The sequence below is a fragment of the Nocardioides panacisoli genome (genome assembly GCF_039537325.1).
Taxonomy (GTDB): Bacteria; Actinomycetota; Actinomycetes; order Propionibacteriales; family Nocardioidaceae; genus Nocardioides; species Nocardioides panacisoli.
In genome coordinates, this window is sequence record NZ_BAABAH010000017.1 from 1 (window position 1) to 56,331 (window position 56,331).

The 56,331-nt window shown below is 71.1% G+C and carries 57 protein-coding genes (1 of these 57 only partly in view); 32 read left to right on the forward strand and 25 right to left on the reverse strand.

Going from position 1 to position 56,331, the window contains the following annotated elements; translation table 11 throughout:
* Window positions 1-302 (forward strand): HNH endonuclease signature motif containing protein (locus tag ABD709_RS18290; protein WP_344778113.1); only part of this gene is annotated, 302 nt, incomplete at its 5' end.
* Window positions 303-313: 11 nt separating this feature from the next.
* Here the strand turns inward: ABD709_RS18290 and ABD709_RS18295 are convergent.
* From ABD709_RS18295 to ABD709_RS18325, 7 genes are all read right to left on the reverse strand, one after another.
* Window positions 314-679 (reverse strand): hypothetical protein, encoded by a 366-nt coding sequence (locus ABD709_RS18295; protein ID WP_344778115.1) that lies wholly within the window; start codon window positions 677-679, stop codon window positions 314-316.
* Window positions 680-902: 223 nt separating this feature from the next.
* Window positions 903-1,670 (reverse strand): type I methionyl aminopeptidase, encoded by a 768-nt coding sequence (map, locus tag ABD709_RS18300; protein WP_344778117.1) that lies wholly within the window; start codon window positions 1,668-1,670, stop codon window positions 903-905.
* A gap of 9 nt (window positions 1,671-1,679) precedes the next feature.
* A complete protein-coding gene (locus tag ABD709_RS18305) occupies window positions 1,680-2,387 on the reverse strand; it encodes a DUF4190 domain-containing protein (protein WP_344778119.1) in 708 nt (235 codons plus the stop codon).
* Between the two features lie 11 nt (window positions 2,388-2,398).
* Window positions 2,399-3,211 (reverse strand): enoyl-CoA hydratase, encoded by an 813-nt coding sequence (locus ABD709_RS18310; protein WP_344778121.1) that lies wholly within the window; start codon window positions 3,209-3,211, stop codon window positions 2,399-2,401.
* Window positions 3,212-3,224: 13 nt separating this feature from the next.
* The gene (locus tag ABD709_RS18315) at window positions 3,225-4,385 is read right to left on the reverse strand and encodes a thiolase domain-containing protein (protein WP_344778123.1); all 1,161 of its coding nucleotides are present in this window, start codon (window positions 4,383-4,385) and stop codon (window positions 3,225-3,227) included.
* Window positions 4,382-5,437, reverse strand: coding sequence for a thiolase domain-containing protein (locus ABD709_RS18320; RefSeq protein WP_344778125.1), 1,056 nt, complete (start codon window positions 5,435-5,437; stop codon window positions 4,382-4,384). The genes ABD709_RS18315 and ABD709_RS18320 overlap by 4 nt, the downstream gene beginning before the upstream one ends.
* 19 nt (window positions 5,438-5,456) lie before the next feature.
* Complete coding sequence (locus tag ABD709_RS18325; RefSeq protein WP_344778127.1) at window positions 5,457-6,422, reverse strand: Zn-ribbon domain-containing OB-fold protein; 966 nt, start codon at window positions 6,420-6,422, stop codon at window positions 5,457-5,459.
* A 47-nt stretch (window positions 6,423-6,469) separates the two neighbouring features.
* On the opposite strand from ABD709_RS18325, the gene ABD709_RS18330 reads away from it, so the two are divergent.
* From ABD709_RS18330 to fadD8, 3 genes are read left to right on the forward strand one after another with little or no spacing between them, the layout of a single operon-like run.
* Complete coding sequence (locus tag ABD709_RS18330) at window positions 6,470-7,522, forward strand: LLM class F420-dependent oxidoreductase (protein WP_344778292.1); 1,053 nt, start codon at window positions 6,470-6,472, stop codon at window positions 7,520-7,522.
* A gap of 20 nt (window positions 7,523-7,542) precedes the next feature.
* The gene (locus tag ABD709_RS18335) at window positions 7,543-7,923 is read left to right on the forward strand and encodes a hypothetical protein (RefSeq protein WP_344778129.1); all 381 of its coding nucleotides are present in this window, start codon (window positions 7,543-7,545) and stop codon (window positions 7,921-7,923) included.
* 50 nt (window positions 7,924-7,973) lie between these two features.
* Window positions 7,974-9,575: a fatty-acid--CoA ligase FadD8 gene (gene fadD8 / locus ABD709_RS18340; protein WP_344778131.1), complete on the forward strand. Its 1,602-nt coding sequence runs from the start codon at window positions 7,974-7,976 to the stop codon at window positions 9,573-9,575.
* A 27-nt stretch (window positions 9,576-9,602) separates the two neighbouring features.
* On the opposite strand, the gene ABD709_RS18345 is transcribed toward fadD8, so the two are convergent.
* The 3 genes from ABD709_RS18345 to ABD709_RS18355 form a co-directional block, all read right to left on the reverse strand.
* Window positions 9,603-9,854: a DUF4242 domain-containing protein gene (locus tag ABD709_RS18345; RefSeq protein WP_344778133.1), complete on the reverse strand. Its 252-nt coding sequence runs from the start codon at window positions 9,852-9,854 to the stop codon at window positions 9,603-9,605.
* A 110-nt stretch (window positions 9,855-9,964) separates the two neighbouring features.
* Entirely contained in the window at window positions 9,965-12,550 is a 2,586-nt protein-coding gene (locus ABD709_RS18350) for an AAA family ATPase (protein WP_344778135.1), read from the reverse strand.
* Between the two features lie 63 nt (window positions 12,551-12,613).
* Window positions 12,614-13,396, reverse strand: a complete 783-nt coding sequence (locus ABD709_RS18355) for a crotonase/enoyl-CoA hydratase family protein (RefSeq protein ID WP_344778137.1) — start codon at window positions 13,394-13,396, stop codon at window positions 12,614-12,616.
* A gap of 48 nt (window positions 13,397-13,444) precedes the next feature.
* On the opposite strand from ABD709_RS18355, the gene ABD709_RS18360 reads away from it, so the two are divergent.
* Genes ABD709_RS18360 through ABD709_RS18370 form a run of 3 tightly spaced genes read left to right on the forward strand, consistent with a single transcriptional unit; the run spans window position 13,445 to window position 17,635 of the window.
* Window positions 13,445-15,070 carry an acyl-CoA synthetase gene (locus ABD709_RS18360; protein ID WP_344778139.1) on the forward strand — a complete coding sequence of 542 codons (1,626 nt, stop codon included), beginning with the start codon at window positions 13,445-13,447 and terminating at the stop codon, window positions 15,068-15,070.
* Window positions 15,070-16,176, forward strand: a complete 1,107-nt coding sequence (locus tag ABD709_RS18365; protein WP_344778141.1) for an NAD(P)H-dependent flavin oxidoreductase — start codon at window positions 15,070-15,072, stop codon at window positions 16,174-16,176. Before ABD709_RS18360 ends, ABD709_RS18365 begins: the two co-directional genes overlap by 1 nt.
* Window position 16,177: 1 nt before the next feature.
* A complete protein-coding gene (locus ABD709_RS18370; RefSeq protein ID WP_344778143.1) occupies window positions 16,178-17,635 on the forward strand; it encodes an LVIVD repeat-containing protein in 1,458 nt (485 codons plus the stop codon).
* A 9-nt stretch (window positions 17,636-17,644) separates the two neighbouring features.
* Here the strand turns inward: ABD709_RS18370 and ABD709_RS18375 are convergent, their stop codons facing one another.
* The 3 genes from ABD709_RS18375 to ABD709_RS18385 are packed head-to-tail and all read right to left on the reverse strand — an operon-like array spanning window position 17,645 to window position 20,463.
* Entirely contained in the window at window positions 17,645-18,253 is a 609-nt protein-coding gene (locus ABD709_RS18375; protein WP_344778145.1) for a sulfotransferase family 2 domain-containing protein, read from the reverse strand.
* 9 nt (window positions 18,254-18,262) lie between these two features.
* A complete protein-coding gene (locus ABD709_RS18380; protein WP_344778147.1) occupies window positions 18,263-19,270 on the reverse strand; it encodes an acyl-CoA dehydrogenase family protein in 1,008 nt (335 codons plus the stop codon).
* Window positions 19,271-19,275: 5 nt separating this feature from the next.
* Entirely contained in the window at window positions 19,276-20,463 is a 1,188-nt protein-coding gene (locus tag ABD709_RS18385; RefSeq protein WP_344778149.1) for an acyl-CoA dehydrogenase family protein, read from the reverse strand.
* A 72-nt stretch (window positions 20,464-20,535) separates the two neighbouring features.
* On the opposite strand from ABD709_RS18385, the gene ABD709_RS18390 reads away from it, so the two are divergent.
* The 3 genes from ABD709_RS18390 to ABD709_RS18400 are packed head-to-tail and all read left to right on the forward strand — an operon-like array spanning window position 20,536 to window position 23,122.
* Complete coding sequence (locus tag ABD709_RS18390; protein ID WP_344778151.1) at window positions 20,536-21,696, forward strand: 3-ketosteroid-9-alpha-monooxygenase, oxygenase component; 1,161 nt, start codon at window positions 20,536-20,538, stop codon at window positions 21,694-21,696.
* Window positions 21,696-21,995 carry a hypothetical protein gene (locus tag ABD709_RS18395; protein WP_344778153.1) on the forward strand — a complete coding sequence of 100 codons (300 nt, stop codon included), beginning with the start codon at window positions 21,696-21,698 and terminating at the stop codon, window positions 21,993-21,995. The genes ABD709_RS18390 and ABD709_RS18395 overlap by 1 nt, the downstream gene beginning before the upstream one ends.
* Window positions 21,996-22,024: 29 nt before the next feature.
* Window positions 22,025-23,122, forward strand: coding sequence for a 2Fe-2S iron-sulfur cluster-binding protein (locus ABD709_RS18400; RefSeq protein ID WP_344778155.1), 1,098 nt, complete (start codon window positions 22,025-22,027; stop codon window positions 23,120-23,122).
* 100 nt (window positions 23,123-23,222) lie between these two features.
* Here ABD709_RS18400 and ABD709_RS18405 read toward each other — a convergent pair whose 3' ends face one another.
* The gene (locus ABD709_RS18405) at window positions 23,223-23,489 is read right to left on the reverse strand and encodes a hypothetical protein (RefSeq protein ID WP_344778157.1); all 267 of its coding nucleotides are present in this window, start codon (window positions 23,487-23,489) and stop codon (window positions 23,223-23,225) included.
* A gap of 839 nt (window positions 23,490-24,328) precedes the next feature.
* Between ABD709_RS18405 and ABD709_RS18410 the strand changes: the two genes are divergently transcribed.
* Both ABD709_RS18410 and ABD709_RS18415 read left to right on the forward strand, forming a co-directional pair.
* Window positions 24,329-24,862, forward strand: a complete 534-nt coding sequence (locus ABD709_RS18410; protein WP_344778159.1) for an RNA polymerase sigma factor — start codon at window positions 24,329-24,331, stop codon at window positions 24,860-24,862.
* 25 nt (window positions 24,863-24,887) lie between these two features.
* On the forward strand, window positions 24,888-26,630 hold the full coding sequence (locus ABD709_RS18415; protein ID WP_344778161.1) for an MFS transporter: 1,743 nt from the start codon (window positions 24,888-24,890) through the stop codon (window positions 26,628-26,630).
* A gap of 2 nt (window positions 26,631-26,632) precedes the next feature.
* Here ABD709_RS18415 and ABD709_RS18420 read toward each other — a convergent pair whose 3' ends face one another.
* On the reverse strand, window positions 26,633-27,328 hold the full coding sequence (locus ABD709_RS18420; protein ID WP_344778163.1) for an MBL fold metallo-hydrolase: 696 nt from the start codon (window positions 27,326-27,328) through the stop codon (window positions 26,633-26,635).
* A complete protein-coding gene (locus tag ABD709_RS18425; protein ID WP_344778165.1) occupies window positions 27,325-28,014 on the reverse strand; it encodes a maleylpyruvate isomerase family mycothiol-dependent enzyme in 690 nt (229 codons plus the stop codon). Before ABD709_RS18425 ends, ABD709_RS18420 begins: the two co-directional genes overlap by 4 nt.
* A gap of 47 nt (window positions 28,015-28,061) precedes the next feature.
* Between ABD709_RS18425 and uvrA the strand changes: the two genes are divergently transcribed.
* The 12 genes from uvrA to ABD709_RS18485 all read left to right on the forward strand — a co-directional run bounded on the left by uvrA (window position 28,062) and on the right by ABD709_RS18485 (window position 40,929).
* Complete coding sequence (gene uvrA / locus ABD709_RS18430) at window positions 28,062-31,052, forward strand: excinuclease ABC subunit UvrA (protein ID WP_344778167.1); 2,991 nt, start codon at window positions 28,062-28,064, stop codon at window positions 31,050-31,052.
* A 29-nt stretch (window positions 31,053-31,081) separates the two neighbouring features.
* The gene (locus ABD709_RS18435) at window positions 31,082-31,531 is read left to right on the forward strand and encodes a Rieske (2Fe-2S) protein (protein ID WP_344778169.1); all 450 of its coding nucleotides are present in this window, start codon (window positions 31,082-31,084) and stop codon (window positions 31,529-31,531) included.
* Window positions 31,528-32,253, forward strand: a complete 726-nt coding sequence (locus ABD709_RS18440; RefSeq protein ID WP_344778171.1) for a M23 family metallopeptidase — start codon at window positions 31,528-31,530, stop codon at window positions 32,251-32,253. The genes ABD709_RS18435 and ABD709_RS18440 overlap by 4 nt, the downstream gene beginning before the upstream one ends.
* 27 nt (window positions 32,254-32,280) lie before the next feature.
* Window positions 32,281-34,248: an excinuclease ABC subunit UvrC gene (uvrC, locus tag ABD709_RS18445; RefSeq protein ID WP_344778294.1), complete on the forward strand. Its 1,968-nt coding sequence runs from the start codon at window positions 32,281-32,283 to the stop codon at window positions 34,246-34,248.
* Window positions 34,245-35,111, forward strand: coding sequence for an RNase adapter RapZ (gene rapZ / locus ABD709_RS18450; RefSeq protein ID WP_344778173.1), 867 nt, complete (start codon window positions 34,245-34,247; stop codon window positions 35,109-35,111). The genes uvrC and rapZ overlap by 4 nt, the downstream gene beginning before the upstream one ends.
* Window positions 35,112-35,113: 2 nt before the next feature.
* Window positions 35,114-36,106, forward strand: a complete 993-nt coding sequence (locus ABD709_RS18455) for a gluconeogenesis factor YvcK family protein (RefSeq protein ID WP_344778175.1) — start codon at window positions 35,114-35,116, stop codon at window positions 36,104-36,106.
* A gap of 53 nt (window positions 36,107-36,159) precedes the next feature.
* The gene (whiA, locus tag ABD709_RS18460; RefSeq protein WP_344778177.1) at window positions 36,160-37,146 is read left to right on the forward strand and encodes a DNA-binding protein WhiA; all 987 of its coding nucleotides are present in this window, start codon (window positions 36,160-36,162) and stop codon (window positions 37,144-37,146) included.
* Between the two features lie 109 nt (window positions 37,147-37,255).
* A complete protein-coding gene (gene gap, locus ABD709_RS18465) occupies window positions 37,256-38,251 on the forward strand; it encodes a type I glyceraldehyde-3-phosphate dehydrogenase (RefSeq protein ID WP_344778179.1) in 996 nt (331 codons plus the stop codon).
* 7 nt (window positions 38,252-38,258) lie between these two features.
* Complete coding sequence (locus tag ABD709_RS18470; RefSeq protein WP_344778181.1) at window positions 38,259-39,449, forward strand: phosphoglycerate kinase; 1,191 nt, start codon at window positions 38,259-38,261, stop codon at window positions 39,447-39,449.
* A gap of 5 nt (window positions 39,450-39,454) precedes the next feature.
* Window positions 39,455-40,252 (forward strand): triose-phosphate isomerase, encoded by a 798-nt coding sequence (tpiA, locus tag ABD709_RS18475; protein WP_344778183.1) that lies wholly within the window; start codon window positions 39,455-39,457, stop codon window positions 40,250-40,252.
* 28 nt (window positions 40,253-40,280) lie between these two features.
* On the forward strand, window positions 40,281-40,511 hold the full coding sequence (secG, locus tag ABD709_RS18480; RefSeq protein WP_344778296.1) for a preprotein translocase subunit SecG: 231 nt from the start codon (window positions 40,281-40,283) through the stop codon (window positions 40,509-40,511).
* A 58-nt stretch (window positions 40,512-40,569) separates the two neighbouring features.
* A complete protein-coding gene (locus ABD709_RS18485; RefSeq protein WP_344778185.1) occupies window positions 40,570-40,929 on the forward strand; it encodes an RNA polymerase-binding protein RbpA in 360 nt (119 codons plus the stop codon).
* Window positions 40,930-41,000: 71 nt separating this feature from the next.
* Here ABD709_RS18485 and ABD709_RS18490 read toward each other — a convergent pair whose 3' ends face one another.
* The 5 genes from ABD709_RS18490 to tkt all read right to left on the reverse strand — a co-directional run bounded on the left by ABD709_RS18490 (window position 41,001) and on the right by tkt (window position 47,684).
* Window positions 41,001-41,969, reverse strand: coding sequence for a hypothetical protein (locus ABD709_RS18490; protein ID WP_344778188.1), 969 nt, complete (start codon window positions 41,967-41,969; stop codon window positions 41,001-41,003).
* A 172-nt stretch (window positions 41,970-42,141) separates the two neighbouring features.
* A complete protein-coding gene (pgl, locus tag ABD709_RS18495) occupies window positions 42,142-42,867 on the reverse strand; it encodes a 6-phosphogluconolactonase (protein WP_344778190.1) in 726 nt (241 codons plus the stop codon).
* Entirely contained in the window at window positions 42,864-44,513 is a 1,650-nt protein-coding gene (pgi, locus tag ABD709_RS18500; RefSeq protein WP_344778192.1) for a glucose-6-phosphate isomerase, read from the reverse strand. The genes pgl and pgi overlap by 4 nt, the downstream gene beginning before the upstream one ends.
* The gene (gene tal, locus ABD709_RS18505) at window positions 44,510-45,613 is read right to left on the reverse strand and encodes a transaldolase (protein WP_344778194.1); all 1,104 of its coding nucleotides are present in this window, start codon (window positions 45,611-45,613) and stop codon (window positions 44,510-44,512) included. Before tal ends, pgi begins: the two co-directional genes overlap by 4 nt.
* 28 nt (window positions 45,614-45,641) lie before the next feature.
* Entirely contained in the window at window positions 45,642-47,684 is a 2,043-nt protein-coding gene (tkt, locus tag ABD709_RS18510) for a transketolase (RefSeq protein WP_425575188.1), read from the reverse strand.
* A gap of 282 nt (window positions 47,685-47,966) precedes the next feature.
* Between tkt and ABD709_RS18515 the strand changes: the two genes are divergently transcribed.
* Window positions 47,967-48,887, forward strand: coding sequence for a heme o synthase (locus tag ABD709_RS18515; protein WP_344778298.1), 921 nt, complete (start codon window positions 47,967-47,969; stop codon window positions 48,885-48,887).
* On the opposite strand, the gene ABD709_RS18520 is transcribed toward ABD709_RS18515, so the two are convergent.
* The 4 genes from ABD709_RS18520 to ABD709_RS18535 are packed head-to-tail and all read right to left on the reverse strand — an operon-like array spanning window position 48,836 to window position 51,615.
* Window positions 48,836-49,138 carry a hypothetical protein gene (locus ABD709_RS18520; protein WP_344778198.1) on the reverse strand — a complete coding sequence of 101 codons (303 nt, stop codon included), beginning with the start codon at window positions 49,136-49,138 and terminating at the stop codon, window positions 48,836-48,838. The two genes, ABD709_RS18515 and ABD709_RS18520, sit on opposite strands and share 52 nt — an antisense overlap.
* A gap of 11 nt (window positions 49,139-49,149) precedes the next feature.
* Window positions 49,150-50,010: a COX15/CtaA family protein gene (locus tag ABD709_RS18525; RefSeq protein ID WP_344778200.1), complete on the reverse strand. Its 861-nt coding sequence runs from the start codon at window positions 50,008-50,010 to the stop codon at window positions 49,150-49,152.
* Window positions 50,001-50,771, reverse strand: a complete 771-nt coding sequence (locus ABD709_RS18530) for an ABC transporter permease (RefSeq protein WP_344778202.1) — start codon at window positions 50,769-50,771, stop codon at window positions 50,001-50,003. The genes ABD709_RS18525 and ABD709_RS18530 overlap by 10 nt, the downstream gene beginning before the upstream one ends.
* On the reverse strand, window positions 50,764-51,615 hold the full coding sequence (locus tag ABD709_RS18535) for an ABC transporter ATP-binding protein (protein WP_425575184.1): 852 nt from the start codon (window positions 51,613-51,615) through the stop codon (window positions 50,764-50,766). Before ABD709_RS18535 ends, ABD709_RS18530 begins: the two co-directional genes overlap by 8 nt.
* Before the next feature lie 29 nt (window positions 51,616-51,644).
* On the opposite strand from ABD709_RS18535, the gene ABD709_RS18540 reads away from it, so the two are divergent.
* The 7 genes in view from ABD709_RS18540 to sufC are tightly spaced (at most 32 nt apart) and all read left to right on the forward strand, a layout consistent with a single transcriptional unit that may run on beyond the window.
* Window positions 51,645-52,010 carry a hypothetical protein gene (locus ABD709_RS18540; RefSeq protein WP_344778204.1) on the forward strand — a complete coding sequence of 122 codons (366 nt, stop codon included), beginning with the start codon at window positions 51,645-51,647 and terminating at the stop codon, window positions 52,008-52,010.
* Window positions 52,003-52,413 carry a hypothetical protein gene (locus ABD709_RS18545; protein WP_344778206.1) on the forward strand — a complete coding sequence of 137 codons (411 nt, stop codon included), beginning with the start codon at window positions 52,003-52,005 and terminating at the stop codon, window positions 52,411-52,413. The genes ABD709_RS18540 and ABD709_RS18545 overlap by 8 nt, the downstream gene beginning before the upstream one ends.
* Before the next feature lie 32 nt (window positions 52,414-52,445).
* A complete protein-coding gene (locus tag ABD709_RS18550; RefSeq protein ID WP_344778208.1) occupies window positions 52,446-53,144 on the forward strand; it encodes a helix-turn-helix transcriptional regulator in 699 nt (232 codons plus the stop codon).
* Entirely contained in the window at window positions 53,141-54,559 is a 1,419-nt protein-coding gene (gene sufB, locus ABD709_RS18555) for a Fe-S cluster assembly protein SufB (protein ID WP_344778210.1), read from the forward strand. The genes ABD709_RS18550 and sufB overlap by 4 nt, the downstream gene beginning before the upstream one ends.
* Window positions 54,559-55,725: a Fe-S cluster assembly protein SufD gene (gene sufD / locus ABD709_RS18560; protein WP_344778212.1), complete on the forward strand. Its 1,167-nt coding sequence runs from the start codon at window positions 54,559-54,561 to the stop codon at window positions 55,723-55,725. Before sufB ends, sufD begins: the two co-directional genes overlap by 1 nt.
* Window positions 55,722-56,069 (forward strand): non-heme iron oxygenase ferredoxin subunit, encoded by a 348-nt coding sequence (locus ABD709_RS18565; RefSeq protein WP_344778214.1) that lies wholly within the window; start codon window positions 55,722-55,724, stop codon window positions 56,067-56,069. The genes sufD and ABD709_RS18565 overlap by 4 nt, the downstream gene beginning before the upstream one ends.
* Window positions 56,066-56,331 carry the 5' end (the start) of a Fe-S cluster assembly ATPase SufC gene (sufC, locus tag ABD709_RS18570; protein WP_344778216.1) on the forward strand. The gene runs 493 nt beyond the window's last position, so 266 of the gene's 759 nt are visible here — the first part of the coding sequence; the start codon lies at window positions 56,066-56,068; the stop codon falls past the right edge of the window. The genes ABD709_RS18565 and sufC overlap by 4 nt, the downstream gene beginning before the upstream one ends.

Sequence of the window (56,331 nt, forward strand, 5' to 3'; positions counted from 1 at the left end):
CCGCCGTCCTCGGCAACCACTCCGAAGTGCTCGACCTCGGCCGCGCCGACCGGCTCTACCGACCACCCCAACGCAAAGCCATCCGACTCCGCGACCGCCGCTGCCGCGCCCAAGGCTGCGACCACCCGGCCCCCTGGTGCGAGACCCACCACCTGAAGTCCTGGGCATCAGGCGGCAAGACCGACCTCGCCAACGCCATCACCCTCTGCTCCTGGCACCACCACCGCATCCACGACCCCCGCTACGAACACGAGGTCCTCCCCGACGGCGACCTCCTCATCCGCCGCAGGCGCGCTGCCTGACCGCGGGCGCCTCAGCTCTCGCTGACGTCGATCGTGACCACGACCTTGTGGGTCCTGATCGCGTTGCCACCGGGACCGCCGAACACCGAGTTCACGCCGATGAAGAACTTGTAGGTCTCGTTCGGGGCCAAGCCGGGCACCAGCGCCCGGACCGTGGCGGTGTCGGTCGTGGGCGCTGGAGCGAGCGTGAGACGGCTGGGCTGCACAGCGACCTTCGCGCCGGCGTGCTTCACCCCCAACGTCGTGATGAACGGCCCGTCACCGTGCGTTCGGTACTCGAACGACATCGTGACGACCGCGCTGCGGTCGCCGCCGTCGGGAAGACTCACGACGATCGGAGATACCTCGCCGATCCCGCCCGCGTCCCCTGAGTACACGGCGCTCGGACCCTCCAGGTAGTACCGCTGAACGCGCTGCACGGGGCTCGGAACCTCTGCCGATCTGCCGACGCCGATCGCGGCGCCTGAGGCGAAGACGGCGGCCGCTGTGACGGCGGTAGCGGCGGACAGGACCAGTGTGCGACGTCGCGTCATACCGCACGTTAACCCGCTCGCTACGACGAGCCGGGCACTTCGGCCGGCCGCAGGGTGGACCCGCGGATCACCCCCGGGCGGTGAGCACGATCGGGTCGCCGTCGGTGATCGCGATCGTGTGCTCGACGTGGGCGCCGCGGGAGCCGTCGGCGGAGCGGATCGTCCAGCCGTCGGGGTCGAAGACGATCTGGTCGGTGGTGTGCAGGAACCAGGGCTCGATCGCGATGACCAGGCCGGGGCGCAGCTTCAGGCCGCGACCGGGGACACCGTCGTTCGGGACGTGGGGCTCCCCGTGCATGGTGCGGCCCACGCCGTGGCCGCCGAACTGGAGGTTGGCGCGGAGCCCGGCGTCGCGGGCGACGGAGCCGATGGCCGCGGAGATGTCGCCGAGCCGGTTGCCGGACCGGGCCGCTGCGATGCCGGCGTCGAGCGCCCGCTGGGCGACGTCGATCAGGGCGAGGTCCTCCGGGCGCGGCGTACCGACGACGACGGACAGCGCGGAGTCGGACACCCAGCCGTCGACGGACGCGGCGAAGTCCACGGAGACCAGGTCGCCGTCCTGCAGCGTGTAGTCGTGCGGGAGACCGTGCAGGACCGCGTCGTTGACCGAGGTGCAGAGCACCTTGCCGAACGGCATCGCTCCGAACGACGGGTGGTAGTCGATGTAGCACGACTCCGCGCCGGCGTCCTTGATCATCCGGTGCGCCAGCTCGTCCAGCTCGAGGAGGTTGACCCCGACGTCCGCCTTCTCGGCCAGCGCGGTGATCACCGAGGCGACGAAGCGCCCGGCGGGTCGCATCTGCTCGATCTGGGTCGGGGTGCGGAGCTCGATCACGCGTCGAGCCTACTTCCCCTCCGACTGCGCCCACGCGGCGCTGGCATCGACGACGACGGCACTGTGGCTCGAGGCGTCGTCGGCGTCGAAGGCGAGGCCCTCGAGCTTGCCGTCGTAGATGTCGAGCGAACCGGTGATCGTGCTGGTGTCGCCGGGATCGAGAGCCGTGTTGCCCTCCAGGTAGGCGTCCTGCCAGTGCCCGCTGACCACGCCCTTCACCCGGACACCGTCGAGGAAGATGTACCGGTCGCTCGCGTTGCGGGCGTCGAAGGTGAACGTGCACGTCGTGGCCGCGAGCTCGTCGGTGTCGGCACAGCTCGCGGAGGTGACCCTGACGACGAGGTCGCCGTCGTCGGTGTGGAACTCCTCGCCGATCGCGACGCTCGGGTCCGGCGGCTCGACGAAGTCGAGCAGGTCGCCGAGGTAGCGGATCGCGATGAAGGTGATGGTCACCGACACCACGACGGCGACCGCGGAGAGCCCGGTGCCCCAGCCGGCCATCGCCGTCCCGCGGCCGACCGTGCGGCCGCGCCGGATGCCGGCGATGCCGAGACCGACGCCGACGAGTGCCGCCACCGCGCCGAGGAGGTTGACGATCGGGATCGCCGCGAGCACCAGCGACACGATGCCGAGCACCAGCGCGGCGACGGCCAGCCCGTTGCCGGGCTGCTGCGGCTGCGCGTGGGGAAACGGCGGCGGCGGCGGGGGTTGGCTCATGGCCCGAGAACCTAGTCGCGGAACCGGGGCGGCCGCTTCTCCTTGCGAGCGGCCACAGCCTCCTCGAAGTTCTGGGTGAGGAGCCGTACGAGGAGCTGGCCGGCGCCCTCGGCGTGCATGTGCTGCTCGAACGACGTCGCGTCGAGGGAGTCCACCAGCGTCCGCTTGGTCAGCTCCACGCCCGGCCTGCTCCACCGGGTGATGTCCGCGGCCGTCTCCAGGCAGGAGTCGAGCAGCTGGTCGTCGGGGACGACGCGGGAGACCAGCCCGATGGAGGCGGCCTCGGCGGCGGGGACGTCGCGCCCGGTCAGCATGATCTCCGCGGCCCGGGACGACCCGATCGCGCGGGGGAGCAGGTAGGACAGCCCGAGCTCCGACGCGGTGAGGCCGTTGTTGATGCCGGCCGCGCGGAAGTACGCCGACTCGGCGGCGACGCGGACGTCGCAGGCCAGCGCGAGGCACAGCCCGCCGCCGATGGCCGGACCGTTCACTGCCGCGATGACCGGCTGGTGCATCTTGCGCAGGGTCACCTGGATCTCGTCGAGCAGCTCCATCGCCCGCAGCGCGATCGTCACCGCCGTGAGCCCCTGGATGTTCGGCATCCGGCCGCGCTCGCCGCTCTGGTCCGCGCCGGAGCAGAAGCCTCGTCCTGCACCGGTCAGGACCACCACCCGCACCGTGTTGTCATCCGAGATGCCCCTGAGCACGTCGCGGAGCGGCACCATGACGTCGAAGGCCATGGAGTTCATCCGCTCGGGCCGGTTCAGCGTGACGACGGCGACGTCGTCCTTCGGCCGGTCGACCAGGACGAAGTCGTCGGTCATCGGTGCCGCCCCGTCAGTTCTGCGGCTTGTCGGCGCCGACGACCCACATCGCGAAGAACTGCGACCCGCCGCCGTAGGCGTGCCCGAGCGCGCGGCGTACGCCGTCCACCTGGTGCTCGCCCGCGGCGCCGCGCACCTGGAGCGCGGCCTCGCCGAACCGGAGCATCCCGGAGGCGCCGATCGGGTTGGAGGAGAGGACGCCACCGGAGCAGTTGACCGGGATCTTGCCGTCCATCGCGGTCTCACCGGCCTCGGTGAGCTTCCAGCCGGAGCCCTCCTCGGCGAAGCCGAGGTTCTCGAGCCACATCGGCTCAAACCACGAGAACGGGACGTAGATCTCGGCGGCGTCGATCTCCTCGATCGGCTTGGTGATGCCGGCCTGCTTCCACAGGGCAGCGGCTGCGTCGCGGCCGGCCTGCGGGTTCACCTGGTCGCGCTCCGCGGCCGTGGTCGCCTCCGATCGCATCACCGTGCCGTGGATCCATGCCGGGTTGGGGGAGGAGGCAGCGGTGTCCTCGTCCACGATCACGAGCGCGCACGCGCCGTCGCTCGAGGGGCAGGTCTCGTCGTACCGGATGGGGTCCCAGAGCATCTGGGAGGACAGGACCTGCTCGACCGTCTTCTGCTCGTGCAGGTGCGCGTAGGGGTTCTTCAGCGCGTTGGTCCGGTCCTTCGCGGCCACGATCGCGCCGATGTGCGTCGGGGCGTTGGAACGGCGGATGTAGGACCGGACGTGCGGAGCGAAGTAGCCACCGGCGCCGGCGTGGACCGGCATGTTGAACGGCAGCGGCACCGACAGCGCCCACATCGCGTTGGACTCCGACTGCTTCTCGTAGGCCACCGTGAGCACCCGCTTGTGGACGCCGGCCTGGACCAGCGAGGAGGCGACGATCGCGGTGGACCCTCCGACCGAACCGGCCGTGTGCACGCGCAGCAGCGGCTTTCCGGCGGCGCCGAGCGACTCGGCCAGGAACAGCTCGGGCATCATCACGCCCTCGAACAGGTCCGGTGCCTTGCCGACGACGATGGCGTCGATGTCGTCGAGCGACAGGTTCGCGTCGGCGAGCGCCCGGTCGATCGCCTCCCGGCACAGGCCCGCCATCGAGACGTCCTCGCGCTTCGCGCGGTGGTGCGTCTGTCCGACGCCGATGATCGCGGCAGGTTGCTTGGTCACTGCTTGCCACCTTCCAGGGTGCAGACGAGGTTCTGCTGGAGTGCCGGTCCCGACGTCGCGTGGGCGACTGCCTTGCTCGCCTCGCCCGACCAGATTCGCTGGGCCGCCTCGCCCACCCGGATGCCGCCACCGGAGAACATCGGGTTGCTGGTCAGCGCGCCGCCGGACGGGTTGATGACGACATCGTCGGCGAGCCCCAGCTCGCGTCGCAGGATCAGCTCCTGGTGGCTGAACGGCGCGTGCAGCTCGGCCACCTCGACGCCGTCCAGGTCGAGGGCAGCGGCGGCGCGCTCGGCGGAGGGCGAGCGGGTCAGGTCGCGGACGCCCATCCCCATCGGGTCGATGTAGTGGGAGATCCCGGTCAGCCAGGCGGGTCGCTCGCGCACGTCACGAGCGCGGTCGCCGGCAGCGAGCACGATGGCGGCTGCGCCGTCGGTGACCGGCGAGCAGTCGTGCTTGCGGAGCGGGTCGGCGTACATCGGCCGGGCCAGCAGCTCCTCGACCGAGGAGCCGCCCTTGCGGATGGCGTACTCGTTCTTCTCGGCGTCGGTCAGCGAGCGGTTGGCCACCTCGGCCATCGCGCGCTCGTCCCAGAGCCCGGCGTCGATGCCGGCGCGGGCCTGCAGGCCGGCGAGGGAGACGGTGTCGGGCCACAGCGGCGTCATCGTGTAGGGCTCGAGCTGCAGCGCGAGGGTACGGCGCAGCACGCCGGCGGAGCTCTTGCCGAAGGCGTAGACCAGCGCGGTGTCGACCTCGCCGGTCTGGATCTTCAGCCACGCCTCGTACATCGCCCAGGCGAGGTCCATCTCGACGTGCGACTCGTTGACCGGCGGGATCACGCCGATCGCGTCGACCGCCTGGACGAAGGAGAAGGAGCGGCCGGCCAGGTAGTCCGAGGAGCCGGAGCACCAGAACCCGACGTCCTTCCGGGTCCAGCCGGTCTGCTCGTAGCAGTCCTTGAAGACAGGGACGAGGAGCTCCACGCAGGTCGGTGACCCGTCGAACTCGGGCATCTGTCGCTGGGCGAACCCGACGACGGCGACGTCACGCATCTGACTCAGCTCTCCCGTCTCAGAGGTGGTGCTTGTAGGTGTCGTAGTCGGCGTCCGGCTCGCCGGTGGGCTCGAAGTGGTCGATGTTCTCCAGCGAGAACGTCCACTCGTCCTTCGGCTTCCACACGGCCTTGACCCGCATGCCCATCCGGACCTCCTCCGCCGGGACACCGAGGATCAGGTGCAGCACGGCGATGTCGGCGCCGTCGAGGAGGACGTACGCCGACACGTAGGGCGGCTTGATCTTCTGGCCGAGGAACGGGACGTTCACGATGCAGAACGTCGTCACCGTGCCGGTCTGCGCAAGCTCGACCTCCTCCTCGGTCGGCGTGCCGTCGGAGGGGCAGGCGCTGCGCGGCGGGATGTAGACCTTCTGGCAGGTCGGGCAGCGCTGGCCCATGATCCGGCCCTCGTTGAGCCCGCGGTAGAACAGCGACTCCTCGGGGGAGGCCGCGTAGTTGTAGTCGAGCGACACTGGTACGACGACGCCGGTCACCGGGTCGGTCTCGCTGCCAGCGGTGACCTCGTTCGCGGTCTCGGCCTCGCCCGGAGCCAGCGGCTCGAAACAGGCGATATCCGTGATGGCGCCGGTGCGCTCCTCGGCCCACCGCACCCGGACCCGCATGCCGGTGCGGACGTCCTCCGGCGAGGCGACGTCGAGCGCGTGCAGCAGGGGGACGGTCGCGCCGTCCAGCGTGACCAGGGCGAAGGCGAACGGCCGGTCGAACGGCTGTGCCTTCACGGGCTCCGGGACCCAGGTCCAGGAGGTGACCGTCCCGACCGGGGAGACCTCGACGAAGTCGGTGGTCGCCTCGTGGGTGACCGGGTCGAACTCGAGGGGCGGCACGACCACCTCGCCGGAGGAGGTGCGGCCGCCGACCACCACGCCGTCGCGGAGACCGGAGAAGAAGCGACCGATCACGGGGCCGGTGGAGCGGGTGTAGTCGAAGGCGACGGTGACCGGCGCCTGCAGGGTGCGGCTCATGGCCGAAAGTGAAACACGTTCTAGTTGTCGGCATCAAGTACGGCATGATGTGTCGCATGAAGCTGGGACTGCAGTTGGGCTACTGGGGCGCGCAGCCGCCGACCGGCACCGCCGAGCTCGTCGCCGCCGCCGAGGAGGCCGGCTGGGACGCGATGTTCACCGCCGAGGCGTGGGGGAGCGATGCGTTCACGCCGCTGGCGTGGTGGGGCCGGGAGACGTCGCGGCTGCGGCTCGGCACGAGCATCGTCCAGATGTCCGGGCGCACCCCGACGTCGATCGCGATGCACGCCCTGACGCTCGACCACCTCACCGGAGGCCGGGTGATCCTGGGCATGGGTGTGAGCGGTCCCCAGGTGGTCGAGGGCTGGTACGGGCAGCCGTTCTCCAAGCCGCTCGCCCGCACCCGGGAGGTCGTCTCGATCATCCGGAAGGTGCTGGCGCGCGAGGGGCCGGTCACCAACGACGGCCCGCACCACCCGCTGCCCTACACCGGCCCCGGCGCGGTCGGCCTCGGCAAGCCGCTCAAGTCGATCGTGCACCCGCTGCGTGCCGACATCCCGATCTGGCTCGGTGCCGAGGGTCCCAAGAACGTCGCCCAGACCGCGGAGATCGCGGACGGCTGGATCCCGATCTTCTACACGCCGAAGTCCGCCGGCATGTACCAGCCGTGGCTCGACGAGGGCTTCGCCCGCGAGGGCGCACGCCGTACCCGCGACGACTTCGAGATCGCGGCGACCTGCCACCTGCAGATCACCTCGAGCGAGGAGGAGCGGCGCGCCGTCATCGACGGCATCAAGCCGGTCGTCGCGCTCTACATGGGTGGCATGGGCGCGAAGGACCAGAACTTCCACAAGAACGTCTTCGAGCGGATGGGCTACGCGTCGATCACCGACCAGGTGCAGGAGCTGTTCCTCGCGCAGAAGCGCGACGAGGCGACGGCGCTGATCCCCGACGACCTCGTCGAGGAGATGCACATCGTCGGAGACGCCTCCTACGTCAAGGAGCGGGTCGCCGCGTGGGAGGAGACCGGCGTGACCACGCTCCTGCTCAGTGCCCGGTCCGCCGACGAGGTCCGGCAGATCGCCGAGACGATCGGCTGATGCGCCCGTAGCATTCAGGCATGCGGCTCCCGCACGAGAACGTCGCCACGGTCCTGGTGGACCCGCGCGTGCTCGCAGACGTGGAGATCGCGTTGATGGAGCTCGACCTGCGCCTGTGGCCGGTGCAGACCGCGCCGATCTGCCTCGACGGACCCCGGGCGGCGTTCCAGATCCGCAGGCGGATGCTCGAGCAGAAGCGCGGCGCCTGGGACCTGGCCGCGGACTGGGTGCCGGTGTGGATCAGCTTCGGCGAGAGCTGGCGCAGCGGCGACGACCCGCTGCCGTGGGCGGCCCACAAGACGTTGTGGCGCATCCTCGAGGAGTACGCCGACCACGTCCGCTACCAGAAGCGGCTGGGCGGCGTACGCCCGCTCGACGTGCCGGAGGAGCGCGTCTCGTAGGAGGGCGCGCGTCCTTGCCCGCGACTAGAACAGGTTCTAGTCTGCACCGCATGGACGACAAGCTCCGCCTGCCCGCCCACAACGGTCACGTGATGGTCGCCGCCCTGAAGCGGCACGCCAAGCGCCCGATCGTGCACCTCGGCGACGTGACCCTGACCGGCCGGGAGACGGCCGACCGGATCTCCCAGTACATCCAGGCCTTCGAGTCGCTGGGAGCGGGCCGGCAGGCGCCGGGCGCGTTGCTCGCGCTGAACCGGCCGGAGGTGCTCTTCATCCTCGGTGCGGGGCAGACCCAGGGCTACCGGCGCACGTCGCTGCACCCGCTCGGCTCGGCGGACGACCACGCCTACGTCATCAACGATGCCGGCATCACCACGCTGGTCGTCGACCCCTACTTCGCGGGCCGGGCCGTGGAGCTGCTCGACAAGTGCCCGGCCCTCAAGCAGGTCCTGACGATCGGCTCGGTCCCCGAGGAGCTCGCCGACGTCGCGACCGACCTGACCGAGGTGGCCGCGACCTTCGAGCCCCAGCCGCTCACCGCCGCCCTGCTCGAGCCCGGCCACATCACCTCGATCACCTACACCGGCGGCACGACCGGCAAGCCGAAGGGCGTCATCGGGACGGTGCGTGCGTTCTCGACGATGGCGCAGGTGCAGATGGCGGAGTGGGAGTGGCCCGAGGAGCCGCGGTTCCTCATGTGCACGCCGTTGTCCCACGCGGGCGCGGCGTTCTTCGTGCCGGTGGTGCTCCAGGGCGGGACGCTGTTCGTGTCCGCGCGGTTCGACCCGGCCGAGGTGCTCGCGACCATCGAGGAGAAGCGGATCAACTCGCTGATGCTCGTGCCGACGATGCTCTACGCGCTGCTCGACCACCCCGACTCGCGCACCCGCGACCTGAGCTCGCTCGAGACGGTCTACTACGGCGCGTCCGCGATCAACCCGGTGCGGCTGAAGGAGGCGATCGAGCGGTTCGGGCCGATCTTCGCGCAATACTACGGCCAGTCCGAGGCGCCGATGGTGATCAGCTACTTCCGCAAGGGCGACCACGTCGACGAGGACGGCAAGCCGGCCGAGGCGCGGCTGACCTCGTGCGGCCGGCCGTCGGCGTACGTCCGCGCGGCGCTGCTCGACGAGGCCGGCAACCCGGTGCCGCAGGGTGAGCCCGGGGAGATCTGCGTCGCCGGGCCGCTGCTCGCCGAGGGCTACTGGCAGAAGCCGGAGGAGACGGCGGAGACCTTCCGCGACGGCTGGATGCACACCGGCGACGTGGCGCGTGAGGACGAGGACGGGTTCTGGTACATCGTCGACCGCACCAAGGACATGATCGTGACCGGCGGGTTCAACGTGTTCCCGCGCGAGGTCGAGGACGTCGTCGCCGAGCACCCGGCGATCGCGCAGGTCGGCGTGATCGGCACCCCGCACGAGAAGTTCGGCGAGGCGGTGACCGCGATCGTCGTCCTCCGGGAGGGCCACGAGCTCACCGACGAGGTGGTCGCCGAGATCCAGCAGATGGTCAAGGACCGGAAGGGGTCGGTCCAGGCGCCCAAGCAGGTGATCGCCGTGGACGCGCTGCCGGTGACGGGCCTGGGGAAGCCCGACAAGAAGGCGCTGCGGGCGCAGTACTGGGACAGCACGGGCCGCAGCGTCGGCTGACGCTGCGGCCCCGGGACGTCGCTGCTGCTAGACGCCTTCCTGCACCGGGTAGATCTCGTCCGCCACGAGGCCGTGGGCCTCGCGGTGCACGGTGTTGGCGGCCTCGGCGTCGGGGGCGTCGACCAGGCAGAAGATCTTGCCGCCGGCCTCGTCGACCCAGTACCGCAGGTACTGGACGTCGTAGCCGCTCTGGGTGGCGAGGTCGGCCTGGTGCGCCTTGACGACGTCGTCGATGCTGACTCCGCCGTCCATGTGGTGAACGTCCATGAAGAGTGCCATCGGAATGCTCCTTCGGTGGTGGTGGCTGCTGCCACAGAAGCTAGGCGCCGGCCGCACCTCGCCGGATCCGTGACGACTGCCTAGATTTCGCGCCTACCTACCTAGGTTGCCTAGGTCGACGGGGCGAGCTCCGCGGCACGACGTACGGCGTCCGCGCGGTTGGTGACGCCGAGCTTGGCCAGCACCGCGCTGACGTGGTGGTCCACGGTGCGGGTGGAGAGGACCAGCCGGTCGGCGATCTCGGCGTTGGTGAGGCCGTCGACGAGGTGGTCGAGCACCTCCGCCTCCCGGGCGGTGAGACCGGCGGGATGCGCCTTCGTCGTGCGTCGCGGGCCGCGTGCCGTCCGCGCTCCGCTCGCCCGCAGCAGCCGGCGGGCCTTCTCTGCGGCCGGCTCGGTGCCCAGCCTCTGGAAGACGGCCACCGCCTCCTCGATCGCGGCCGGCTCGCCGGACGACGCGAGCGCCATCGCCGCCTCGTAGGGACACCCACGGTCCCGCCACGCCCGGGCCGCGGCTCGGTGGTCCCCGCGCAGCTCCTCGGCGTACGGCGACGGCGGCTCCTCCGGCCGGCGGACGTCCTCGCCGAGCCGCCGGAGGGCGACCGCGAGCTCCGCCCGCTGCCACGGGTGCGATCCCGCGGTGGCGGCGAAGGCCCGCCGGAGCTCGTCGTCCACGTCGATGTCGTCCTCCGTGAGCCAGGCGAGCTCGCACACGGCCGTGAGGATCGGCAGCAGCCACTCCGGGTCACCCGACGCCCGGGCCTGCTCGCGCGCCGACGCGAGCTCGGCCCGGATGCCCGGCGACCCGCGCCGTACGCGGCCGGTCACGTACGGGAGCCGGAGGTGGTGACGGTTCATCTCCGACGCCGGCTGTGCGAGCAGCCGGCCCGCGAGGAGGACGGCCTCGCCGACCTGGCCGCGGCGCAGCAGCACCTGGGCCCGGGAGGCGTCCAGGCACAGGCCCCAGGTGCGCAGCTCGTGCTCCTCGCACCACCGGACGCCCTCGGCCCAGGCCCACTCGTACTCGTCGAGGCGCAGCCGGATCACGGCGAGCTCGTAGAGGTTGGCGAACGCCCGGCCGGCCTGCGCGTCGGCCCGCGACCCGCGGGCGATGCGGAGCGCGCGCTCGACCTCCGGCAGGCCGTCCTTGCCCTGGGCCTCGCGGAGGAAGCCGCGGGTCTGCATGGCGTGCGCGACGACCTCGGCGTTGCCGAGCTCGGTGGCGAGGCGCACCGCGTCGTCGAGCTCCGCGATCCGCTCGTCGAGCGGGTCGTCGGCGACGAAGCCGTGGTAGGCCAGCGCCCAGGCGCGCTCGGAGGTGCCGGGCGTCGCCTCCGTCAGCGCGAGCAGCTCGGCCGCCGCGATTGCCGCGGCCCGGGGCTGGCACAGCCGCCACAGGCACTGGACGCGGTGGCGCATGCTGTTGCACAGCGCCGCCGCGTCGTCGGCCCGGCGGCGGATCCGCAGCACCTGGGTGTTCGTCGCGAGGGCGTCCTCCCAGCTGTCGTTGAGCCCGTAGAGCACCGACAGCTCGTCGAGCAGGTCGGCGCGGACCTGGTCGTCGACGCCGATCCGGTCGGCCGCCTCCAGGGCGCGCTCGAGGTGGGCCGCACCCTCGCGCGTGGAGTGGAACCGCCTGGCCTCGCGCGCCGCGGCGCAGGCGTGGTCGAAGGTCGCCCGGGGGTCGTCGGCGTGCTGGGCATGGTGGGCGAGCGCGGCGTGGTCGGCGTCGCCGACCCCGTCCCTGCTGAGGAGGGCGTACGCCGTGCGGTGCAGCTCGAGGGCCTGGTGGGCCGGAAGGGACCGCTCGACCGCCCGCCGGGTCAGCTCGTGGTCGAACGCGTAGCGCCCGTCGCCCTCGACGAGCGCGCCGTGGGCGACGCACTCGTCGATGTCGGCGACGGGGACGCCGGCGACGCTCGCGATGAGGTGCGCGGTCGCCGGCCGGCTCAGCACCGCGGCTGCGGCGAGCAGCCGCTGCGCCGCGGGCGAGTGGCGGGCGACCCGGGCGCGGACGACGTCGGCGACCGAGGTCGGCACCTCGCGGTCGGGGTCGGCGAGCAGCTCCCGGACGTAGAACGGGTTGCCGCCGCTGACGCTGAAGACCCGCTCCGGGTCCAGCCCGCCCTCGACCGCGAGCCGCGTCGTCGCCTCGGCCGACAGCGGCGGCAGCACCATCCGCCGGGTCGAGCCGTGCGACGCCACGCCGCCGACGACGCCGGCGAGCACAGCGTCGCGCGCGGCCTCGGACTGCCGGTAGGTCACGATCACCAGGGCCCGCGTCCTGCCGACGCGGCGCGCGACGTAGGACAGCCAGTCGAGGGTGGCCTCGTCGGCCCAGTGGAGGTCCTCGACCACCATCACGACGGCGCGGCGGTCGGGCCTGTCGAGCGCGCGCACCGAGGCCGCGAAGAGTTCGTTGCGCTCCACGCTCTCGCGTGCCAGGGCGGCGAGCTCGCCGCCGACACTGGTCGCGATCTCGAACAGCGGCCCCAGCGGCCGGGGCGTGAAGCTGGCGTCGCACGCGCCCCACAGCCAGGTCGCGTCGGCGTGGCGGTCGCGGAAGGTGTCGACCAGGCTGGTCTTGCCGATCCCGGCGTCGCCGGAGAGCAGCACGAGGCGGCCGTGACCGTCGGCGGCCGAGGCGACGTACTCGTCGAGGGCGCGAAGGTAGGTGTCGCGCTCCAGGAGCTCCACAACGGGAGGGTACGGCGATCCGGCCGCTCCCGCTCGGCGCTGGTAAAAGCCTTTACGTTGCGGTCAGCGGCCCCGGAACTCCGGCTTCCGCTTCTCCAGGAACGCCCGCGGGCCCTCCTTGGCGTCCTCGGAGGAGAACACGGCGGCGCCGACCCGCGCGTCGTCCTTCCAGCAGTCCTCCTCGTGCTTGCCCTCGGAGTCGCGCATGGTCCGCAGGATCGCCTGGACGGCGAGTGGGCCGTTCGCGGCGACCATGTCGGCGAGCTCGTGAGCCTTCGCGAGCGCCTCGCCGTCGGGCACGACGTGGCCGATCAGGCCGAGCTCCTTCGCCTCCGGCGCGAGCAGGGTCCGCCCGGTGAGCAGCAGCTCCGCGGCCACCGTGTAGGGGATCTGGCGGGGGAGCCGGACCGCGGAGCCGCCCATCGGGTACAGGCTCCACCGGGCCTCCGCGACGCCGAACTTCGCGGACTCGCCGGCCACCCGGATGTCGGTGCCCTGCAGGATCTCGGTGCCGCCGGCGATCGCGGGGCCCTCCACCGCGGCGATCAGCGGCTTGGTCAGGCGGAAGCCCTTGAGCAGCCCCTTGATGACCGAGGGGTCGAACTCGCCGGACTCGAAGCTCTCCGAGGGCGGCTTGTCGTCCGCGGCCTTGAGGTCCATGCCCGCGCAGAAGTAGCCGCCCGCACCGGTGAGGATGCAGACCCGGATCTCCGGGTCCTCGTTGACCCGGTCCCAGGCCTGCTCCATGATCCGCAGCATCTCCGAGGAGAGCGCGTTGCGCTTCTCGGGCCGGTTCATGGTGACGACCAGCTTGTGGCCGTCCTGCTCGACGTGGCAATCAGTCACGGTGGGTCACGCTAGCGAAAAACTGGAACGTGTTCTAGTCTCGGCGGCGTGGCCCTGAACATCGCCGACCTCTTCGAGCACGCCGTCGACGCCGTACCCGAGAAGCCTGCCGTGCAGGTGGGTGACCGAGTCATCTCCTTCGGGGAGCTGGAGGCCGAGTCCAACCGGCTCGCGCACTTCCTCCAGCAGCGGGGGATCGGTGCGGGGGACCACGTGGGCCTCTACGCCAAGAACAGCATCGAGCACGTGATCGCGCTGCTGGCCGTCCTCAAGGTGCGGGCGGTCGCGGTCAACGTCAACTACCGCTACGTCGCCGGCGAGCTCGACTACATCTTCGACAACGCCGACCTCAAGGGTCTCGTCTTCGACCGGGTGTACGCCGACCTGGTGGCCGAGGTCTCGCCGAAGCACCAGCAGCTCCAGACCTTCGTGGGACTGCCCGACCCGATCGACCCCGACGACACCTCGGACGTCGAGGGCTTCGGCGGAGTGATGCTCGCCGACGCCGTCGCGGACCAGAGCGACGCCCGCGACTTCGGCGAGCGCAGCCCCGACGACCTCCACATCATCTACACCGGCGGCACCACCGGCTACCCGAAGGGCGTGATGTGGAGGCACGAGGACTTCTGGCGTGTCCTCGGCGGCGGAATCGACTTCATGACGGGCGAGCCGCTCGAGGAGTACGACCAGTCGAAGAAGGCGCTGCAGGAGAGCCTCGTCACGCTGCCGCTCAGCCCGCTCATGCACGGCGGCGCCCAGGCCTCGCTGCTGATGCACCTCTTCGCCGGTCAGAACACGATCCTCGAGCCGAAGTTCGACCCGGTGCGCACGTGGGAGATCGTCGACAAGTACGGCGTGCAGATGCTCTTCATGACCGGCGACGCCATGGCGCGCCCACTCATCGAGGCCTACGAGGCGGGCGACTACAGCGGCCAGACGCTGTTCGCGATCGCCTCCAGCGCGGCGATCTTCAGCAAGGCCATCAAGGAGCGGTGGATGGCGAGGTTCCCCAACGCCGTGTTCACCGACTCGGTCGGCTCCTCGGAGACCGGCTTCCAGGGGACCGGCCTGCAGGACGCCAGCGCGCTGTCGACCGACGGCCCGGTCGTCTCGATCCCCGCGACGACGGTGATCCTCGACGACGACAACCGCCTGCTGGACCCGGTGAAGGACGTCGGCAAGATCGGCCGCACCGCGCGGTCGGGCAACGTGCCGGTCGGCTACTACAAGGATCCCGAGAAGTCGGCCAAGACGTTCGTCGAGATCGACGGCGTCCGGTACTCGATCCCCGGCGACTACGCCCGGATCGAGGAGGGCAACAGGATCACGCTGCTGGGCCGCGGCTCCAACTGCGTGAACACCGGAGGGGAGAAGGTCTACCCCGAGGAGGTCGAGATGGCCATCAAGGGCCACCCGGCCGTCTACGACGCACTGGTCGTCGGCCTGCCGGACGACAAGTACGGCCAGGCCGTCGCCGCTGTCGTGCAGCCCCGCGAGGGCGAGACCGTCGAGCTCGACGACCTGCGGTCCTTCCTCCGCACGCACCTGTCCGGCTACAAGCTGCCGCGCGCGCTCACGATCGTCGACGAGATCCCGCGCAACGCCACCGGCAAGGCGCAGTACCCGAGGGCCAAGGAGCTCGCCCTGGCCTCCCACACCACCGTAGGAGCCTGATGCGCACCCCGCTGTGCGATGCCTTCGGCATCGACCACCCCATCTTCGCGTTCACCCCGAGCGAGCACGTCGCCGCGGCCGTCTCCCGCGCGGGCGGCCTGGGCGTGCTGGGCTGCGTACGGTTCAACGACGCCGAGGAGCTCGACCGGGTCCTCGACTGGATGGACGAGAACACCGACGGCAAGCCGTACGGCGTCGACGTCGTCATGCCGATGAAGATCCCGACCGAGGGCACCTCGACGGACCTGTCGACGTACATCCCGGACGAGCACAAGCAGTGGGTCGACGAGACCCTGCTCAAGCTGGGCGTGCCCCCGCTCCCGGAGGGCGAGGGCCGCGAGGGCGTGCTCGGCTGGCTGCACTCGATGGCGCGGTCGCACGTGGACGTCGCGCTGCAGCACCGGCCGGTGCTGATCGCCAACGCGCTCGGCACCCCGCCCAACGACGTCATCGAGCAGTGCCACGCGGCCGGGCTGAAGGTCGCGGCGCTCGCCGGTGCGCCGAAGCACGCGGTGAGCCACGTCGCCAACGGCGTCGACATCATCGTCGCCCAGGGCTACGAGGCCGGTGGCCACACCGGTGAGATCGCGAGCATGGTGCTGACGCCCGACATCGTCGACGCCGTCGGCCCCGGCGTCCCGGTGCTCGGCGCCGGCGGGATCGGGTCCGGACGGCAGATCGCCGCATCCCTCGCGCTCGGCTCGCAGGGCGTGTGGACGGGCTCGATCTGGCTCGGGACCGAGGAGTACCGCAACCTCACGTCCAACCAGGGCTGGGAGACCGCCTTCCTCCGCGCCACGAGCTCCGACACCGTCCGCACCCGGATCTACACCGGCAAGCCGGCGCGGCTGCTCAAGACGAAGTGGACCGAGGCCTGGGCGGAGGAGGGCGCGCCGCAGCCGCTGCCCATGCCGCTGCAGAACCTGCTCGTCGCCGAGGCGCACAACCGGATCAACGCCTCCGGCGACCCGGACGTCATCTCGATGCCCGTGGGCCAGATCGTCGGCCGGATGAACGAGGTCAAGCCGGTCGCGCAGGTGATGGCCGAGCTGGTCGCCGAGTTCGAGGAGACGGTCAAGAAGCTCGACGGGATCGCGGACGCCTGAGATGGGGCGGCTCGGGCGGTGGCGGCCGGTCGTGGTCGCGACGGTGCTCGCGACGGGCGTCGTCGGTTCCAGCCTCGCCGCCGCGCTGGGTGACCAGGGTCCTCCGAGCGTTGCGGAGTCCACCCCGGTCACGAGCTGCGCGCCGGGCTCGATGCCCGAGACGACGTCCGTCCAGGGCCGGGTGCCGAGTGCGGACTTCCGCTCGGGCCGCGCGCTGAAGGGCTACACCTGCAACACCCGGATGGTGTCCCGGCACGGGCGCACCGGCGGGTTCAAGGTGCTGCGCTACACCGACGCCGCCGGGCACACGTGCGCCTACTACGACTCGACGCTGTTCCTCGGCAAGGACGTCGTCACCAACCTGCTCAACGGGACCGGGCTCGGCGTCGTGGTGCTCGACATGAGCGACCCCGCGCACCCCCGGAAGACCGCCAACCTGGTCTCGCCGGCGATGCTCTCGCCGCACGAGTCGCTGCTGCTCAACGAGCCGCGCGGCCTGCTGGCCGGGGTGATGGGGACCGCGGCGACGGCGCCCGGCATCCTCGACGTCTACGACGTCCGCACCGACTGCCGGCACCCGCGACTGCTGTCGTCCAGCCCGGCCGGCGTGCTCGGCCACGAGAGCGGCTGGTCCCCGGACGGGATGACGTTCTGGGCGTCGGGCGCGGCGGGCTTCACGATGACGGCCGTCGACCTCAGCGACCCGCGCCGGCCACGGACGATCCGCACCTACCCGGGGGTCGTGAGCCACGGCCTGCGCTTCTCGCCCGACGGCCGGACGATGTACGTCGCCGACATGGGCACGCCGAGCGTCCACAGCATCCTCGACAACCCCGGGCTGCGGATCTACGACGTCTCCCAGGTCCAGGACCGGGTGGGCCACCCCGACATCAAGCTGCTCTCGGAGCTGCACTGGGACGACGCGTCCATCCCGCAGGTCGCCCAGCCGTTCACCAGCGGCGGCCGCGACTACGTGCTGGAGGTCGACGAGTTCACCGACTACTTCGGCGACGGGCTGACCAAGATCTTCCAGAAGGACGCTCCGGTCGGGGCCGCCCGGATCATCGACGTCGACGACCCGCAGCACCCGTTCGTCGTCTCGGACCTGCGGCTGCAGGTGCACGACCAGCAGTACCGCACCGACGACGTCCTGTCCGACCGCGGCGCCCGGAGCCCGGTGCAGGGCTACGCCGCGCACTACTGCTCGGTCCCGACCCAGGCCGACCCGCAGATCGCGGCCTGCTCGATGATCGCCTCCGGGTTGCGGCTCTTCGACATCAGCGACGTCGCGCATCCCAAGGAGGTCGGCTACTTCAACATGCCGTCCAACGCGGGTGGCTGGGCGATGTCGCAGCCCGCGTGGGACGTCGGGAACCACTCGGTCTGGTACACCGACGGCAACAACGGCTTCTTCGACGTCGCGCTCGACGGCGACGCCCGGGCGCTGCTGGACCGCTGACGCCTCGGGTCAGAAGGTGTAGCCGAACGCGTCGAGGTCCTTGGCGAACACCTCGGCGACCCGGTCACGGGCGGCGACCGAGTAGTACTCGCGGTAGCCCGTGCGGGGGCTGGGGTTGTGGTGCCCGATGCCCTCGGCCGACAGGCCGAAGCGCTCCAGGGCGGTCGCGGCATCGGCGCCGAGGTTCTCGGTGCGGCCGATGAAGTCGGCTCGGCGGCCGTCGACCTGCAGGTAGTCGATCTGCGGCCGCGACAGACGGGGCGACGCGTCGGGCCCGCGGAACACGAACTCCTCGAAGTCGCGGTACTGCGCGACCTCGGCCCACATCGCGTTGGCCGCCCGCGGCGAGTGCCCCTTCTCCGCGACGTCGCGCCGCCACTCGTCGATCATCGACCACCAGGAGACCATCCGGTCCCACGGGTTCCGCACGAAGCCGAACGCCCAGTAGTCGCGGACGTCCGGGAACTGGCGGTGGATCGCCCGCAGCGGCAGGTGCCGCGAGGGCGAGCGACGCACCCGGGCGGGATCGAGCTGCGCCAGGACCAAGCGGTCGATCGTCGTCCCGCCGGTCTTCTGGATGTGCACGAAGACGAACCGGTGCTGGTCGCTGATGATCACGACGGGACGCTAGCGCGCGAGGTCGCCCCCGATCGCGAGCGCCTGCTCGGTGGCGCCGCCGTAGAGGAACTCGAACCGCTTGGCGCTGGTGAAGTAGCGGTGCGCCTCGCCGTCCAGGTCGATCCCGACGCCGCCGTGCACGTGCACGGTCGTGTGCGCGAGCCGGTGACCGGCGTCCGCGGCCCAGAGCTTGGCGACGGCGACCTCGGTCGCCGCGTCGAGGCCCTCGGAGAGCCGCCAGACCGCCTGCCACAGCGTGAGCCGCTGGCCCAGGACGTCGATGAAGCCGTCGGCGAGCCGTTGGGAGACCGCCTGGAAGGTGCCGATCGGGCGCCCGAACTGCTCGCGCGTCTTGGCGTACGCCGACGTGAGCGCGAGTGCGCCCTCGGTCACCCCCAGCTGCTCCGCAGCCCCGCACACGGTGAGCAGCTGCCCGAGCAGCTCGGCGTCGCCGACGAGGGAGCCGGGCGCGTCGGTGAACGTGACGAGCGCGGCGGCGTCGCCGTCGCTGGTGTGCTGGACGGCGCGCTCGACGCCACCCGCAGTCGCGTCCACGAGGTAGACGCCGGGGCCGTCCGGGCCGGAGGCCGTCACGAGGAGGGCATCGGCAGCCGTGCCCGCCCGGACCAGCGTCTTCACGCCGTTCAACCGTCCGTCGCCGTCGGCGGTGACCGTGGGGGAGGACGGCAGGTGCGACCGCTCCTCGGCGACCGCGGCGGCGTACAGCCCGGCGTCGGCGGGGTGCCCGCCCCCGCCGAGGAAGGCGACGCACGCGCCGTGCACGGCCAGCGGGACCGGCGCGACCTTGCGGCCGACCTCGACCAGCACGCGGGCCAGCTCGATCAGGTCCAGCTCGGTCCAGTCGAAGGCGTCGCCGAGCTTGGCCCAGAGATCGCGGTCGAACCGGTCACCACCGGCCTCGACCTCCTTCATCCGCTCGGGGGTCGCCCGGTCGCCGACGATCCGCGCCGCGAGCTCCGCGGCCTCGTCCTGCTCGGGGGTGAACAGAAAGTCCATGGTCCCTACCTCTTCGCCGCGGGCAGGCCGAGGCCGACGTACCCGATGATGTCGCGCTGGATCTCATTGGTGCCGCCGCCGAAGGTCATCACCAGCGAGGAGCGGTGGAAGCGCTCGAGCCGGCCGGCGAGGGCGGCACCGGGGGAGTCCGCGGTCACGCCTGCGTGCGGCCCGACGATCTCCATCAGGCTGCGGTAGACCTCGGTGGCGAGCTCGGAGCCGTAGATCTTGGTCGCCGAGGCCTCGGCCGGCGAGAGCGCGACGCCGTGGTCGGCGTCGGCCGCCAGCTTCCAGTTGATGAGCGACAGGGCCTCGATCCGGGCGTGCGCCCGACCGAGCGCGATCCGCACCCACTCGGTGTCGATCACCCGCGAGCCGTCCGGGTTCCGCGTCTCGGCGGCCCAGTCCTTGACCAGCTGCAGAGAGCGGACGAGCGGTGCTGCCGAGGTGAGGGCGACCCGCTCGTGGTTGAGCTGGTTGGTCATCAGCGCCCAGCCGCCACCGCGCTCGGCCACCAGGTTGGCGGCCGGCACCCGCACGTCCTCGTAGTACGTCGCACTGGTGTGGACTCCCGCGACCGTGTGCACCGGCGTGTAGGAGAACCCCGGGGAGTCGGCGGGCACCAGGATCATCGAGAGGCCCTTGTGACGGGGCGCGTCGGGCTCGGTGCGGCAGGCCAGCCAGATCCAGTCGGCGTACTGGATGAGCGAGGTCCACATCTTCTGCCCGTTGATCACCCACTCGTCGCCCTCGAGGGTCGCCCTCGTCTGGAGGGAGGCGAGGTCCGTGCCGGAGCCCGGCTCGGAGTAGCCGATCGAGAAGTGCAGCTCGCCGGCGAGGATCCGGGGGAGGAAGTACTCCTTCTGCTCGTCGCTGCCGAACCGCATGATGGTCGGACCGACGGTGTTGAGCGTCAGGTAGGGGATCGGCACGCCGGCGACGGCGGCGACGTCGGTGAAGATCAGCTGCTCGATCATCGAACGGTCCTGGCCGCCGTACTCCTTGGGCCAGCCGATCCCCAGCCAGCCGTCCTTGCCGATCCGGCGGATCACGTCCTTGTAGACGCTCGCCTCGCCGAACTCACCGGTCGCCGACGCGAGCCCGGCGCGGATCTCCGGGGTCACGAGGTCGGCGAAGTACTCCCTGAGCTCCTCGCGCAGGGCGACCTGCGACGGCTCCAACTCGACGTGCACGAGGCCTCCTGTGGCATGGGTCAAGCGGGGTGTTCGTTGTCAGACTAGCGGCAAAACTGTAACGTGTTCTACATGAGCGACACCCCCAAGACGGATGTGCGGAGCCTGGACCCGGGCACGACGCCGATGCGCTACGCCCGGGGTTGGCACTGCCTCGGCCTCGCGTCCACGTTCGCCGACGGGAGGCCGCACGCGATCACCGGCTTCGGCACCAAGCTCGTGGTCTGGCAGGACAGCCACGGCGAGCTCAACGTGCTCGACGGCTACTGCCGGCACATGGGCGGCGACCTCACCCAGGGCGAGGTCAAGGGCGACAACGTCGCCTGTCCCTTCCACGACTGGCGCTGGGGCGGCGACGGCAAGTGCAAGGAGATCCCCTACGCCCGGCGGGTCCCGCTGCGGGCGCGCACCCGGCGCTACGAGACCGCGGTCCGCAACGGCCAGCTGCTGGTCTGGAACGACCCCGAGGGCTCGGCTGCGGACCGCGATCTGCTGCCGCCCGAGCTGCCCGGCGTGGCCCAAGGCATCGGCGAGAAGAACGACCTCTACACCGACTGGAGCTGGGAGGTCGTCCCGATCGACGGCTCCCACTGCCGCGAGCTGATCGACAACGTCGCGGACATGGCGCACTTCTACTACGTGCACTTCTCGTTCCCGACGAGCTTCCGCAACATCTTCGAGGGCAACACCGCGACCCAGTTCATGGAGTCGAAGGGTCGTCCCGACAAGGCCGGCGGGTACGGCGACGCGGAGCTGTTCCTCAAGTCGGAGGCGACCTACTACGGGCCGTCGTACATGATCAACTGGCTCGACGTGGACTACAAGGGCTTCCAGACCGAGGTCATTCTCGTGAACTGCCACATCCCGACCGGCCCCGACTCGTTCACGCTGCAGTACGGGATCACCGTGAAGAAGCCCGAGGGCCTGGACGACAAGACCACCGCCTACATCGCGAAGAAGTACGCCAAGATGTTCGGCGAGGGCTTCCTCCAGGACGTGCACATCTGGCAGAACAAGGTGGCCGTCCAGAACCCGCTGCTGTGCGAGGAGGACGGCCCCGTCTACCAGCTGCGGCGGTGGTACGAGCAGTTCTACACGGACGTCGCGGACGTCAAGCCGGAGATGACCGACCGGTTCGAGTTCGAGGTCGACACCACCAAGGCCAACGAGTACTGGCACGCGGAGGTGGCGGCCAACCTCGCGCGACGGACCGAGGAGACGGCGGACGCCTGATGGCCTCCTTCGTCCCCACGAGCCCCGCGACGCTCGCCGACGCCGAGCTCTACACGCACGCGCGGATGATCGAGGTGGAGTGCCTCGACTGCCTCGCGCACGTGACGGTGAAGAAGAACAGCGAGCACCACACCTCGATCCAGTGGACCCAGGAGGCGGTCCGGGCCTGCCCGCAGCTGTGTCGGAGGCAACCTTCCGGTGACCGGGACGGCCACCGGGGATGCCCCCGGCTGGCCGCTAGCATCGACGCCGCCGTGCGCTCGGGGACGATCCCCGTCGGCGCCGAAGACGGCTACTGAGCTGCTGAGCGATTGAGCTGGGGGAAGTCTTGGACATCGAGTCCTTCGAGCTGAAGGTCGTCGACATCGTCGACGAGACGACCGAGGCGCGCTCGATCAGCTTCGAGGTGCCCGAGGGCGCCGCGGAGAAGTTCGCGTACAAGCCGGGGCAGTTCCTGACCCTCGCCGTCCCCAGCGACCAGACCGGGATCGCCGCACGCTGCTACTCGCTGTCGAGCAGCCCGCACGACGGCGGACCGCTGACCGTCACCGTCAAGCGGACCGCCGAGGGCTACGCCTCCAACTGGGTGTGCGACAACCTCTCGGTCGGCGACACGATGCGCGTCCTGCCGCCGTCGGGCATCTTCACGCCCGCCGACATCAACGCCGACCTGCTGCTCTTCGCAGGCGGGTCGGGCGTGACGCCGATCATGTCGATCACGCGCACCGCGCTCGCGGACGGCAAGGGCAGGATCGTCCTCTTCTACGCGAACCGCGACGAGGGATCGGTCATCTTCGCCGAGGAGCTCACGCGGCTCTCGGCTGAGAACCCGGACCGGCTGCAGGTCATCCACTGGCTGGAGTCGGTCCAGGGACTCCCCACGCCCGAGCAGGTCAAGGCCTTCGCGAGCCAGTACCTGGACCACGACGCCTTCGTGTGCGGCCCTGCGCCCTACATGAAGCTGGTGACCACGGCGCTCAAGGAGCTGGAGTTCCCCCGGGAGCGGCGGCACCAGGAGAAGTTCGTGTCGCTGGGCGGCAACCCGTTCGGCGACCTCGCCCAGGCGGAGGCGGCCGAGGCCGAGATGGCACTTGCCGACGCCGACGAGGACAGCGCCGCTGCCGACGTGTTCGCCGACCTGCCGGCCGGGCCGGTCAAGGTCGAGGTCGAGCTCGACGGGACGGACTACACGTTCGACGACTGGGACCCACGCACCAGGCTGCTCGAGTTCCTGGAGAGCAAGGGCGTGCCGGCGCCGTACTCCTGCCGCGAGGGGGAGTGCTCGGCCTGCGCGATCCGGCTGCTCGAGGGCGAGGTGCGGATGCTCAACAACGACGTCCTCGATGCCGACGACCTCGCCGACGGCATCCGGCTCGGCTGCCAGTCACTGCCGACGACCGACACTGTCCGGGTCACCTACAGCTGACAAGGCGGTGGCCCCACCCCGACGAAGCGGGTGGGGCCACCGCTGAGCGGACCGGACGCGCCCGACGACCGGTCCGCTCACCCCCCAGCTCGGGAGGCAGTCAGGCCTGCGCTGCCATGCAGGTGTCGAGACGCTCCTGCGCGTGCTCCACGCGCTTGGCCTGCGCCTTCTTGGCCTTGCCGTTCTTCATGGTCGGGTGCGCCGCGAACTTCGCCTGGAGATCGGCGAGCTTGGCGGTCGCCCGGTCGAGCTGCGCCTGCTGGGTCGCGCAGGGCGCGTCGTCGTCGGCCTGCGCAGCAACCGGAGCCGCGACGGCCCCGAGGGCGAGGCAGGAGACGAACGCGACGGCGGTGGTGCGGATCTTCATGAGTGTTGTCCTCCCTGTCATTGGTCCCGCGCGGGACCTCATGCCTGGAGATGTCGGCTGGTGTGTCGGGCGTTACATCTTTCCGTGCCCGCCCTGCGGATGCACCGGGTGGGCTGGGTGTGCCGGATGTGCCGGGTGCGGGGGATGGGCCGGGTGCCCGCTGGGCGCGTGGTGCGCGGGATGGCCCGGCTGCGCGGCCTGCGTCGGGTGCGCCGGGTGTGCCGGGTGTGCCGGGTGGCTCGGGTGCACCGGATGCGTCGGGTGCACCGGATGCGTCGGCTGAACGGGATGCGTCGGGGGCACCGGATGCGTCGGGTGGTCGGCTCGCGGCCCGGTGTTGTGTTCGCCGTGGGTGCGGTGGCCTCGGGTCGACCCCGACGTCTCCGGAGTGAGCTGCGCCGGCGGCGAGATCGGGACCGCGGGCGAACCGGACGGCACCGGGTGGTGGGTCGGCGCGTGCCGGGTGGGGGAGGACTGCCACGGAGCGTCGAGCACGCCGGCCGCGTAGGCGGTCCCGAGCCCGCCCACCGCGAGGGCCCCCAGGGCAACCGCCGCGGCAGCGCCGTGCCGCACCCGCCCTCCCCGGCCCGTCGCGGCAGCGGGACCCGGCGCCGCGGCCAGTGCCGCCAGCCGCTGGACCGTGCCGGCGTCGGCATGGCGTGTGCGCACGTCTGCGCGGAGCCGACGGCTGACGTCGTCCCGGGTCGTCCTGCGCGAACTGCTCACAGCTGAACGATGTCATGAGGGCCCGCGATCGTTACGCTGCGGCCGGAGGCCGTTCCGGATCGACCTTGGGGGAAGGGCGGACGATGGTGCGTCGGGGTGCGGACGGACCCCTCGTGGCGCGCGCGAAGGACGGCGACGAGGTCGCCTGGCGCGAGCTCTACCTCCTGCACGCCCGCCGACTCGTCGTCTGGCTCGGCTCGGTTCCCACCGGCGACGCGGCCGCCACTCCCGAGGACGTTGCGTCCGAGACGTGGACCGTGGCCGCGACCCGGATCCGGGACTTCCACGGCACCGAGGACGACTTCGGCGGCTGGCTGGTCGGCATCGCCCGGAAGGTCGCCGCCAACCACCGCCGGCGGGTCCAGCGACGCCGCACCGACGCGACCGACGACGTCGGGGACGGCGCGGCGCCCCTGGTCGACTCGCCGGAGACGGAGGTGGGCGGCCAGGACCTGACCCGGCGGCTGCTCGAGCAGCTCAGCCCCCGCGAGGCGGAGGTCATCGCCTGCATCGACGTCGTCGGTCTCGACGTGGCCGCGACGGCCCGCGCGCTCGGTATGTCGACGACGGCGGTCCGGGTGGCGAGGCACCGCGGTCTCGGGCGGCTGCGCCGTCTCGTCGACGACGAGACGGGGACGATTAGTTAGCCGACCGCAACTAAATTGGTTGACCGTGACCACCGACGCGACCACGTCGTCCCGGAAGCGCACCTCGGTCGACAGCCCGCGGTACCGCTGGGTCGCCCTGTCGAACACGACGCTCGGGATCCTGATCAGCACGATCAACTCCTCGATCGTGCTGATCTCGCTGCCGGCGATCTTCAAGGGCATCGACGTCGACCCGCTCGGCGCAGGGAACGTGACCTACCTGCTGTGGATGATCATGGGGTTCCTGGTCGTCTCCGCGGTGCTGGTGGTCGTGCTCGGCCGGCTGGGCGACATGTTCGGCCGGGTCAAGATCTACAACCTGGGCTTCGTCGTCTTCACGGTCGCGTCGGTCGCGCTGTCGCTCGACCCGTTCCACGGCAGTGCCGGGGCGCTCTGGCTGATCCTCGGCCGGATGGTCCAGGGGGTCGGCGGGTCGATGCTGTTCGCGAACTCCACCGCGATCCTCACCGACGCGTTCCCCGCCGAGCAGCGCGGGATGGCGCTGGGCATCAACAACGTGGCGGCGGTCGCGGGCTCGTTCCTCGGGCTGATCGTCGGCGGCGTGCTGTCGGAGGTCGACTGGCGGCTGGTGTTCTGGGTGTCCGTGCCGATCGGGATCGCGGGCACGGTCTGGTCCTACCTGTCGCTGCACGAGACCGGCGAGCGGCGGCCGGGCGGTCTGGATCCCTGGGGGAACCTGACCTTCGCGGTCGGGCTCACGTCGATCCTGGTGGCGATCACCTACGGCATCCAGCCCTACGACGGCCACACCATGGGCTGGGGGAACCCGTGGGTGCTGCTCGGCCTGATCGGCGGCGCGGCGCTCCTCGGCCTGTTCTGCTGGATCGAGACCAGGGTCGCCGAGCCGATGTTCGCGATGAGCCTGTTCCGGATCCGGCCCTTCTGGGCAGGGAACCTGGCCTCGCTGCTCGCCTCGGTCGCCCGGGGCGGCATGCAGTTCATGCTGATCATCTGGCTGCAGGGAATCTGGCTCCCGATCCACGGCTACTCCTACGAGTCGACGCCGTTGTGGGCCGGCATCTACATGCTGCCGCTGACCGTCGGGTTCCTCGTCGCCGGCCCGGTCTCGGGCGTGCTCTCCGACCGGTTCGGCGCCCGCGTGTTCGCCACCGCCGGCTGCCTGCTCGTCGCGGTCACGTTCGTCGGGTTCCTGGTGATCCCGGTGGACTTCCCGTACTGGCTGTTCGCGGCGATCCTGCTCCTCAACGGCCTGGCCTCGGGGCTGTTCGCGGCCCCCAACGCCTCCGCGATCATGAACTCCGTGCCCGCGCACCAGCGCGGCGCGGCTTCGGGGATGCGCGGCACGTTCTTCAACGCCGGGTCGTCGCTCTCGATCGGGGTGTTCTTCTCACTGATGATCGCCGGCCTCGCAGCCAAGCTGCCCAGCACCCTCACGGGCGGCCTGCAGGCTCACGGCGTCGCGGCACCGGCAGCAGAGGCCGCCGGCCAGCTCCCGCCCGTGGCCTCGCTCTTCGCCTCGTTCCTCGGGTTCAACCCGATCGCCACGATCCTCGACCAGATCGACAGGCTCGGCGTGCCGGTGGGCATCCGCCTCGACGACTCCGACGCCGACTACGCCAAGCTGACCGACCAGCACTTCTTCCCGCAGCTGATGTCCGCGCCGTTCCACCACGGCCTGGTCGTGGTGTTCGCCTCGGCCGCAGGCATGTGCCTGTTGGCAGCGGTCGCTTCCTGGCTCGCGGGCGGGAAGTACTACCACGCCGACGAGCCGGCGAAGGAGGGCTGAGCTCACCAGCCCCGGTCGCGCCACTCCGCGAGGTGCGGACGCTCCGCGCCGAGCGTCGAGTCCTTGCCGTGACCGGGGTAGAACCAGGTCTCGTCGGGGAGCCGGCCGAAGATCTTCCGCTCGACGTCGTCGATCAGGTTCGTGAACGCGTCATCGTCCCCGAACGTCCCACCGACGCCGCCCGGGAACAGGCTGTCGCCGGTGAACAGGTGCGGCACGCCCCCGGTGGGCCGCTCGTCGAAGAGCAGGCAGATCGAACCGGGCGTGTGCCCGGTGACCCGGATGACCTCGAGGGTGCAGTCGCCGACGGTGATGGTGTCGCCGTCGGTGACGGTGCGGGCGACGGGCACCCCGGTCTGCTCGGTGATGGCCGCGGCGTCCGGCTCGCCGGCCACGACCTCCGCGCCCGTTGCCGCGACGACGTCGGCCAGCGCCCGGTGGTGGTCCCAGTGCTGGTGCGTCGTGACCACGGTGGTCAGGCCGCCGTCGCCGACCAGCTCGAGCAGCACGCCGGGCTCGTCGGCCGCGTCCACCAGCAGCTGCTCGCCGGTCCTGCGGCAGCACAGCAGGTAGGCGTTGTTCGCCATCTTCTCGTCGACCGCCACCTTCGTGATCGACATCGCGGGCAGGTCGCGGACGGCCGCGGGCCCGCCCGGCGTCACGTCACCCGTGTACTCGGCCTCGTCGCTGGCGGTCATCGACCCTCCATCCTCGGCAGCTCGCCTTCCGAGCACGACAGTACGTCGCCCGGGTCGCGGCCCGTCGCCCACCAGGCGAGCGCGGAGGCCGGGCCGGTCACGGTCACGGCACCGGGCGCGGGGGAGCCGAAGGCCCACTCGCGGCCGAGGTCGCTCGCCTGCGCCACGAAGCCGGGACCGGAGACGTAGCGGGGGGCGTCGTTGTCGAGGAGCTCGAGGACGGTCTCGGCCGGCCAGTCGCCGTGCGTGTAGCCGGTCTCGAGGTCGGCGTGGTGGATCTCGACCTCGCGGAGCCGCAGGCCCGGGACCGCGGCGGCCGGGATCACGGTGCCACCGGGAGTGCGCTCGAAGGTCGCGCCGGGCTCGAGGTCGGCCAGCCGGGCAAGGGCGTCCGCGAAGAGCGCGGCCGACGTCCGGAGCCGCTCCCGGATCGCCTCCGGCGGCTCCAGGGCCAACGCCTCGATGTCCGCCGTCCGCCCCTCCGCCGAGCGGTAGGCGGTGGCGGGCCGGCCGTCCGCGAGCGCCAGCACGGCGCCCCCGAACCCCTCGGCGTTCAGTGCCACGTGGCCCAGGACGTGGGCCCGCGACCAGCCCGTGCAGAGGCTCGGGGCGCTCCAGTCGGGGTCGGGGAGGCGGTCGGCGGTCTCCAGCAGCCGCGCGGTCGCGGCGTCGATGGCGCTCGTCACGCGTCCATCATGCCGGGTTGTCGGCGCCCGTCCGTAGGGTTGGGGGCGTGGCCGACCAGCTCATCATCCGAGGCGCCCGGGAGCACAACCTCAAGGACGTCTCGATCGACCTGCCCCGCGACTCCCTCATCGTGTTCACCGGCCTCTCCGGGTCCGGCAAGTCCAGCCTCGCCTTCGACACGATCTTCGCCGAGGGCCAGCGTCGCTACGTGGAGTCGCTGTCGGCGTACGCCCGCCAGTTCCTGGGCCAGATGGACAAGCCCGACGTCGACTTCATCGAGGGCCTGAGCCCGGCCGTCTCGATCGACCAGAAGTCGACCTCACGCAACCCGCGGTCGACCGTCGGCACCATCACCGAGGTCTACGACTACCTCCGCCTGCTCTACGCCCGGGCGGGCCGGCCGCACTGCCCGACCTGCGGCGCCCCGATCGAGCGGCAGACGCCGCAGCAGATCGTCGACCGGGTGCTCGCGCTCGAGGAGGGCCAGCGGTTCCAGGTGCTGGCGCCGGTCGTCCGCGGCCGCAAGGGGGAGTACGTCGAGCTGTTCAAGCAGCTGCAGACCCAGGGGTTCTCCCGGGCCCGGGTCGACGGCGAGATCCACACCCTCGACGACCCGCCGAAGCTGGACAAGAAGCTCAAGCACACGATCGAGGTGGTCGTCGACCGGCTCAAGGTCGCCGAGTCGTCCAAGCGCCGGCTCACCGACTCCGTGGAGACCGCCCTCGGCCTGTCCGGCGGCCTGGTGCTCCTCGACTTCGTCGACCTCGACCCCAAGGACCCGCAGCGCGAGCACCGCTACAGCGAGAAGATGGCGTGCCCCAACGAGCACCCCATCGACACCGACGAGCTCGAGCCGCGGTCGTTCTCGTTCAACAGCCCGTTCGGCGCCTGCCCGGCGTGCGCCGGCCTCGGCACCCGGATGGAGGTGGACCCCGAGCTGGTCGTCCCCGACCCGACGGCGACCCTGGCCGAGGGCGCGCTGCAGCCGTGGAGCCACGCCCACGTCGCCGACTACTTCGGCAAGCTCCTGATCGCGCTCGGCGAGGAGCTCGGCTTCGACGTCGACACCCCGTGGGAGCAGCTGCCGGCGAGGTCCCAGCGCGCGATCCTCGACGGGCACCCGACCAAGGTGCACGTCGTCACCCGCAACCGCTACGGACGCCAGCGCTCCTACTACGCGGAGTTCGAGGGCGTGCGCAAGTACGTCGAGCGCCGCCACCGCGAGGCCGAGTCCGACGTCAGCCGCGAGCGGTTCGAGGGCTTCATGCGCGAGGTGCCGTGCCCGACCTGCAACGGCAGCCGGCTCAAGCCGGTCTCCATGGCGGTCACCCTGGGCGCTCGTGAGGCGGGCGGCCGCAACATCGCGGAGGTCTGCGCCCTCCCGATCAACGAGGCCTCCGACTACCTGCGCAACCTCGACCTGAGCACCCGCGAGCGTCAGATCGGGGAGCGGGTCCTCAAGGAGATCCAGGAGCGCCTGCAGTTCCTGCTCGACGTCGGCCTCGACTACCTCACGCTCGACCGGCCCTCCGGGTCGCTGTCCGGCGGCGAGGCGCAGCGGATCCGGCTCGCGACCCAGATCGGGGCGGGCCTGGTCGGCGTCCTCTACGTCCTCGACGAGCCGTCGATCGGGCTCCACCAGCGCGACAACCACCGGCTGATCGAGACGCTGGTCCGGCTCAAGGAGCTCGGGAACACGCTCATCGTGGTCGAGCACGACGAGGACACGATCAAGGTCGCCGACTGGATCGTCGACATCGGCCCCGGAGCCGGCGAGCACGGCGGCCAGGTGGTTCACTCCGGCACCGTCGCCGGCCTGCTGGCACACCCCGACTCGATGACCGGGCAGTACCTCTCCGGCCGCCGCGAGATCGCGGTGCCCGCCGTACGCCGGCCGCGCACCGTCGGCCGCGAGCTGACGGTCGTCGGGGCCAAGGAGCACAACCTCCGCAACATCGACGTGACCTTCCCGCTCGGGCTGTTCGTCGCGGTCACCGGCGTGTCCGGCTCCGGCAAGTCCACGCTGGTCAACGACATCCTCTACACCTCGCTGGCCAAGCAGATCTACAACTCCCGCACCATCCCCGGGCGGCACCAGAAGATCACCGGGCTCGAGCACGTCGACAAGGTGATCCACGTCGACCAGGGCCCGATCGGGCGCACACCGCGGTCCAACCCGGCGACCTACACCGGCGTCTTCGACCACATCCGCAAGCTGTTCGCCTCGACACCCGAGGCCAAGGTGCGCGGCTACCAGCAGGGCCGGTTCTCGTTCAACGTCAAGGGCGGCCGCTGCGAGGCGTGCGCCGGCGACGGGACGATCAAGATCGAGATGAACTTCCTGCCCGACGTCTACGTCCCGTGCGAGGTCTGCCACGGCGCCCGCTACAACCGCGAGACGCTCGAGGTGCACTACAAGGGCAAGACCATCGCCGAGGTCCTCGACATGCCGATCGAGGAGGCACTCGACTTCTTCGGCGCGGTGCCGGCGATCGCCCGGCACATGAAGACGCTGGTGGAGGTGGGCCTCGGCTACGTCCGGCTCGGCCAGCCGGCGACCACGCTCTCCGGCGGCGAGGCCCAGCGGGTCAAGCTGTCGACCGAGCTGCAGAAGCGGTCGACCGGGCGCACGCTCTACGTCCTGGACGAGCCGACCACCGGTCTGCACTTCGAGGACATCCGCAAGCTCCTGGGGGTGCTGTCCTCGCTGGTCGACAAGGGCAACTCGGTGCTGGTGATCGAGCACAACCTCGACGTCATCAAGACCGCGGACTGGATCGTCGACATGGGCCCGGAGGGCGGCAGTCGCGGCGGGACGGTCGTCGCCGAGGGCACACCCGAGGAGGTCGCCGCCCACCCGGACAGCTTCACCGGGCAGTTCCTCAAGCCGCTGCTCGACGGACGTGAAGCCGCGCAGCCGAAGCGGAGGCGCTCGGCACCGGCGGAGCCGGCCACGAGGACCGCGGCCCGGAAGCCCGCCAAGAAGGCCGCCGCGAGGACGGCCAAGAAGGCGACCACCCGCCGGCGCACAGGTTGAGCACAGAAACGTTGTCTAACCTCTCCCGCATGACCTCACCGCTCAGCCGGCGGCAGGCGATCGCCGGAGCGACGGCGGCCGCCGTCGGCGTCCCGCTGCTCGCCGCGTGCTCCTCCGGATCCGGTTCGGGCACGGACAGCACCGGGGGCAGCGGCGGTGCGAACGGCGGCGGAGCCCCGGAGCAGAAGGCCGGCGCCGCCCTGGTCGCGACGGCCGACGTGCCCGTGGGCGGCGGCGTCATCCTGTCGGGCCCGGGGCTCGTGGTTACCCAGCCGAGCCAGGGCGAGTTCAAGGCGTTCTCCTCGACCTGCACGCACGCGGGGTGCACGGTGAGCCAGGTCAGCGGGGGTGAGATCGTCTGCCCGTGCCACGGCAGCCAGTTCTCGATCACCGACGGCTCGGTCGACGGCGGCCCGGCCCCGTCCCCGCTGCCGTCGGTCGCGGTGCAGGTGAAGGGCGACCAGGTCGTCGCAGGGTGATCGGCCGCGCGGTCGTTGCCGCGGCCGCCGCGACGCTGCTGACGGCCTGCTCGGGCACCAGCGCTCCGGACGCGCCCGAGGCCGGCCGCGCCCTGGGGCGGACGAGCAGTTCCCCGCGCACCGATCAGCCGTCCGGGCGGCCCTCGCCCTCGCCCTCGCCCTCGGCCTCGGCTTCGGCCTCGGGCTCGGGCTCCCGGTCCACCACGGCGCCGCGGGCCAGCCGGACCACGCAGCCGGCCGACCCGCGCTGGCGGTTCTACACCGACGACCACCACTGGTACCGATCGCCGTGGTTCGCAGGCCGGCACCAGGTGATGGTGCCGTTCGGCTGCACGGCCGCGCCCTACTACGACGCCGACCCCGCGTGCCCGGACGGCCACGGCAAGCACCACGGCATCGACGTCGCCATGCCGTGCGGCACGGCGCTTCTCGCGGCACGTCCCGCGACCGTCCTCGACCACTCAGCGCTCGGGTCGGCGTACGGCGTCGACCCGGTGCTGCTGCGCGTCGGCGACCAGGACGTGGTCATCGGCCACACCGTGCACGTCTTCGTGCAGCCGGGCGACCGCCTGGCGGCGGGGGAGCGGTTCGCCCTCGCCGGCGACTCGGGCGCGCCGGACGGGTGCCACCTGCACTTCGAGGTGCGGCCCGAGGGCGGTGACTACACCGACGCCGTCGACCCTCGGCCACTCCTGCGGCTGACTGTCGCCGGCGCTCCGTAGGGTTGAGGGGTGCCCGACCCAGCAGCAATGGAGAAGCGGGGGCTGTCCTACCGCCCCAAGCCCGGGTCGATACCGACCCAGCCCGGGGTCTACCGGTTCAAGGACGCCAAGGGCCGGGTGATCTACGTCGGCAAGGCCATCAACCTGCGGGCGCGGCTGTCGTCGTACTTCCAGGACATCGCGGGGCTGCACCCGCGCACGGCGACCATGGTGACCACGGCGGCGAGCGTCGAGTGGACCGTCGTCAACACCGAGGTCGAGGCGCTCCAGCTGGAGTACTCCTGGATCAAGGAGTTCGACCCGCGGTTCAACGTGAAGTACCGCGACGACAAGTCCTACCCGTGGCTCGCCGTCACCTACTCCGAAGCGTTCCCGCGGGTGACGGTCGGGCGCGGGGCGAAGCGCCGCGGGACCCGCTACTTCGGTCCCTACAGCCACGCGTGGGCGATCCGGGAGACCGTCGACATCCTGCTCCGCGTGTTCCCGATGCGCTCGTGCAGCAACGGGGTGTTCAAGCGGTCGCAGCAGATCGGCCGGCCCTGCCTGCTCGGCTACATCGACAAGTGCGCGGCACCGTGCGTGGGCAACGTCACCGAGGAGGAGCACCGGCGGATCGTCGACGACTTCTGCGAGTTCATGGCCGGCCGCACGAAGCCGTTCATCCGCCGGATCGAGCAGGAGATGTACGCCGCCAGCGAGCGGCAGGACTACGAGCGGGCGGCGCGGCTGCGCGACGACCTCGGGGCGATGCACAAGGCTCTCGAGAAGCAGGCCGTGGTGCTCGGCGACGGCGCCGACGCCGACGTGATCGCGCTCGCCGAGGACCCGCTCGAGGTGGCGGTCCAGATCTTCTACGTGCGCGGCGGCCGGATCCGTGGCCAGCGCGGCTGGGTCGCCGACCGCACCGACGAGGGCGGCACCGCCGACCTGGTCGCCGACTTCCTGCTCCAGCTCTACGGCGGGCTCGGGCCGGACGAGGCCCGCGACGCCGTGCCGCGGGAGATCCTGGTCCCGGAGCTGCCGCCCGAGGCCCCGGTCTACGAGCAGCTGTTCTCGGAGCTGCGGGGGTCCAGGGTCGCGATCCGCGTGCCCCAGCGCGGCGACAAGCGGACGCTGCAGGAGACCGTCGCCCGCAACGCGACGGAGGGGCTCGCGCTGCACAAGACCCGGCGGGCCAGCGACCTGACCACCCGCAACCGGGCGCTCTCGGAGATCGCGGAGGCGCTGGAGCTCGACGAGGCGCCGCTGCGGATCGAGTGCTACGACGTCTCGCACCTCCAGGGGTCGGAGATCGTCGCCTCGATGGTGGTCTTCGAGGACGGCCTCGCGCGCAAGTCGGAGTACCGCAGGTTCGTCGTGCGCGGGCAGGACGGCTCGGACGACGTACGCGCGATGCACGAGGTGATCACCCGCCGGTTCAAGCGGCTGCTCGACGAGCAGGCGAGCAGCGAGGAGCGGGTCGGTGAGGAGGGTCCGATGCTGGTCGACCCGGACACCGGCAAGCCGCGGAAGTTCGCCTACGCCCCGGGCCTGGTCGTCGTCGACGGCGGGCTGCCGCAGGTCGCTGCCGCCAAGCGGGCGCTGGACGAGCTCGGGATCGACGACGTGCCGGTCTGCGGGCTGGCGAAGCGGCTGGAGGAGGTGTGGCTGCCGGGCCAGGAGGACCCGGTGATCCTGCCGCGCACGTCCGAGGGGCTCTACCTCCTGCAGCGGGTCCGGGACGAGGCGCACCGGTTCGCGATCGCCCACCACCGCTCGCGGCGCTCCAAGTCGATGGTCGAGAGCGTGCTGGACGACGTCCCGGGTCTGGGGGAGGTGCGGCGCAGGACGCTGCTGCGCCACTTCGGGTCGTTGAAGAAGCTGCGCGAGGCCTCCGTCGACCAGATCGCGGAGGTACCCGGGATCGGCCCGCGGATCGCCGAGTCGATCAAGGCCGCCGTCTCGGACGCCGACGTGGCGGCCAAGGGCGGCTCGCGCCAGACTACGGCGCCATGAGCCACGAAGCGGGCGAGCTCGTCGTCGTCACCGGCATGACCGGTGCCGGGCGCAGCACCGCAGCGAAGGAGCTCGAGGATCTCGGCTTCTACGTCGTCGACAACCTGCCGCCGAGCCTGCTGCCGGACGTCGTCCGCCTGGTCGACGAGGGACTGGGCCGGGCCCAGCGCGTCGCCGTCGTGGTCGACGTACGGTCCGGCTCGTTCTTCTCGGGGCTGCAGAGCGCGCTCGCCCACGGCACGACCGGCCGCAACACCACGCTGGTGTTCCTCGACGCGAGCGACGAGGTGCTCGTCCGCCGGCAGGAGGCCGCGCGCCGCCCGCACCCGCTGCAGGAGGGCGGCCGGCTGCTCGACGGCCTCCAGCGCGAGCGCACCGTGCTCGCCGACCTGCGCAGCGAGGCCGACCTGGTGATCGACACCAGCAACCTGAACGTGCACCAGCTCACCGACCGGATCGCCGAGGCGTTCGGCACCCCGGAGACCACCCGGCTGCGGGTCACGCTGATCAGCTTCGGGTTCAAGTACGGCATCCCGGTCGACAGCGACTACGTCGCCGACATGCGGTTCCTGCCCAACCCGCACTGGGTCCCCGAGCTGCGGGCGCACACCGGCCGTGACGCCGACGTGTCCGACTACGTCCTGGGCCGCCCGGGCGCGAAGGAGTTCCTCGACCAGTTCGTGCCGCTGCTGGCAGGCGTCGCGGAGGGATACCTGCGCGAGGGGAAGCGGTTCATGCGGGTGGCCATCGGCTGCACCGGCGGCAAGCACCGCAGCGTCGCGATGAGCGAGGAGATCGCGCGGCGGCTCCAGGACCAGGGGTACGTCGCCCGCGCGCTCCACCGGGACCTGGGACGCGAGTAGGCATGAGCGGCATCCTCGATCCCGGGCCGGTCGACCGCGCGCAGGCGGTCGTCGCGCTCGGCGGCGGGCACGGGTTGCACGCCTCGCTGACCGCGCTGCGGCTCCTGGTCGACGACCTGACCGTGGACGAGCTCACCGCGATCGTCACGGTCGCCGACAACGGCGGCTCGTCCGGCCGGCTACGCGGACAGTTCGGGGTCCTGCCTCCGGGCGACCTGCGGATGGCTCTCGCCGCGCTCTGCGGCGACGACCAGTGGGGCGACACCTGGGCGCGGGTCCTCCAGCACCGGTTCGAGGGCGACGGCGAGATGCGCGGCCACGTCGTGGGCAACCTGCTGATCGTCGGCCTGTGGGAGCTGCTCGGCGACCACGTCGACGCGCTCGACTGGGTCGCCCGGCTGCTCGGCGCGAAGGGCCGCGTGCTGCCGATGGCGGTCACGCCGATGGACATCACCGCCGAGGTCCGCGGCCTGGACGGCGACGACTCCTCGCTGACCGAGGTCCGCGGCCAGGTCCAGGTCGCGACGACCGACGGCGTCATCACCTCCATCGCTCTCGACCCGCCGGACCCTGCGGTGAGCCCGGCTGCCGTGGAGGCGATCCTCCAGGCCGACTGGGCGGTGCTCGGGCCGGGCTCCTGGTTCACCTCGGTCATCCCGCACCTGCTCGTGCCGCAGCTGAGGCAGGCCCTGGTCGCCACGGAGGCGCGGCTGATCGTCGTGCTCAACCTCGGCGAGCAGCCGGGGGAGACCCACGGCTTCGCTCCCGCCGACCACCTCGCCGTGCTCGCGGAGCACGCGCCGGACCTCAGCGTGCACACCGTGATCGCCGACGAGGCGAGTGTCGGCGCCGACCTCCCGGACCTGGAGGCGCTGGCCGCCGCGATGGGTGCGCGCCTGGTGGTGGCCGATGTCGCCCTCGGTGACGGCACCCCGCGACACGATCCGCGGAAGCTCGCGGACGCCTACGCGAAGGTGCTCGCGGGCGCGACCTGAAAAGCCTGGGACTTCGGCTGAGGGTCGTTGACGTGCATGGCAGGATCGTCCACATGGCGATGACGGCACAGGTGAAGGCGGAGCTGGCCAGCACACCGGTCACCAAGGCTTGCTGCCGCAAGGCCGAGGTCGCCTCCACCCTGCGGTTCGCCGGGGGACTGCACATCGTCGCCGGCCGGATCGTGGTCGAGGCCGAGCTCGACACCGGCGCCGCGGCGCGCCGGCTGCGCAAGGACATCGCGGAGATCTACGGTCAGTCCTCCGACGTCGTGATGGTGCAGGGCAACGGCATCCGCAAGGGCAGCCGCTACATCGTCCGGATCGCCAAGGACGGCGAGGCGCTCGCGCGCCAGACCGGCCTGCTCGACCAGCGCGGCCGACCGGTGCGCGGGCTCCCGCCGGCCGTCGTGTCCGGCGGCGCCTGCGACGCGGTCGCCGCGTGGCGCGGCGCGTTCCTGGCCCACGGCTCGCTGACCGAGCCGGGCCGCTCCTCCTCGCTCGAGGTGACCTGTCCCGGGTCCGAGGCCGCCCTGGCGCTCGTCGGCGTCGCGCGGCGGCTCGGGATCCAGTCCAAGGCCCGCGAGGTGCGCGGCGTCGACCGGGTGGTCATCCGGGACGGCGACGCGATCGGCCAGCTGCTCACCCGGCTCGGCGCTCACGAGACGCTGATGGCCTGGGAGGAGCGCCGGATGCGTCGCGAGGTCCGGGCCACGGCCAATCGGCTCGCGAACTTCGACGACGCCAACCTGCGCCGCTCGGCCCGCGCCGCGGTCACCGCCGGCGCCCGCGTCGACCGGGCCATGGAGATCCTCGGCGACGAGGTTCCCGACCACCTGCGGATGGCCGGAGAGTTGCGGCTCCAGCACAAGCAGGCCTCCCTCGAGGAGCTCGGAGCGCTGCACGAGCCGGCCCTGACCAAGGACGCGATCGCAGGCCGGATCCGGCGGCTGCTCGCGATGGCCGACAAGCGGGCCGAGGAGCTCGGGATCCCCGACACCGAGGCCTCGTTGACGCCGGAGATGCTCGCCGGCGAAGCCTGACCCCGTTCACGCTCCCGACGCCTGGGGCGGCTAGGGTCTTCTGGCGGGTGACTGAACACCCGCCAACAGGCGGACGACCAAACGTCCGCCGCGAACAAGGGAGTCCCGGATGACTGTCCGTGTAGGCATCAACGGCTTCGGCCGCATCGGCCGCAACTTCTTCCGCGCGGTGCGCGCGAGTGGCCTCGACATCGAGATCGTGGGCGTGAACGACCTCACTGCCCCCAGCGCGCTGGCGAACCTGCTGAAGTTCGACTCGATCCTCGGCCGGCTCGACGCCGACGTGACGGCGACCGACGCGGCCCTTCGCGTCGGCGACCAGGAGATCTCGGTGACCGCCGAGCGCGACCCGTCCGCCCTCAAGTGGGGCGACCTCGGCGCGGACATCGTCGTCGAGTCCACCGGCTTCTTCACCGACGCCACGAAGGCCCGTGCCCACGTCGACGCCGGGGCCAAGAAGGTCATCATCTCGGCGCCCGCCAAGAACGAGGACATCACGGTCGTGATGGGCGTCAACCACGACCTCTACGACCCCGAGCAGCACACGGTCATCTCCAACGCCTCGTGCACGACCAACTGCCTGGCGCCGATGGCGAAGGCGCTCCACGAGGAGATCGGCATCGTCAAGGGCCTGATGACGACGATCCACGCCTACACCGCGGACCAGAACCTGCAGGACAACATCCACAAGGACCCGCGCCGGGCCCGTGCGGCGGCGCTCAACATGGTGCCGACCTCCACGGGTGCGGCCAAGGCCATCGGCCTGGTGCTGCCCGAGCTCAAGGGGAAGCTGGACGGCTACGCCATGCGGGTCCCCGTGCCGACCGGTTCCGCCACCGACCTGACCTTCGAGGCATCGCGCGAGACGAGCATCGAGGAGGTCAACGCGGCGATCGAGCGCCGTGCCGACGGCCGCTTCCTCAAGTACTCCACGGACCCGCTGGTCTCCACCGACATCGTCACCGACCCGGCGTCCTGCATCTTCGATGCACCCCTCACCAAGGTGAACGGCAACCAGGTCAAGGTCCTGGGCTGGTACGACAACGAGTGGGGCTACTCCAACCGGCTCGCCGACCTGATCGTCCACGTCGGCTCGACGCTCTGACCGCCTGATGGGCGAGTACGCCGGGCTGGGCGAGGTCAGCGGCAAGCGGGTCCTCGTCCGGTCGGACCTCAACGTGCCCCTGGACGGCACGACGATCACCGACGACGGCCGGATCCGCGCCTCGGTGCCGACGATCAAGGCACTGGCGGACGCCGGGGCGCGGGTCGTGGTGACCGCGCACCTCGGCCGTCCCAAGGGTGCGCCCGACCCTGCGTACTCGCTCGCTCCGGTCGCGAGCCGCCTGTCCGAGCTGCTCGGCCAGGAGGTCGCCTTCGCGACCGACACGGTCGGCGACTCGGCGAAGGCGGTCGTCGGCGCGCTCGAGGACGGCCAGGTCGCGCTGCTGGAGAACGTGCGGTTCAACGCCGGCGAGACGTCGAAGAATGACGCCGAGCGCGGCGCCTTCGCCGACCAGCTCGCGGCGCTCGCCGACGCGTTCGTCTCCGACGGCTTCGGCGTCGTCCACCGCAAGCAGGCGAGTGTCTACGACGTCGCCCAGCGGCTCCCGCACGCGATGGGTGCCCTGGTGAAGACCGAGGTCGACGTCCTGCGGCGGCTGACCGTCGACCCCGAGCGGCCCTACGTGGTCGTGCTCGGCGGCTCGAAGGTCTCCGACAAGCTCGGTGTCATCGACAACCTGCTCGGCAAGGCCGACCGGCTGCTCATCGGCGGCGGCATGGTGTTCACCTTCCTCAAGGCCCAGGGCCACGAGGTGGGCAACAGCCTGCTCGAGGAGGACCAGGTCCAGACCTGCCTGGACTACCTCGCCCGCGCGCAGGAGACCGGCGTGGACATCGTCCTGCCCACCGACGTCGTCGTCGCGGACAGCTTCGGCGACGAGGCGTCGGCGCGACCGGTCCCGGCGGACGCGATCCCTGCGGACACGCTGGGGCTCGACATCGGTCCGGACTCCGCGGCCGCGTTCGCGGCCGCGCTCGCCGACGCGCGCACGGTCTTCTGGAACGGGCCGATGGGCGTGTTCGAGGTCCCGGCGTTCGCCGCGGGCACCCGAGCCGTCGCGGAGGCGCTCACCCGGATCGACGGGCTCTCGGTCGTCGGCGGCGGCGACTCCGCGGCCGCCGTACGGACGCTCGGCTTCGACGAGGCCACATTCGGCCACATCTCCACCGGCGGCGGCGCCAGCCTGGAGTACCTCGAGGGCAAGGATCTCCCCGGCATCACGGTCCTGGAGGGCTGACGGACATGGGTCACTCGCGCACGCCGATCATGGCGGGCAACTGGAAGATGAACCTCAACCACCAGGAAGCGGTGGTGCTGGTCCAGAAGCTCGCGTGGACGCTCAACGACAAGCGGCACGACTACGGCAAGGTCGAGGTGGTCGTCCTGCCGCCGTTCACCGACATCCGCAGCGTGCAGACGCTCGTCGACGGCGACCGGCTGCAGATCGAGTACGGCGCGCAGGACGTCTCGGTCCACGAGAGCGGCGCCTTCACCGGGGAGATCTCGGCCGGGATGCTCGCCAAGCTAGGCTGCGCCTACGTCGTCGTCGGGCACTCCGAGCGCCGGCAGTTCCACGCCGAGTCCGACGAGCTGGTCGCCCAGAAGGCCAAGGCGGCGCTCAAGGCCGGGATCACCCCGATCGTGTGCGTCGGCGAGGGCCTGGAGATCCGGCAGGAGGGCACCCACGTGCCCTACTGCACCCAGCAGGTCGTCGGTTCGCTCGCCGGCCTGACCGCGAAGCAGGTCGCCGGGCTGGTCATCGCCTACGAGCCCGTCTGGGCGATCGGCACGGGCGAGGTCGCCACTCCCGACGACGCGCAGGAGGTGTGCGCGGCGCTCCGGGCGCAGGTCCGCGAGTCGTGGGGCGACGAGGCCGCCGGCGCCGTACGCATCCAGTACGGCGGCTCGGTCAAGGCCGCCAACGTGGCCGGGATCATGGCCCAGGCCGATGTCGACGGCTGCCTGGTCGGTGGCGCGAGCCTGCAGGCCGACGAGTTCGGCGGGATCTGCCGCTACTACGACATGCCGGTGCTGGGCTGAGCGAACGCTGACGTAGGATCCTCCCGTGCTGTCGACGCTGCTCACCGTTCTGCTCATCATCGCGAGCCTGCTCATGATCCTCCTGGTGCTCCTGCACAAGGGGCGCGGCGGCGGCCTCTCGGACATGTTCGGCGGCGGCGTGTCGAGCTCGCTCGGCGGATCGTCCGTGGCCGAGCGCAACCTCGACCGTTTCACGATCGGCATCGGGATCATCTGGTTCGCCTGCGTGATCGCCCTCGGCCTCCTTCTGGCCTACTGACCACAACTGAGTACACGACCGGCCAGGTTCCCGGCCGGCCCGAGGTGAGGAGAGTCCGTTGGCTGGTGGAGGCAACGCGATCCGCGGCAGCCGTGTCGGCGCAGGCCCGATGGGCGAGGCCGAGCGCGGCGAGGCGGCCCCGCGACAGGCGGTCACGTACTTCTGTGCCCATGACCACCGCTCGGTGATCACCTTCTCCGTGGACGCCGCCGTCCCGGACTCCTGGGACTGCCCCAAGTGCGGTCTGCCGGCGTCCCTGGACTCGGACAACCCGCCGCCGGCCCCGAAGATCGAGCCCTACAAGACCCACCTGGCCTACGTGAAGGAGCGCCGCTCCGACAAGGAGGCCGAGGTCATCCTCGACGAGGCCATCCAGCTCCTCCGCTCCCGCCGCAAGTCCGGCGAGATCATCTTCTAGCTCGCCGAGTCGGCAGAAACTTGGCGTGAATTCCGCCGAGTCGGCACAAGCTTGAGCCGACTCGGCGGAATTCAGGCTGATCGGCGGCCGAAGCGGAGTGCGGCCCGTGCCGCGCCCTCGCGCAGCCGACGCTCGATGTGGGCGGTCGGTCCCCACAGGTCCTCCTTCACGAAGGCGTCGATAACCCACTCGCCACGTTCGCGAGCAACCTCGCGTCGGCGTCGGTCGTGGGCCCGCTGCTCCGGACTGGAGTGCCATTCGGCACCGTCGTACTCGGCCGCGTAGCGGGACTCTTCGTTGCCGAGGTCGAGGCGAGCCAGGAAGTCGGGGCCGTCCCACACCTCGATCTGTGGCGTCGGGTACGGCAGGTGGGTCTCGATCCAGCGAAGCCGCATGACCGACTCCGGCGGGGACTCGGCTCGCCCGTCGACGTGCTCCACCATGAGCCTCAACGTGCGGACCCAGCGCGCGCCACGAAACCTTTCGACCCCATTGATCAGCTCCTCCTTCGTGAACGACTTGAGTCGAAGCATCTGATCCATCGCGGCGAGTGAGCGATCGGGCCACCGGTGGCGACCCAAGTCCAGAGCGGTGCGGAGCGGCGTGGTGACTCGAAGACCGCCGATCTCCATGAGGTCGTCGGTTCGAAACGTACGCTCGCCGCTGTCGGCGAGATGGTTGCGGAGCCGCCCGCGTCCCGCGGGCAGGAAGAGCCTCACCGGCTCCAGATGGATGTGCTCGTTCGGCGCCAGGACCATCTCGGCCCCATGAAGCCACCCGGCGTGCCGATCGACGACGACCGCGTCCTCAGGAACGACCAGCCGGAGGCACTGACACCGCAGGGCGATCGAGTCTGGAACTCGCGCAGCTACGTACACCCCACGGATCGGATGCCTCAACGCGCCCTTGGCGATGAGCACGCGAAGCTGGTCGTAGGTCAGTCCGGCAGCGAGCGCCTCGGCGGTGGTGAACGGCCGATCCGCAGGGAGCGCGTCGAGAGGATCGAGCAGCGGATGGCCGGAGTAGTCCTGGATCTGCATGGATCCGTGCTGCCCCTCGCGCTCAGCCCTGAATCCCGGCCGATGCGTGGCTGTGGATGAACGGTCACTTATCCACACCCGAAGCGCCGAGTCGGCTCAAGCTTGAGCCGACTCGGCGTGAGATGCGGGAGTTTCTGCCGGGTCGGCGAGGGTCGGCGAGGGTCAGAGGAGGTCAGAGGAGGGAGGCGGAGGCGTGGTCGAGGAACCACGTGGTCTCGAGCTGACCGGCGGCGCCGCGGGCGGGGGTCTCGTCGACGGTGCCGTCCTCGGCCAGCGCTCGGCGTACGGCGTCCGCCTTGTCGTCGCCGCTGACGAGGAACCACACCGCGGTGGACGCGCAGGTGGTCGCGTAGGTCAGCGTGACCCGTTCGGGGGGCGGCTTGGGAGAGCCCGTGACGCCGGCGGTCGGCCCGGTCGCGTGCAGCTGGGGGAACCCGGGGAACAGTGAGTTGATGTGGCCGTCGGGGCCGACGCCGAGCATCATCACGTCGAACTTCCCGGGCCAGCTCTCCGCCAGCTCCGCCGCGTACGTCGCCGCGGCGGCGTCGGTGTCCGCGGCGTCCTCGGTCGCCGGCCACTCGTGCACGTTGGCGTCGGGGATGCCGACGGCGTCGAGGAACGCCTGCCGGGCCTGGACGGCGTTCCGGTCGCTGGAGGCGCGCGCCACGAACCGCTCGTCACCGAACCAGACGTGGACGGCGCCCCAGTCGACGCCGGACGCCGGCGCGAGGCGGGCGACCTCCTGGTGGATCTTCACGGCGATGGTGCCGCCGGTGAGGCTGATGTGCGGGACGTGGCCCGCCGCCTGGGCGTCGGCGAGCCGGTTGAGCAGCTCGCCCGCCACGGCGGTCGCGAGCGGCTCGGGGCCGTCGTGCACCTCGATGAGCGGATCGGTCACGAGCGGTGCTCCCGGTAGTAGCGGATCAGCTGCTGGGTCGAGGGGTCCTGCTCCGCCAGCGCGTCGTCGTCGCCGGCCACCGCCGGGGCGACCTGCAGCGCCAGCTGCTTGCCGAGCTCGACGCCCCACTGGTCGAAGCTGTCGATGCCCCAGACGGCGCCCTCGACGAACGTGATGTGCTCGTAGAGCGCGATCAGCTGGCCCAGCACGCGCGGCGAGAGCTCCGGGGCCATGATCGACGTCGTCGGCCGGTTGCCCGTGAACACCCGCGCCGGGACGATCTCCTCACGGGTGCCCTCGGCGCGGACCTCGTCGGCGGTCTTGCCGAACGCCAAAGCCTTGGTCTGCGCGAAGAAGTTGGCCAGGAACACCTCGTGCACGTCGGTGTCGCCGTCCTTCAGCGGGTACGCGGGGTTCGCGAAGGCGATGAAGTCGGCCGGGATCAGCCGGGTGCCCTGGTGGAGCAGCTGGTAGAACGCGTGCTGCCCGTTCGTCCCGGGCTCGCCCCAGAAGACCTCGCCGGTCTCGGTCGTGACCTCGCGGCCGTCCCAGCGCACGCCCTTGCCGTTGGACTCCATGGTCAGCTGCTGGAGGTACGCCGGGAAGCGGTGCAGCAGCTGCGAGTAGGGGAGCACGGCGTGCGTCTCCGCGCCGAGGAAGTTGACGTACCAGACGTTGAGCAGCCCCATCAGCAGCGGCACGTTCGCCTCGGGCTCCGCGGTCCGGAAGTGCTCGTCCATCGCGTGGAAGCCCGCCAGGAACTCCGCGAACCGCTCCGGGCCGACCGCGATCGCCAGGGTCGTGCCGATCGCCGAGTCGACGGAGTAGCGACCGCCGACCCAGTCCCAGAAGCCGAACGCGTTGTCCGGGTCGATGCCGAACGCGGCGACCTTGTCGAGGGCGGTCGACACGGCGACGAAGTGCTTCGCGACCGCCTCGCCCTGGTCGACGTCGCCGCCCAGGTGCTCCAACAGCCACGTGCGGCACAACCGCGCGTTGGTGAGGGTCTCCAGCGTCCCGAACGTCTTGCTCGAGACGACGAAGAGGGTCGTGGCCGGGTCCAGCCCGGCCAGCTTGCGGGCGGCGTCGGTCGGGTCGATGTTGCTGATGAACCGGCACTCCAGCCCGTCCTGGACGTACGGCGCCAGCGCCTCGTAGGCCATCACCGGTCCGAGGTCGGAGCCGCCGATGCCGATGTTGACGACGGTTGCGATCCGTCTGCCGGTGACGCCGGTCCAGGCGCCCGACCGGACCTTGTCCGCGAACTCGTAGACGCGCCGGAGGACCTCGTGCACATCGGGCTCGACGTCCTTGCCGTCGACCTCGACGACGGCGTCGTCGGGCTGGCGCAGCGCGGTGTGGAGGACCGCGCGGTCCTCGGTCACGTTGATGTGCTCGCCGCCGAACATGGCGTCCCGGCGGGCGGCGACCTCGGTCTCGACCGCGAGCTCGCGCAGCGCCTTCCAGACCTCGGGGGTGACCAGGTTCTTGGACAGGTCGACGAAGAGATCGGCGGCGGTCAGCGACGACCGCTCGACCCACTCGGGGTCGGTCAGCCGGCTGCGCAGGTCGGGCTCGTAGCCCGCTGCGAGGTCCGAGAGCCGTTGCCAGGCGTCGGTCGCGGTGGGGTCGACCGGACCGGTCACTGGACCTGCGCCATCTGGCCCTCGACCGTGGCGACGAGCTCGTCCCAGGACTTCTTGAACTTGTCGACGCCCTCGCTCTCGAGCACGAGGAAGACGTCGTCGAGGTCGACCCCGGCCGCGCTCAGCTGGTCGAACAGGGCCTGCGCCTCATCGGCCCGGCCGGTGACCTGGTCGCCCTCGACCTCGCCGTGGTCCGCGAACGCGTCGAGGGTCTTCTCGGGCATCGTGTTGACCGTGTTGGCCACCACGAGGTCGGTCACGTAGAGGGTGTCGGGGTAGTCGGGGTTCTTCACGCCCGTCGACGCCCACAGCGGCCGCTGGACGTTGGCACCCGCCTCGGCGAGCGCCTTCCAGCGCGGCGAGGCGACGACCTCCTCGAACGCCGCGTAGGCGATCCGCGCGTTCGCCACGCCCGCCTTGCCGCGCAGAGCGAGTGCCTCGTCGGAGCCGATCTCCTCGAGCCGCTTGTCGATCTCGGTGTCGACCCGGGAGACGAAGAACGAGGCGACCGAACGGATCGTGGACAGGTCGATGCCCTGCTCCTTGGCCTGCTCGAGCCCGTCGAGGTAGGCGTCCATCACCGTGCGGTAGCGCTCGGTGGAGAAGATGAGGGTCACGTTGACCGAGATGCCGGCCGCGATCGAGGCGGTGATCGCGGGCAGGCCCTCGAGGGTCGCCGGGATCTTGATCAGCACGTTGCGGCGGTCGACGGCCTCCCACAGCGCCTTCGCGGACGCGATGGTCCCGTCGGTGTCGTTGGCCAGCGAGGGCTCGACCTCGATGGAAACCCGACCGTCGTCCGCGGTGGCCTCCGCCACCGGCGCGAGCACGTCGCAGCCGTTGCGGACGTCCTCGGTGGTGAGCTCGAAGATCACCTTCGTCACGTCGGCGCCGTCGGCGACGAGCCGCCGCGTCTGGTCGTCGTACCGCTCACCGTCGGCAATGGCCGACGCGAAGATCGTCGGGTTCGTGGTGACACCGACGACCGACTTCTCCTTCACCAGGTCGGCGAGGTTGCCGGTCTCGATCCGCTCCCGGGAGAGGTCGTCGAGCCAGATGGACACCCCGGCATCCGCCAGGGCCTGGAGTCGCTCGCTCATGGGGGTTCTCCTCCGTCGTCTCAGTCGTCTACTTGGCTGCTGCGTCGATGCTGTCCTTGGCGGCCTGGGCGACCGCCTCGGCGGTGATGCCGAACTCCGTGTAGATCCGCTGGTACGCCGCGGAGGCGCCCCAGTGCTCGAGGCTGACGCTCCGGCCGGCGTCACCGACGTACTCACGCCAGCCGAGGCGCAGACCCGCCTCGACGCTGACCCGCGCCCGCACCATGGGCGGCAGCACCTGGTCGCGGTAGGCCTGGGTCTGCTGCTCGAACCACTCCACCGACGGCATCGAGACCACCCGGGCGTTGGTGCCCTCGGCAGCCAGCTGCTCGCGCGCCTGGACAGCGAGCTGCACCTCGGAGCCGGTCCCGATCAGGATCACGTCGGGCTGGCCGCCGTCCGCCTCGAGGAGGACGTAGGCGCCCTTGCCCACGTCCTCGGTCGTGGCGAAGCCCTGCTCGCCGCGGGGGAACACGGGCAGGTTCTGGCGGCTCAGGATGATGCCCGCGGGCCGGTCGGTGTTCTTGAGGATCTGCAGCCAGGCCGCGACCGTCTCGTTGGCGTCGGCCGGGCGGACGATGTCGAGGCCGGGGATCGCGCGTAGCGCCCAGAGGTGCTCGACCGGCTGGTGGGTGGGGCCGTCCTCACCGAGCCCGATCGAGTCGTGGGTCCACACGTAGATGACCGGCGCCTTCATCAGCGACCCCACGCGGACCGCGCCGCGCATGTAGTCGGAGAAGGTCAGGAAGGTTCCCCCGAACACGCGGGTGCCGCCGTGGACCGCGATGCCGTTCATGATCGCGGCCATGCCGTGCTCGCGGATGCCGAAGTGGAGCACCCGGCCGTGCAGCGGGTCGGCCGGCCACTCCTCGACGGACCGGTCGGCCGGCAGGAACGACTTCGCGTCCTTGATCGTGGTGTTGTTGGACCCGGCGAGGTCGGCGGAGCCGCCCCACAGCTCCGGCATCACGGGCGCGATCGCGTTGATGACCTTGCCCGACGCGGCCCGGGTCGCGACGCCCTTCGGGTCGGCCTCGAAGGTCGGCAGGGCGTCCTCCAGGCCCTCGGGCAGCGCCCGTGCCTTCATCCGGTGCAGCAGCGCCTCCTTGTCGGGGTTCGCCGCCGCCCAGTCGGCGTACAGCTTGTCCCACTCGGCGCCCCAGGCCTTGCCGCGCTCGAGGAGCGAGCGGGTGTGCTGGAGCACCTCCTCGGACACCTCGAAGTTCTTGTCCGGGTCGAACCCGAGCACCTTCTTGGTCGCCGCGACCTCGTCGTCGCCGAGCGCCGAGCCGTGCGCGGCCTCGGTGTTCTGGGCGTCCGGCGCCGGCCACGCGATGACCGTCTTGAGCACGATCATCGAGGGGCGGTCGGTCACCTCGTCGGCGGCCCGGATCGCGTCGAACAGCGCCGGCACGTCCTCGGTGTAGTTCGCCAGGTCGTTGTGGTCGGTGCCGGTCCAGTCGACGACCTGGACATGCCAGCCGTAGGCCTCGTAGCGCTTGGCCACGTCCTCGTTGAAGGCGATGTGCGTGTCGCCCTCGATCGAGATGCGGTTGGCGTCGTAGATCACGGTGAGGTTGCCCAGCTCCTGGGTGCCCGCGATGGACGAGGCCTCGCTGCTCACGCCCTCCTCGAGGTCGCCGTCGGAGGCGATGCAGTAGATGTGGTGGTCGAAGAGCGACTCGCCCGCGGGTGCCTCGGGATCGAGCAGGCCGCGCTCGCGGCGCGCCGCCATCGCCATGCCGACCGCGTTCGAGATGCCCTGGCCGAGCGGCCCGGTGGTCACCTCGACGCCGGCGGTGTGGCCGTACTCGGGGTGGCCCGGGGTCTTGGAGCCCCAGGTGCGCAGCGACTCGAGGTCGGCCAGCTCCAGGCCGAAGCCGCCGAGGTAGAGCTGCGTGTAGAGCGTGATCGAGCTGTGGCCGGCGCTCAGGACGAACCGGTCGCGGGAGATCCAGTCCGGGTCCGCCGGATCGTGGCGCATCACCTTCTGGAACAGCAGGTACGCCGCCGGCGCCAGGCTCATCGCCGTGCCGGGGTGGCCGTTGCCGACCTTCTGGACGGCGTCCATCGCCAGGACCCGCGCGGTGTCGACCGCCTTCTTGTCCAGGTCGGTCCACTCGAGTTCGGGAATGCGGCTCACCGAGGTTTGCCCCTTCAAGGTCGTCAGGCAGGACGTGTCCGAGCCTACTCAGTGCCCAGCGGGCCTCGATACAGCCGCCGGGGGAAGGGACCGTTACACTCGGCGTCGCTTCGATCCCACTTCACCCCGAGGTTCTCCGTGACGTACGTCGACCCGGCCGTGCCGCCTGTTGAGCAGGTCGAGCGCACCCGGGACGTCAGGTCCCTCGGCGTGAACGGCGCCTACGCCGCCGCTCCCGGCCGCGCGTCGGTCAAGGACGTCGTGATGGCCTACGTCGGCCTCACGAAGCCGCGGGTGATCGAGCTGCTGCTCCTGACCACGGTGCCGGTGATGTTCTTCGCCGCGCGTGGGGTGCCGGCGCTCGGGCTGGTGGTCGCCACCGTCGTCGGCGGGACGTTCTCGGCCGGCTCGGCGTCGGTCTTCAACTGCGTCTACGACCGCGACATCGACGAGCAGATGCGCCGCACCCGGCGCCGGGCGCTGCCGCGGCACATCGTGACGCCGGGCGCCGCGCTGCTGTTCGGCGTGGTCCTGGGCGTGCTGTCGACGGTGGTCCTCTGGCTGTGGGTGAACCCGCTGTCGGCGGTCCTCTCGGTCGCCGCGAACGCGTTCTACGTGTTCGGCTACACGATGCTGCTCAAGCGCCGCACCACCCAGAACATCGTCTGGGGCGGCATCGCCGGCTGCTTCCCGGCGCTGATCGGCTGGACCGCGGTCACCGATCAGCTGTCCTGGGTCCCGATCGTGCTGTTCCTCGTGGTGTTCTTCTGGACGCCGCCGCACACCTGGGCGCTGGCGCTTCGCTACCGCGAGGACTACGCCCAGGTCGACGTGCCGATGCTGCCGGTGGTCAAGCCCGCCCGCTCGGTGGCCCGCCAGATCGTGGCCTACTCCTGGGTGATGGTCGCCACGTCACTGGCCCTGTGGCCGGTCGCCGGCACCGGCCCGCTCTACCCGATCGCCGCGACCGTCCTCGGCGCCGTGTTCCTCGTCGAGGCGCACCAGCTGCTCCGGAGGGCCGGCCGCACCGACCAGCTCAGCCTGCTGCAGCCGATGCGGCTGTTCCACAGCAGCAACCTCTACCTGTCGCTGCTGTTCGTCGCGGTGGCTATCGACCCGCTCCTGCGCTGAGCAGCCCGCCACCGCTCCACGCGCAACGCTGCGGACCCCGCGACCGCCACGAGGTTGTCGCGCACGTCCGACTGCGTCTGCCACGACCGGTTGTCCCAGTGCGCGCCGAGGCGCTGCACCGCATCACCGAAGAACGTGATGACGCAGGCCGCGGGGACGTCCCGCGGACGGATCTGCTCGCCTGGCTCGATGTAGGCGTAGGGCGCGTCGTCGTGCTCGAGGAGCGGGGTGAGCGAGGGGTCGAAGGGCACCCGCCCAGTGTTCAGGCCGGGTCGGTTGCGCGCACGCGAAATTCGCGCGGCTCGAGCAGTGCCCAGGTGGACGTCGCGGCGACCAGGGTCGCACCGAGCATGTGCGCGGCCACCAGGCCGACCGGCAGGTGGGTGAAGTACTGCGTGAAGCCGATTGCGGCATTGACGACCAGGGCTGCCAGCAGCGCGTACGTCGCCCGCGACCTGCGCAGGACCGCCAGCGCTGTCGCGAGGCCCACGAGGAGGAAGACGGCGTCGGTGTGCAGCTGCGCGGTCTGCAGCGCGGAGAGTCCGTTGCGCTTCACGTCCGCATCGCCCGCGTGGGGACCCGCGCCGGTCACGACGGTCCCCAGCGCGAGCACCACGAAGGCCGTCACGAACTGCGCCCATCCCAGCAGCTCGGGCTTCTCGAGGCGGTGGTAGAGGCTCACCACGAGCGCGACGGCGGCAGCGATCATCACCATCGAGAGCATCAGGTGCGCGGAGACGATCCACGGGTTGAGCTTGATCCGGACCGTGATGCCGCCGAGGACCGCCTGGGCAACGACCCCGCCGAGGATCCACAGCGCGTAGCGGCGCTGCGCCATCCGCCACGTCGCGACCAGGGTGGCGACCACCACGATGGTGATCAGCGGTGTCACCATCCGGTTGCTGAACTCGATCGCCTTGTGGATGGTGAGGTCGCCGTGGGGCACGAGAGAGCCGGATTGACACTCGGGCCAGGTCGGGCAGCCGAGACCCGAACCGGTGAGCCGCACGAGCCCGCCTGTCACGACGATCAGCATGTTCACGACCAGGCTGGCCCACGCCGCGATGCGGGCATAGCGCTCCGTGGCTCGCTGGGTCCGGTCCAGGACCGCCGTCACTCCCACCGGAACCACCGCGCCGTCGCAACGGACGCCACGACCGCCCAGGCGAGGAGCACCGCCAGGTCGACCCAGCGGACGGTGCCGTCGAGGAAGGCGCCGCGCACGGCCTCGCCGAGCGCCCCGGACGGCAGCAGCCTCGCCAGGTCGCCGAAGCCGCCGTACGACGACGCGGGGAGCACGACCGCCCCGCCCGCCATCAGCAGGAGGTAGATCAGGTTGGCCGCCGCCAGCGTCGCCTCGGCACGAAGCACGCCGGCGACCAGGAGGCCGAGGGAGGCGAAGGCGGCGGTGCCGAGCACGGCGGCGAGGACGAACCCGACGACGCCCGGCTCGGGGGACCAGCCGAGCGCGAAGCCCACGGCGCCGATCACGACGACCTGCATCACCTCGACCGCGAGCAGCGCGAGGACCTTGCCCGCGAGCAGGCCGATGCGGGGAAGCGGCGAGGCGCCGAGCCGCTTGATCACGCCGTACCGCCGCTCGAACCCGGTCGCGATGGCCAGCGAGGTGAACGCGGTCGACATCACGGCCAGGGCCAGCACGCCCGGGGTGAAGATGTCGACGAGCGGGTGCGGCTCCTTGATGTCGAGGTGCTTGCCGCCGGTGACGCCGCCGACCAGCACGATCACCGGGATCACCACGGCGAGCAGCAGCTGCTCGCCGTTGCGGAGCATCAGCCGGGTCTCCATCGAGGCCTGCGCCAGCACCTGCCGCAGCAGGGGAGCGGCGCCCGGGGCCGGGGCGAAGGTCGCCTGGTCACTCACCGTCGGCCTCCCGTCCGGTCAGCTCGAGGAAGACGTCCTCGAGCGTGCGCGAGGCGAAGCTGATCGACTCGAGGCCGACGCCGTGGTGGTCGCTCCACGAGCGCACCGACTCCCGCAGCGCCGCCTCGGCGTCCGGGCCGAGAGCGCGGTCGACGACCAGGCGCACGGTGGCGGACGAGCCGCGGGTCAGCTCCTCCGGTGTGCCCGAGGCGACCAGCCGCCCGCGGTCGATGATGTGCACCTGGTCGGCGAGGCGCTCGGCCTCCTCCAGGTAGTGGGTCGTCAGCACGACGGTGACCCCGTCGTGCCGCAGCTCCTGCAGCAGCTCCCACGTCGTCCGACGGGCCGCGGGGTCCATGCCCGCGGTCGGCTCGTCGACGAAGACCAGCTCCGGCCGGCCGACCAGCGCCATCGCCAGCCCCAGCCGCTGCTGCTGACCGCCCGAGAGCCGCCGGTACGGCGTCCGCCCGCACTCGTCGAGGGCCAGCCGCTCGACGAGCAGGTCGACCGGCAGCGGGTTCGCGTGCAGCCGCGCGACGTGCCGCAGCATCTCGATCGCGCGGACGCCCGACCAGGCGCCCTGGCCCTGCAGCATCACGCCGATCCGGGGGAGGAGGTCGGCGCGGTCCCGGACCGGGTCCAGCCCGAGCACCCGGACGCTTCCGGTCTGGGGCCGCCGGTAGCCCTCGCAGGTCTCCAGCGTCGTGGTCTTGCCGGCGCCGTTCGGGCCGAGGACGGCGGTGATCGTGTGCGGTGCCACCTCGAGGGTCAGCCCGTCGACGGCGGTCTTCTCGCCGTACCGCATCACCAGGCCGTCGACCAGGACCGCGGGCACCTCGGGCACCGCGGAAGTCTCTCACTAGGCTTCGCGCCGTGAACTCCTGGGTGTACGGCGTCGTCCTCGGCGTGTGCGGGGTCACAGCCGTGCTGCTCGTGGTCGACATCGTGCGCGACCGGGCCGCCCAGGACAGCCACTTCGTGGCCCTGGCGGCGACCGAGCTCGTGGCGCTGGTCCAGGCCGTCTGGGGTTTCGTGGCGCTCGCCCGGACCGACCGCGAGGTCGAGGGCGTGACGCTGGTCGCCTATCTCGTCACGATGATCCTGCTGCCGGTCGTCGGTGCGTTCTTCTCGCTGGCCGAGCGGTCCCGTGTCGGTACGTCGATCCTGCTGCTCGCGGTCGCGACGATCGCCGGCATGGAGCTGCGCGTCATCGACATCTGGGACGGCGCCGGTGCCTGAGCTCTCGTCCGGCTGGGGCCGCGCCCTGGTCTTCGTCTACGGCGTGTTCGTCGTGGCGGCGACCGGCCGGTCGTCGGTCCAGATCGCGGCCGACTTCGGCAGAGCCCCGCTGGCCTACGCGCTCACGGCCGTCGCTGCCGTGCTCTACATCGTGGCGACCGGCTGCCTGCTCAAGGGCGGCCGGACGGCCTGGCGCGTCGCCTCTTTCTCGGTCGTCGTGGAGGCGGTCGGGGTGCTCGGCGTGGGCGTCCTCAGCTACGCGCGGACGGACCTGTTCCCGGACCAGACGATCTGGTCCCACTTCGGGGAGGGCTACGGCTGGGTGCCGCTCGTGCTGCCGTTCCTGGGCATGGCTTGGCTGTACCGGAACCGCCCGCTCGAAACTAAGGGTGACCTTCCTTGAACGCGGGGAAGCATTAACGCCACACTGGTGTTGTGGAAATCGTGCACCAGGACTACGCGGACGGGGTCGAGGGCGATCTCTCCACGCGCCAGCGCGTGGCCCGCTCGATCCTGGTCAACGGGCCCTCCACGGCCGCGGCGCTCGCCGAGCGCCTGGACCTGACGCCGGCCGCCGTCCGGCGGCACCTCGACCAGCTGCTGGCCGACGGCGCCGTCGAGGCGCGTGACCCGCGGCCCGCGGGCCACCGCGGCCGGGGCCGCCCGGCCAAGGCGTTCGCGCTCACCGAGCGCGGGCGCGACGGGTTCGAGGCGCAGTACGACGACCTCGCCACCGAGGCCATCCGGTTCCTGGCGGAGACCGCGGGACCGGACGCCGTACGCGCGTTCGCCGAGCAGCGGGCCTCGTTCATCGAGCGGCGCTTCCCCGAGGTCGCCGTCGCGCACCCCGACGCCTCGCCGGCGGAGGTGCTGGCGAAGGTGTTCACCGACGAGGGCTACGCCGCGAGCGTCCGCGCGCTGCCGGTCGTGGGCGAGCAGCTGTGCCAGCAGCACTGCCCGGTGTCGCACGTCGCCCACGAGTTCCCCCAGCTGTGCGAGGCCGAGACCGAGGCGATCGCCCGCGTGCTCGGCACCCACGTCCAACGGCTCGCGACCATCGCCCACGGCGACGGCGTGTGCACCACGTGCATCCCAGTCCTGCAGATCGAGAAGAAGGAGCAGGTCACCTCATGACCTCCATCGAGGAACTGAACCCCGAGCTCAAGGGCATCGGCCGCTACGAGTTCGGCTGGGCCGACTCCGACGTCGCCGGAGCCGCCGCGCGCCGCGGTCTCAACGAGGAGGTCGTCCGCGACATCTCCGCGAAGAAGAGCGAGCCGGACTGGATGCTCGACCTGCGCCTCAAGGGGCTCAAGCTGTTCCACCGCAAGCCCATGCCCACGTGGGGCTCGGACCTCTCGGCGATCGACTTCGAGAACATCAAGTACTTCGTCCGGTCCAGCGAGAAGCAGGCTGCGACGTGGGACGACCTCCCCGAGGACATCAAGAACACCTACGACAAGCTCGGCATCCCCGAGGCCGAGAAGCAGCGCCTGGTCTCCGGTGTCGCCGCGCAGTACGAGTCCGAGGTGGTCTACCACTCCATCCGTGAGGACCTCGAGGAGCAGGGTGTCATCTTCGTCGACACCGACACCGCGCTGCGCGAGCACGAGGACCTCTTCAAGGAGTACTTCGGCACGGTCATCCCGGTCGGTGACAACAAGTTCGCCGCGCTCAACACGAGCGTGTGGTCGGGCGGCTCGTTCATCTACGTGCCCAAGGGCGTCCACGTGGACATCCCGCTGCAGGCCTACTTCCGGATCAACACCGAGAACATGGGCCAGTTCGAGCGGACCCTGATCATCGTCGACGAGGACGCCTACGTGCACTACGTCGAGGGCTGCACGGCGCCGATCTACAGCTCCGACTCGCTGCACTCCGCCGTCGTGGAGATCATCGTGAAGAAGGGCGGCCGCTGCCGCTACACGACCATCCAGAACTGGTCGAACAACGTCTACAACCTCGTGACCAAGCGCGCGACCTGCGAGGCCGGCGCGACCATGGAGTGGGTCGACGGCAACATCGGCTCCAAGGTGACGATGAAGTACCCCGCCATCTACCTCATGGGCGAGCACGCCAAGGGCGAGACGCTCTCGATCGCGTTCGCCGGTGAGGGCCAGCACCAGGACGCCGGCGCCAAGATGGTGCACGCGGCGCCGCACACGTCGAGCTCGATCCTGAGCAAGTCCGTGGCGCGCGGGGGCGGCCGCACGTCCTACCGCGGCCTGATCCAGGTCAACGAGGGCGCCTACGGCTCGAAGTCCAACGTGCTGTGCGACGCGCTGCTGGTCGACCAGATCAGCCGCTCCGACACCTATCCCTACGTCGACATCCGCGAGGACGACGTGTCGATGGGTCACGAGGCGAGCGTGTCGAAGGTGTCCGACGACCAGCTGTTCTACCTGATGTCGCGCGGCATGCAGGAGGACGAGGCGATGGCGATGATCGTGCGCGGCTTCGTCGAGCCGATCGCCAAGGAGCTCCCGATGGAGTACGCCCTCGAGCTGAACCGGCTCATCGAGCTGCAGATGGAAGGAGCCGTCGGCTGATGTCGGCAGTCGCTGAGGCCCTCGAGAACGTGAGGGTCGACTCCCACCTGCACCCGATGCGGTCGTTCGAGGTCGACGACCACCCGGTGCCGACCGGCCGCGAGGAGATCTGGCGGTTCACGCCGCTGCGCCGGCTGCGCGACCTGCACAAGGACGCGCCGCTCGACGGCGACGGCGTGGGCGCGGAGGCGGACGTCCCCGAGGGCGTGACGATCGCGCTCGTCGGCGAGGACGACGCCCGGCGCGGCTCGAGCGGCTTCGTGCCGACCGACCGGATCGCGGCGCGCGTCTGGCAGGCGGCGACCAAGGTCTGGGCGATCGACGTCGCCCCCGAGGCGGTCCTGGACCGCCCCGTCGTCGTGACGCTGACCGGCAAGGACGCCGCGGTCGCGACCGCGACGCACGCGATCGTCACCGTCGGAGCGCACAGCAAGGCCACGATCGTCTTCCGGTTCGAGGGCAGCGCGACGCTGGCCGACAACGTCGAGATCGTCGTGGGGGACGGCGCCCAGGTCACCGTGATCTCGATCGACGACTGGGCCGACGACGCCGTCCACGTCGGGCACCGGCACGTCCGGGTCGGCCGCGATGCGGAGTTCAAGCACGTCGACATCTCCTTCGGCGGCGACGTCGTCCGCCACGACACCACGGCCGAGTACGGCGGCCCCGGCGGCTCGGTCGAGATGCTCGGCCTCTACTTCGCCGACGCCGGCCAGCACATCGAGCACCGGCTCTTCGTCGACCACAACGCGCCGAAGACGCGGTCGCACGTCGTCTACAAGGGCGCGCTCCAGGGCCAGAAGGCGCACACGGTCTGGATCGGCAACGTGCTGATCCGCAAGGTCGCCGAGGGCATCGAGACCTACGAGGAGAACCGCAACCTCGTGCTCACCGACGGCTGCCAGGCCGACTCGGTGCCGAACCTGGAGATCGAGACGGGCGAGATCGAGGGCGCGGGCCACGCGTCGGCGACCGCGCGGTTCGACGACGAGCAGCTGTTCTACCTGCGCTCGCGCGGCATCTCCGAGAAGGAGGCCCAGCGGCTGGTCGTGCACGGGTTCTTCAACGACCTCATCCGCAAGATCGGCGTACCGGAGCTCGAGGAGAGCCTCGCCGCGACCGTCGAGGGTGAGCTCGCCAAGAACGTCCTGAAGGAGCTCTCATGAGCTTCGTGCGCGCCTGCGCGCTGGAGGACGTACCCACCGACGAGGCGCTCGGCGTCGACGTCGAGGAGTACGGCGTCGCCATCGCCCGCTCCGGTGACGAGGTCTTCGCCATCCAGGACCTCTGCTCGCACGCAGCGGTCGCGCTGAGCGAGGGCGAGGTCGACGACTGCACGGTCGAGTGCTGGCTGCACGGCTCGCGGTTCGACCTGCGCACCGGCAAGCCCACCGGCCTTCCCGCGACCGAGCCGGTCGCCACCTTTCCCGTCGAACTCCGAGACGAAGACGGCGTCGTCTCGGTCTGGGTCGACACGACCACCACGTTGAACGGAGTCACCCCCTCATGAGCAAGCTCGAGATCAAGGACCTGCACGTCCAGGTGCGGACCGACGACGGCCCCAAGGAGATCCTCAAGGGCGTCACGCTGACCATCGAGTCGGGTGAGACCCACGCGATCATGGGCCCGAACGGGTCGGGCAAGTCGACGCTGGCCTATTCGATCGCTGGCCACCCGAAGTACGAGATCACCGGCGGCACCGTGACCCTCGACGGCGAGGACGTCCTCGCGATGACCGTCGACGAGCGCGCGCGGGCCGGCATGTTCCTCGC

Excerpts from the sequence above, each read along its gene's own strand:
- ABD709_RS18310 (WP_344778121.1), bottom strand. The coding sequence starts at position 3,211 with ATGACCGACGACTTCGTCCTGGTCGACCGGCCGAAGGACGACGTCGCC.
- ABD709_RS18380 (WP_344778147.1), bottom strand. The coding sequence starts at position 19,270 with ATGGACTTTCTGTTCACCCCCGAGCAGGACGAGGCCGCGGAGCTCGCG.
- ABD709_RS18455 (WP_344778175.1), top strand. The coding sequence starts at position 35,114 with ATGAGCGGCATCCTCGATCCCGGGCCGGTCGACCGCGCGCAGGCGGTC.
- tpiA (WP_344778183.1), top strand. The coding sequence starts at position 39,455 with ATGGGTCACTCGCGCACGCCGATCATGGCGGGCAACTGGAAGATGAAC.
- ABD709_RS18470 (WP_344778181.1), top strand. The coding sequence starts at position 38,259 with ATGGGCGAGTACGCCGGGCTGGGCGAGGTCAGCGGCAAGCGGGTCCTC.
- tkt (WP_425575188.1), bottom strand. The coding sequence starts at position 47,684 with ATGGACGCCGTCCAGAAGGTCGGCAACGGCCACCCCGGCACGGCGATG.
- whiA (WP_344778177.1), top strand. The coding sequence starts at position 36,160 with ATGGCGATGACGGCACAGGTGAAGGCGGAGCTGGCCAGCACACCGGTC.
- ABD709_RS18490 (WP_344778188.1), bottom strand. The coding sequence starts at position 41,969 with ATGCAGATCCAGGACTACTCCGGCCATCCGCTGCTCGATCCTCTCGAC.
- ABD709_RS18320 (WP_344778125.1), bottom strand. The coding sequence starts at position 5,437 with ATGCGTGACGTCGCCGTCGTCGGGTTCGCCCAGCGACAGATGCCCGAG.
- ABD709_RS18565 (WP_344778214.1), top strand. The coding sequence starts at position 55,722 with ATGAGCTTCGTGCGCGCCTGCGCGCTGGAGGACGTACCCACCGACGAG.
- ABD709_RS18365 (WP_344778141.1), top strand. The coding sequence starts at position 15,070 with ATGCGCACCCCGCTGTGCGATGCCTTCGGCATCGACCACCCCATCTTC.
- ABD709_RS18370 (WP_344778143.1), top strand. The coding sequence starts at position 16,178 with ATGGGGCGGCTCGGGCGGTGGCGGCCGGTCGTGGTCGCGACGGTGCTC.
- uvrC (WP_344778294.1), top strand. The coding sequence starts at position 32,281 with ATGGAGAAGCGGGGGCTGTCCTACCGCCCCAAGCCCGGGTCGATACCG.
- fadD8 (WP_344778131.1), top strand. The coding sequence starts at position 7,974 with ATGGACGACAAGCTCCGCCTGCCCGCCCACAACGGTCACGTGATGGTC.
- ABD709_RS18345 (WP_344778133.1), bottom strand. The coding sequence starts at position 9,854 with ATGGCACTCTTCATGGACGTTCACCACATGGACGGCGGAGTCAGCATC.
- rapZ (WP_344778173.1), top strand. The coding sequence starts at position 34,245 with ATGAGCCACGAAGCGGGCGAGCTCGTCGTCGTCACCGGCATGACCGGT.
- ABD709_RS18335 (WP_344778129.1), top strand. The coding sequence starts at position 7,543 with ATGCGGCTCCCGCACGAGAACGTCGCCACGGTCCTGGTGGACCCGCGC.
- ABD709_RS18305 (WP_344778119.1), bottom strand. The coding sequence starts at position 2,387 with ATGAGCCAACCCCCGCCGCCGCCGCCGTTTCCCCACGCGCAGCCGCAG.
- ABD709_RS18395 (WP_344778153.1), top strand. The coding sequence starts at position 21,696 with ATGGCCTCCTTCGTCCCCACGAGCCCCGCGACGCTCGCCGACGCCGAG.
- ABD709_RS18330 (WP_344778292.1), top strand. The coding sequence starts at position 6,470 with ATGTGTCGCATGAAGCTGGGACTGCAGTTGGGCTACTGGGGCGCGCAG.
- sufD (WP_344778212.1), top strand. The coding sequence starts at position 54,559 with ATGTCGGCAGTCGCTGAGGCCCTCGAGAACGTGAGGGTCGACTCCCAC.
- tal (WP_344778194.1), bottom strand. The coding sequence starts at position 45,613 with ATGAGCGAGCGACTCCAGGCCCTGGCGGATGCCGGGGTGTCCATCTGG.
- ABD709_RS18420 (WP_344778163.1), bottom strand. The coding sequence starts at position 27,328 with ATGACCGCCAGCGACGAGGCCGAGTACACGGGTGACGTGACGCCGGGC.
- gap (WP_344778179.1), top strand. The coding sequence starts at position 37,256 with ATGACTGTCCGTGTAGGCATCAACGGCTTCGGCCGCATCGGCCGCAAC.
- ABD709_RS18325 (WP_344778127.1), bottom strand. The coding sequence starts at position 6,422 with ATGAGCCGCACCCTGCAGGCGCCGGTCACCGTCGCCTTCGACTACACC.
- ABD709_RS18405 (WP_344778157.1), bottom strand. The coding sequence starts at position 23,489 with ATGAAGATCCGCACCACCGCCGTCGCGTTCGTCTCCTGCCTCGCCCTC.
- ABD709_RS18390 (WP_344778151.1), top strand. The coding sequence starts at position 20,536 with ATGAGCGACACCCCCAAGACGGATGTGCGGAGCCTGGACCCGGGCACG.
- sufB (WP_344778210.1), top strand. The coding sequence starts at position 53,141 with ATGACCTCCATCGAGGAACTGAACCCCGAGCTCAAGGGCATCGGCCGC.
- ABD709_RS18435 (WP_344778169.1), top strand. The coding sequence starts at position 31,082 with ATGACCTCACCGCTCAGCCGGCGGCAGGCGATCGCCGGAGCGACGGCG.